We start from the raw sequence: 55,787 nt of genomic DNA, 5'->3' as shown, positions 1-55,787 counted from the left end.
GCGTCATCGATATCGGCGACGGGCTGGCCTGCGTCTTCAAGATGGAGAGCCACAACCACCCGAGCTTCATCGAGCCGTACCAGGGCGCGGCGACCGGCGTCGGCGGCATCCTTCGCGACGTGTTCACCATGGGCGCGCGTCCGATCGCGGCGCTGAACGCGCTCCGCTTCGGCTCGCCGGATCATCCGCGCACCCGCCACCTCGTCTCGGGCGTCGTCGCGGGCGTGGGCGGCTACGGCAATTCCTTCGGCGTGCCGACGGTCGGCGGCCTCGTCGGCTTCCATCGCCGCTACGACGGCAACATCCTCGTCAACGCCATGGCGGTCGGCCTCGCCCGCACGGACGCGATCTTCTACGCCGCGGCGACCGGCGTCGGGAACCCGATCGTCTATCTCGGCTCCAAGACCGGCCGCGACGGCATCCACGGCGCCACCATGGCGTCGGCCGAGTTCGATGAGGCCAGCGAGTCGAAGCGCCCGACCGTGCAGGTCGGCGACCCCTTCGCGGAAAAGCTGCTGCTGGAAGCCTGCCTGGAGTTGATGGCGTCCGGCGCCGTCATCGCGATCCAGGACATGGGCGCGGCGGGGCTGACCTGCTCGGCGGTCGAGATGGGCGCCAAGGGCGATCTCGGCGTCGAGCTGCATCTCGAAAAGGTGCCGACCCGCGAAGAGGGCATGACCCCCTACGAGATGATGCTGTCCGAGAGCCAGGAGCGCATGCTCATGGTCCTCAAGCCCGGCATGGAGGCGGAGGCGCAGGCCATCTTCGTGAAGTGGGGCCTCGACTTCGCGGTCATCGGCCACACCACCGACACGCTCCGCTTCGTCATCAAGCACAACGGCGAGACCGTCGCCAACCTGCCGATCAAGGAACTCGGCGACGAGGCTCCCCTCTATGACCGGCCCCACATCGCCAACACCCACCAGCCGGTCATCGCCGCCGCGGAGGTCGCTGCGCCGATCTCGAACGCCGAGGCGCTTAAAGTGCTGATCGGCTCGCCGGAACTCGCCTCCAAGCGCTGGGTCTACGAGCAGTACGACCACTTCATCCTCGGCAACACCGTGCAGAAGCCGGGCGGCGACGCCGCCATCGTGCGCATCGAGGACGGCCCGAAGGGGCTCGCCATCGCCACCGACGTGACGCCGCGCTACTGCGAGGCCGACCCGGTCGAGGGCGGGCGTCAGGCGGTCGCCGAGGTGTGGCGCAACATCACCGCGGTGGGCGGGCGCCCGCTGGCCATCACCGACAACCTCAACTTCGGCAATCCGGAGAAGCCCGAGGTGATGGGCCAGCTCGTCGGCTGCCTCAAGGGCATCGGCGAGGCCTGCCTCGCCCTCGACTTCCCCGTCGTGTCCGGCAACGTCTCGCTCTACAACGAGACCAACGGCGTCGGCATCCTGCCGACCCCGACCATCGGCGGCGTCGGCGTCCTCGACGACATCGAGCGCCACGCCACCCTCTCGCTCAAGCGCGAGGGCGACGTACTGGTGCTGATCGGGCGCACGCAAGGGTGGCTCGGCCAGTCGCTCTACCTTTCGGAGATCGCCGGCCGCGAGGAAGGCGCCCCGCCGCCCGTCGATCTCGCCACCGAGCGCAAGGCCGGCGACTTCGTGCGCAGCCTCATTCTTTCCGGCCTCGCCGACACCGTCCACGACCTCTCCGACGGCGGCCTCGCGGTCGCGGTCGCCGAGATGGCGATGGCCGGCGGGATCGGCGCGACGCTCCCCGCGGTGCCGGACGGCGCGCTGCCGCCCCACGCCTACCTGTTCGGCGAGGACCAGGGGCGCTACCTGATCGCACTCCCGGCGGAAGCGGCGGCCGACCTCCTCTACAGCGCCTCGGCCCAGGGGATCGATGCCGCGACAATCGGCATCGTCGGCGGCGACGGCTTGGTGCTGCCGGGCGAGGAGAGCATATCGGTGGCCGATCTGAAGGCCGCCCACGAGGACTGGTTCCCGGCCTACATGGCGAGCCAGCCGGCCGCCCCGGCCGCCTGACGAGAACGGGAGAGACCCCATGCCGATGGATGCGCGCGAGATCGAGTCGATGATCCGCGAGGCGCTGCCCGATGCCCATGTCGAGATCAAGGATCTCGCCGGCGACGGCGACCACTACGCCGCGACCGTCATCTCCACCGCCTTCAAGGGCAAGACCCGCGTCGCCCAGCATCAGATGGTCTACGGCGCGCTCCAGGGGCGCATGGGCGGCGTGCTCCACGCCCTTGCGCTGACCACGGGCGTCCCCCAGGATTAGGGCATCCACCGAACGAAGCGGGTCGCCCCGATGGACCGGCCGAGCCTCTACGACGACGACATCGTGACCTGGGCCGAGGAGCAGGCGGCTGCTCTGCGCGCGCTCGGCGCGCGCAGCGATCTGTCCGATGCGGTCGATTGGGAGAATGTCGCCGAGGAGATCGAGAGCGTGGGGCGTTCACAGATCCACGCGGTCGAGGGCCTGCTCACGCAGCTTCTGGCGCATCTTCTCAAGCAGGCTTCTGCGCCGATGGCGCGCCCCAGCCTGCATTGGCGCCAGGAGACGATGACGTTCCATCTTGCCGCGCGTGCTCGATATGAGAAGGCGATGCGCCAGCGTATCAGGATGGATGATGTGTGGAGACTTGCACAGGCGCACGCCGAATCCGCGTTGATCGCTTACGGTGATGCCCTTCTCCCGCGTCTGCCGAAGACCTGTCCGCTTTCACTCGATGAGCTGTTGGCCGATGTGCTCGATATCGACGCAGCACTCGTCCGGCTAGCGGGGGCTACTGGCTTGGCCGAACCCCGATAGTACCCTTCCGACAACCAAAGCCTAAACCAACTACTTTGAATAGGAACCAAGCGATGACCGACACCAACACCACCATCCAGAACGAGATCGCGTCGCAGGACGTCGTCGTGTTCATGAAGGGCACGCCGCAGTTTCCGATGTGCGGCTTCTCGGGGCAGGTCGTGCAGATCCTCAACTACCTCGGCGTGCCGTTCAAGGGCGTGAACGTGCTCGACGACATGGGCATCCGCGAGGGCATCAAGGCCTTCTCCAACTGGCCGACCATCCCGCAGATCTACGTGAAGGGTGAGTTCGTCGGCGGCTGCGACATCGCCCGCGAGATGTTCCAGTCGGGCGAACTCCAGCAGTTCCTGTCCGAGAAGGGCGTGCCGGTGAAGTCGGCCGCCTGAACTCTTCTCCTTCGCGAACGCTTGTCTCCCGGGTCGGCCCGGGAGGCTTCCATGTACGACGTGATCATCGTGGGCGGCGGCCCGGCCGGGCTCAACGCCGCCCTGATCCTAGGGCGCGCCCGCCGCCGCGTCCTGATCTGCGATGCGGGCCGACCCCGCAACGCCAACACCCCGGCGACCTGGGGCCTGTTCACCCGCGACGGCACGCCGCCCGCCGAGTTGCGGGCGCAAGCACGGGCCGATCTTTCCCGCTACGACACCGTCGAGCATCGCGAGATCGAGGTGACCGGCGCCTCCCGCGACGGGGACGGCTTTTCCGTCCGCCTCGCCGACGGGCGCATTGCGCGCTCCAAGCGGATGATCCTCGCCACCGGCCTGCGCCAGGACCTGCCGCCGGTCGCCGGCTTCGACACCTATTGGGGCACGGGCGTCCATTCCTGCCCCTATTGCGACGGCTACGAGGTGCGCGACCGGCCGCTCGCCATCTACGGGCGAGGGCACGACGGCTGCGGACTCGCCCTCGAACTGACGGGGTGGAGCCGCGATATCACTCTCTGCACCGACGGCCCCGACGGCGACCTCTCGGACAAGGACCGGGCGCGGCTGGCCCGCAACCGTATTCGTGTGGTCGAAGCGGCGGTCGAGCGGCTCGACGGCGACGGTGCCCGCCCGCACCGCCTGCATTTCCGCGACGGCACGGACATCCCCTGCGCCGCCCTGTTCGTGATGCCGTTCGCCTGCAGCCCCTCCCCGCTCGTCACCGAACTCGGCTGCGAACTCGACGAGACCCGCAGCGTCGTCCCGACCCGCGACTACGAGCGCACCAACGTGCCGGGCCTGTTCGTTGCGGGCGACGCCTCGCGCCGTGTCCAGTTCGCGGTGGTGGCGGCCGCGGAGGGCGCGATGGCGGCCTTCGCCATCAACACCGAGATCATTGCGGAGACGACGTGCTGAGGCACCGTGACCAACGCCGCCCACGAGCGTTGACCGCACGAAGCCTTGTGGAGCTCCGATGACACCGACGACCCATCCCGACCCCGTCCGCGTCGCCGTGGCCTGCGGCTGCACCCTCGGGGAGGAGGTTCTGTGGGATGCCCGCGACGCCTCGCTGCTCTGGGTCGATATCGAGAACCCGGCGATCTGGCGGCATTGGACGGAAAGCGGGGAGACGAAGCGTCTCGCGCTCGACGAGAAGCTGAGCTTCGCCCTGCCGACGCCGAACCCGCAGACCGTGGTGGCGGGCTTCCGCTCGGGCGTGGCGGCCCTGAATCTCGTGGACGGCACGCGCCGCCCCATCGTCCGCCCCGACGATGCCTCCGTCGGCAACCGCCTCAACAGCGGCAATGTCGGCCCCGACGGACATCTCTATTTCGGCAGCATGGACGACGCGGAGGAGGCGGCGACCGGCAGCTTTCATCGCTGGGACGGACGGCGGCTCCTGACCTTCGGAGGCGATGCCGCGGTGACGAACGGCCCCGTCGCGAGCCCGGACGGGCGGCACCTCTACACCATCGACACCGCGCGGGGGATCGTGCGCCGCCACACCCTCGACGGCGACGCCATCGGCGCCCCGGAGCCGCTGATCCGCTTCGAGGACGGCTGGGGCAAGCCCGACGGCCTGACGCTCGACGCCGAGGGCCATCTCTGGATCTGCCATTACGGCGCCTCGCGCATCACCCGCTTCCGCCCCGACGGCACGGTCGAGCGGGTCGTGCCGATCCCAACGGCCCTGGTGACGAAATGCGCCTTCGGCGGGCCGGACCTCACCACGCTCTACGTCACGACCTGCCTGCGCGGGCGCGATCCGGCCATCGATCCGATGGCCGGCCACCTGTTTCGGGTGGAGACCTCGTTCAAGGGCCTCCCGGCGCGGCTCTACGAGTTGCCGCTCCCTTAAAAATCAGCCGTGGCAGGTGCAGCCGGCGTGGTCGCAGCCGTCCTTCTCGGGATGGCCGTCGGCGCAGGCGTCGCAGCAGAACGCCTTCTCGTCGCGCTTCACCGCACCTTCCAGCGAGACCACGCAGACGCAGTCCGGGCAGGCGCACTTCACCATCTCGACGTTCACGCTGGTCATCATCGGCCCCTTGAGAAGAATCGTTCTGCAAACCGGCGCAGGCCGGCACGGAACGATCTTCGTTCCGGTCGAGGCGAAGCGCAATCGCCTACGGCCAAGATCGAACAAATGTTGCCTTTAGGGCGCGGGTTCGAGGCTCAGGCCCCACCGGCGAGAAGCTGCGACACGCGCGCGGCCAACTCCGCCGACGCGAACGGCTTCTGCATCACCGGCAGGTCGTTGGGGATCGGCACGGCCTCCGCGTGGCCGGTGAGCAGCAGCACGGGCACGCCCTCAAAACGGCTGCGGATCGCGGCGGCGAGTTCGACGCCGGTCATGCCGGGCATGGCGAGGTCGGCAACCACGAGGTCGAAGGCGCCGCCCTCCTCCATCATCGCGAGCGCGGTGCGCCCGTCCTTGGCTTCGGTCTCGGTGTAGCCGAAATCGCTGAGGAAGGAGGCCGTCACGTGGCGCACCTCCGGGTCGTCGTCGACGACGAGGATGCGGGCCGGCGCCGTGGCGGTGGCCACCTCCGGCGCGGATTCGGCGGCATCCGTCTCGGGCGCACCTTCAGCCTGCGGCAGGGCGAGTTCGATCCGGGTGCCGACGCCCACCTCGCTGGTGATGCGAAGCCGCCCGCCCGCCTGCTGGGCGAGGCCGAACACCATGGCGAGGCCGAGGCCCGTGCCCTGCCCCACCGCCTTCGTCGTGAAGAACGGCTCACAGACCCGTTCCAGCAGTTCGGGCGGGATGCCGGTGCCCTCGTCGGCCACCGTGACGACGGCGTAGGTGCCGGGCTTGAGGTCGGGATCGTCGGCGATGTGGGCGCGGCGCGTCGCGATCGTCACGCGTCCGCCGTCCGGCATGGCGTCGCGGGCGTTGATGCAGAGGTTGAGCACCGCCAGTTCGAGTTGGTCGGGATCGACCAGGGCTTGCGGCGTGTCGGGGTCGAGGTCGCGCACGACGGAGACGAGGCTGCCGAGGCTCGATCCGAACAGGGCGCTCATGCCCTCGATCAGCGCATTCGTATCGACGGGCTTCGCCTTCAGGTCGTTGGAGCGGCTGAAGCTGAGGAGCCGCTTGGTCAGGGCCGAGCCGCGCTGAGCCGCGCCGGTGGCGTTGTCGACAAGGCGCTTGACCCGCGGCTGGTCGGCGATCTTCGGCCCAACCAGTTCCAGGCTGCCGAGGATGGCGGTGAGCAGGTTGTTGAAGTCGTGGGCGATGCCTCCGGCCAAAGTGCCGAGCGCCTGCATCTTGTCGGATTGGCGAAGGCGAGCCTCCAGGCTCTTCTGCTCGGTGACGTCGCGCTCGATCGTGGCGAGGTGAGTCACCTCCCCGCTGAGCCCCCGGATCGGCACGCGGATGACGTGCGACCAGCGCTCGGCCCCGAGCACGCCGCGGGCGATCACCGTCGAGCCGGCCTCGCCGGTTGCGACCGCGCGGGCGTCGGCGGCCTCCGCCTCCCTGGCCTCGGGCGTGTCGGCCAGCGCGGCCTCGGTGCGGCCGAGGCTCGGCTCGATCTCGGCGCCCATCAGCGCCGCCTTGCGGGCGTTGAGGCGTACGAAGCGACCGCCCGCATCCTTGAACGAGATCGCCTCCTCGGCGTGATCCAGCAGGCCGCGCAGCAGGGCGCGCTCGGTGGCGAGGTCGCGGCCGAGGCGGTGGCGTTCGTAGGCGTTGCGCACGGTGGCGCGCAGCAGCGTCGGGTCCCACGGCTTGGCGACGTAGCCGATGATGCCGCCGCGGTTGAGCGCCGCGATCACCGCCGAGATGTCGGCGTAGCCGGTGAGCAGGATCGCCTGCGCCTCGTGGAACAGGCGCGCTTCGGCGAGGAGCGCGTCGCCGGTCATGCCCGGCATGCGCTGATCCGAGACGACGACGGCGATGTCGGGCTCGTCGCGTAGGATGCCGAGGGCTTCCTCGGGCTTGGCCGAGGTGATGACCCGGTACTCGTCCTCGAACAGGTCTTCGAGGGCGATCAGGATGTCCGGCTCGTCATCGACGGCCAGGATCGTGCCTCTGCTCATGCCGCTGCCGACTGCCTCGGGATGCCGATGACGAAGCTTGCGCCCCCACCCGGCGCCGTCTCCACGGTCAGCGAGCCGCTATGCGCCTGAACGACGCTGTAGGCAATCGCCAAGCCGAGCCCGGTGCCCGATCCGACCGGCTTCGTCGTGAAGAACGGCTCGAAGATTTTTTCGCGCAACGCGTCAGGAATCCCAGGCCCCGTGTCGCTGATGCGGATCGTGTCGGTCTCCTCGTCGGAGGCGGTCGCGATCGTGATGGTGCCGTCTCCGGGGATCGCGTCGGCGGCGTTGCCGAGGATGTTCATCACCACCTGATTGAGGAGCGCGGGCGTGCAGTGGATCTCCGCCCGCCCGGCGAAGTCGCGCCGGACGGCGATGCGGGTGCCGAGCTTGTGCTGGATCAGCGCCAGCACCGTCTCGATCGCCTCCGGCACGTTGACGAGGCCGCGCTCGCCTTCGTCGAGCCGCGAGAATTTTCGCAGGTTCAGCACCAGGTCCTGGATGCGGGTGAGACCGAGCCGCATGGAGCCGACGCGGTCGCGGGCCTTGGTGAGCGCGCGGGCACTGTCGGACGCTTCCGGGGCCGGCAGTTCGCCCAGGATGCGCTCGACGGTGCCCTGATGCGCCAGGATGAAGGCGAGCGGATTGTTGATCTCGTGGGCGATGCCCGCGACCAACTCGCCGAGCGAGGCCATCTTGGCGGCCTGGACGAGCTTGGCCTGCGCCTCGGTCAGCTTGCGGTTGGCGTCCTCCAGATCGCTGTTGGCCTGCTGGAGCGCATCGGCGAGCGCGGCGCGGGCGGCGGCGGCTTCGGCCTCGGCGCGGGCGCGCCCGATCTCCCGCTCCCGGTCACCGAATTCGCCGGAGATGCGGCGGTTGTCCTCCTCCAGCAGGCGACGGCGCACGAGGCCGCGCACCCGCATCGCCAGCACCTCGCCGTCGGCCTTCGACACCACGTCGTCGGCGCCCGCGGCGAAGGCGGCGACCAGCAGGCTCTTGTCGGGCTTGGCCCCGGCCATGCCGATCAGCGGGAAGCCCGCGCCGCCGGCCTCTCCCTGCGTGAGGCGGCGCGCGCCGATCTCGGTGCAAAGCGCGATGCCGTCATAGGGGCTGCCGACGAGGTCGAGGGTGACGCAGTCGAAGCTCGCCCCCGGCTCGTCCAGCGCCGCGAGCGCTGCGGCCTGATCGGCGGCGGCGACCACGGTGTGGCCCTCCTGCGAGAGCAGACCGGTGAAGAAGGCGCGGTAGGTGGCGCTGCCGTCCACGATCAGCACCCGGCCGCGGCGGAAGGCGGCGCCGGACGGGCCTTCCGCGGCGCCGCTCTTGCGCTCGCGCAGCAGGGCGCGGATGCGCAGCACCAAGAGATCGCGGTCGGCGGATTTCTCGACATAGGCGTCGGCGCCGCTCTCGAAGCCGTGGCGCTCGCCGTCCCGCGCACTCGTCAGCATCACGACGGGCAGGGCGCGGGTGCGCAGCGACAGCCGCATCTGCCGGGTGAACTCGTCGCCGTTCATGCCCGGCAGGTGATGGTCGGCCACCACGAGATCGGGCAGGTCGGTGTTGAGGAGATCGAGCGCCGCTTCCGCCGTCGCGCAGCGCTGCACGGAGAACCCTTGGGCTTCGAGCTGCAGCCGCAGTTCCAGCGCCTGGGTCTCGGAATCCTCCACCAGCAGCAGGCGGTGCTCGCGGAGCCCCGCCTCGGATACGCCCGCGCTCATCCCAGCGCTCATGCCGGCCTCCCCTGCGCGAGGCGAAGGAGATGCGATGCGACCTGTTCGAGCGGCAGCACCCGCGAGGCCGCCGAAAGCCGCACGGCGGCGGCCGGCATCCCGTAGACGACCGCGGAACTCTCGTGCTCGGCCACCGTCGCGGCGCCGGCCTTGCGCATGTCGAGAAGGCCGGTGGCGCCGTCCTCGCCCATGCCGGTCAGCAGCACGCCGATCCCCTGCGGGCCAACTTGGCGGGCGACCGAGGCGAACAGCACGGTGGCCGCCGGGCGCTGGCCGCCGACCGGGGCGGCGTCGCTCACGCGCAGCAGGTTGTTGGCGCCGAGTTCGAGATGCCGGTCGCCCGGTGCGACGTAGACGCGGGCCGCGCTCATGATCTCGCCGTCGCGGGCGAGCCCCACGGGGAGCGCCACCACGCCGTCGAGCCAACTTGCGAACCCCTCCATGAAGGCCGCGCCCATATGCTGGACGAGCAGGATCGGCAGCGGGAAGTCGGCGGACAGGCCGCCGATCACCTTGGCCAAGGCGGGCGGTCCTCCCGTCGAGGCCGCGATGGCGAGTACGCTCGGGGCGGCCGAGATCGGCTCGAACAGGGCCGGCATCTCGCTGGGAGGTGCGGTCTTGCGGGCGGCCCATTCGGCACCGATCGGGCGGCGGCGGATGACCGGCACGGCGGCCATGATGCGCAACTGCGTGCAGATCTGGCCGGCGACGGCGTCGTAGCCGTCGTTCGTCGTCGCCACCGGCTTCTCGACCACCGACAGGGCGCCGGCGCGCAGCGCGTTCATCGAGATCTTGAGCGAGGAATCCTCGACCGAATCGGCGATGACGACGATCGGCGTCGGCCGGTCGGCCATGATCCGGCGGGTGGTCTCCAGCCCGTCGATGCCGGGCAGGCGGATGTCCATCGAGATCACGTCGGGCCGCACGGTGTCGATGGCGGCCAGAGCCGCCTCGCCGGACTCGACCGCACCCGCGAGTTCGAGGCGTGGATCGCGGCTGATGATGTGGGTGAGCAGGGTGCGGACGACGAGCGAATCCTCGACCACCAGCACGCGCACGCGCCCCTTGGGCGCTAGAGAACCGCTTCCCCCGCTCACAGCAACTGACCGATGGTGTCCAGGAGCTCGCGCTGGTCGAATTTCTGCTTCGTGAGGTAGGCGTCGGCTCCGAGTTCGAGACCGCGGGCGACGTCCGCCTCGTCCCCGCGTGAGGTCATCAGCACGACGGGCAGGCGCCTGAACTCCTCCTCCCGGCGCAGTGCCTCGACGAGGCCGAACCCGTCGAGGCGCGGCATCTCGACGTCGGCCACGACGCAATCGACCGGCTCGATGCGCGCCCGCAGGCGGTCGAGCGCCTCCTGCCCATCGACGCAGACGATGACGCGGTAGCCCGCCGCTTCCAAGATGCTCTTCTCCAGGGTGCGGGTCGTGATGGAGTCATCGACAACGAGAATCGTCGAACGCCGCGTCTCCGCCATCGTTCCGTCGGCCGGATTGTATGGTTTCGTACGTTCATGGGAAGGCCTCGGGCCTGCATGGCCGAGCCGCGCGATGAGGCCGTCGGGGTCGAGCACCAGGGCCGGGGTGTCGGTGCCGAGCACCACCGTGCCGGTGACGAGCGCCGGATCGACGCCGAAGGGCGGGGCCGGCAGCACGAGGAGGCGGCGCACGTCGTGCAGTCGCTCGACGGTGACGACGCAACGGCCCAACGCCCCGCGCAACCGTAGGGCCGGCATCGTGGCCGATTCCCGCGCGGCCTCGGGTACGCCGAGCAGGGCAGAGAGCGAGGCGACGGGCAGCGTCGAGCCGGCGCGCTCGTCGTCGCCCTCGACCGGGACGACCGGACGGCCCGCCACGGTCTCCAGCGCGTCCGGGTCGAGCCGGGTCAGCGCCTCGACGGCGCCGCTCGGCAGGGCGTAGCGGGCGCCGCCGGCTTCCACGACCACCACCGGCCGCCTTGCGGCGGAGAGCGGGAGCGTCAGGATCAGCGAGGTGCCGTGCGGCGTGCGCGGCGCGAGCCTGACCTGCCCGTGCAGGGCGCGGGCGACTTCCGCCACGACCGAGAGGCCCATGCCGCGGCCCGACAGGGCGTCCACCGTGCCCGCGGTGGAGAAGCCCGGCTCGAACGGCAGCGCCAGCAGCGCTTCCGGGTCGGGCTGCGCGTCGGCGGCGAGCAGGCCGCGCTGGCGGGCGGTGGCTTCGATGGCCGAAAGATCGGGCCCGCGGCCGTCGTCGTGGATGCCGAGCAGGAGCCGCCCGCCCTGCGCCTCGACGCTGAGCAGGATCGAGAGCGCGGGCGGCTTGCCGGCGCGGCGGCGCGTCTCCGGCGGCTCGGCGCCGTGGCTGAGCGCGTTGCGGAGGGCATGCAGCACCGGGTCCTTGAGCGATTGGAGCATGGCGCGCTCCACCGGCAGATCGAGGCCGCGGGCGCTCACCTCGACGTCGCGCCCCTCGGCGCGGGCGAGGTCGCGCACCATGCGCGCCAGCCCGCCGAACACGGTCTCGGCCGGGACCAGGGCAAGGCGCTCGGCCTCTTCCCGCACGCGCGCGGCGGCGGTCTCGACGGCGAGGTTGGCGGCTCTCGAGCCCAGCGCGAGGTCGGAGGCCTCGCGGGCCAGCGCACCGAGCCCGGCTTCGATGTCGGCGAGGGCCCGGCGCAGGGCCGTGGCGTCGGCGAGATTCCCGGCCTGGCCGGGGCGTTGCGCGAGTTCGGTGCGGCGGCGCAGGTCGCGCAGTTGGGCGGTGAGCCGGGTCGCGCGCTCGGCGCTCGCGGTCTGGCTCGGCAGGGCGGCCCAGAGGCCGTGGCTCGCCCGCGTCAGCGCCTCGACGGCGGCGGCCGGCACGCGCAGGACGGCGAGCGAGGGATCGCCCGCCGGCTCCGCCACGGGAGTCGAAGGAGTGGGCGGCGGGGCGGGGGCCGGCTCGGGCTCCGCGGCGGGTTTGGGGGCGGCGGGGTCGAGGCAGGCGGCCAGCGCCGCGAGCGCGTCGTCCGGCATCGCCGCCGCGCCGCCTGCGGCGACGAACGCCTCGATGCGGTCGAGCGCGAGATGGGTCGCGGCGCGCGCCTCCCGGTCGAGGGGATGCTGGCCGGTATTGATGCGCTCGAACAGGGCTTCCAGCTGATGCGCCACCGCCTCGACCGGCGGCAGATCGACGGCACGCGCCGCACCCTTCAGGCTGTGGGCGCGGCGGAACACGTCGTGCCAATCGACGCCGCCCTCGGCGGCGAGCGCGGCGCGAATCGCTTCGAGATGCTCGCGGTGCTCGACCTCGAAGGCGGCGAGCAGCAGTTGGCGGATGTCCATCCGAGCCGCTTCAGAGCCGGTAGCGCTCGGCCAAAGCCATCAGCCCCTGGGCGAGTTCGGTGAGGTTGGCCGACGCCGTCTCGACCTCGCGGGTGCCGGCGGCGGTCTGCTGGCTCGCCTGCCGGATGTTCTGGAGCGCGCCCATCACCTGCTCGATGCCGAGCTGCTGCTGGTTGGTCGAGGCCACAATCTGCTGGAAGGTCTGGACGCCCTCCTCCACGCGGGCGGCCATCTCCTCGATGGTTCGCACGGTCGAGTCGGTGCGGGTCTTGCCCGCGGCGGCGCGCTTGACCGCCTCCTCCGTCAGCATGACGGACGCGTTGATGCCGCGCTGGATCTCGCCGAGGATGCCGCGCACCTGCACGGTCGCCTGCTTGGCCTGATCGGCCAGAAGCTTCATCTCCGAGGCGACGACGGCGAAGCTGCGGCCCTCCTCGCCGGCCGCGGCCGCCTCGATGGCGGCGTTGAGGGCGAGCAGGTGGGTGCGCTCCGAGATGTCGTTGACCGTGACGATGATCTCGCCGATCGCCTGCGTCTTTTCGCTTAAGCTCACGATGTTGCCGGCGACCGCCTCGCCCTGCTCGCGGATCGAGTCCATCGCCTTGGCGGTATCGGTCGCGGCGCGCAGGCCCGAGCGGGCGGTCTGCGCGGCCGCCTGGGCGGTGGCGATGACTTCGCTCGCGCGCTTCGAGATCTGCGCGCCCGAATGGGTGATCTCGTCCACCGTCGCGGCCGTTTCCTGCACGGCGGCGAACTGCTCCTCGACGCTGGCGGCCTGCTCCTGGGCCGAGGCGCGGATTTCGGCCGCCGCCGCGTTGAGGTCGGTGGTGGCGGCGCGGTTGGTGCGGGCGAGGTCGGCGAGCCCCGCCGCCATGCCGTTCAGCGTCGCGCCCAGCCGCCCGATCTCGTCCTGGCCGGTGCGCTCCAGCCGGCCGGTGAGGTCGCCCGCGCCGATGCGCTCGACGAAGCGCATGACGTTCTCCAGCGGGCGCACCACGGCGCGGCTGATCAGGATGGTGACGAGGATCGACAGGATCACCGAGGCAATCACCGTGATGGCGATCGACAGGCGGCTCGCCTCGTAGACCTCGCGCACGCTCTTCTGGCCGACGCCGATCACGCCGTCGAGCGCGGTGCGGGCGTTGCCGATGCTGCGCAGGAGGCCGTCGTGCAGGCGGTTGATCTCGTCGTTGCGGCCCTCGACGGTGGCGATGTCCTTGGCGTTGACCGCCTGGAGCTGCACTTCGCTCGCGGTGCGGACCTGTCGGAAGCTCTCGCTCACCTCGTCGATGACGCTGCCGAAGCGAATCCAGGCGGTGGCGCGCTCCGGCGAGATCGAGGCGGCGCGGTATTCCTTCACCTCCGCCGCGATGATGTTCAGCAGGCGCTCCAGCTCGGTGGCGTTCTGGCGCCAGCCGCCGAGATAGTCGTCCTGCTGCTGCCGCGGCGCCGAGCCTTGCGACGAGGTCAGCACCGCGATTACCGCGTTGCGGCGGACCAGCCCCATGTTGCGCGAGACGTTGCCGAGGTCGTCGAGCTGGCGCAGCACGCCGATGTCGCGACTGACGATGGTGTCGGTCATGTCGCGCACGGTCGCGATCTGGCGCAGGGCGTAGGCGCCGAGCAGCGCCACGATCAGGCTCGCGGCGACGAAGCCGAAGAGGATGCGTTTTCCGATCGAGAGCGACACGGGCGTTCGATGACTCCGGTGCGGGGCCGGCTCGGGGGCCGGGCCGTCAGGTGAGGAAGCGGGCCAGCAGCGCCGGCAGGTCGAGGATCGAGAAGCCGTCGCGGACATCGCCGGTCCGGTCGGAGCCCGGCGGGACATAGCCCAGAAGCGGGCCGTCTCCCAGAGAGTCGGCGGGCCGTGCTTCGATGCGGGCGATGCCGACGACGCGCTCTACTGCCAACGCCATCGCCGGCTCCTGCGCCCGCAGCCGCACGAGGTGGCCGTCCTCCGCCCCAGTTCCGAGCCCGAGGCAGGCGGAAAGGTCGAGCACGCTGACGATGGTGCCGGACATGGCGCAGATGCCGCGCAACGTCGTCGGCGCGCCGGGCAGGGCCGTGCAGGGCGGCAGCGGCGTCACCCCCGCGACGGCAGTGAGCGGCAGGCCGACGCGCTCGGAGCCGCAGGCGCAGACGAGGAAGCCTTCGGTCGCGACCGTGCGCTCGGCCTCAGGAGAGCGGGCGGCGAGCGCCGCCGCGCGGGCGTCGAGCAAGGTGTCGCGCTGTGCTTCCAGGGCGGCCCTCATGCGGCGGGCCCGCTCGTGAGGAGCGCCCGCGCGTTCTCGGCCAGGCGATGGGCGCTCACGCCGTCTCCTTCGGGCAGGATCGTCTCGGGCGCCAGTCCTTGCGCGAGGCGCAGCGCGTTGTCGAGGGCGCGGGCGGCCTCCTCCCGCCGCCCGTGCCGGGCGAGCAGCAGGCCGAGCTGGTAATGCGCCATGACGAAGCCGCGGTCGAGGAAGAGCGCGCCGCGCAAAGCCCGTTCGGCCTCCGCCTCGCGGCCGAGATCGAGCGCGAGCAGGCCTTCGTAGTAGCGCAGGCCCGGATCGGTGCCGCGCCCGCCGATTTCGTCCTGGATGAGCCGCCACGCCCGAGCCGTCTCACCCGCATCGGCGAGCCGCCGGATTTCTTCCAGCAGGTCGGCCGCTGCCGGTGCCTCGCCGGCTGGGACCGGCTGTGTCGCCTCCCGGGCGGCCGGCGGCGGGGGCGGCGGTTCGGGTGGCGTCGGTGGCACGAAGGCGGGCGGGGCCTCCGGCGTCCACGGCAGGAACGGCTGCGGCGCGGGCGCCGGCTCGCCGACTTCCGTGCCCGCCGGGCGGTAGGCGACGGTGCCGGGCAGCGCCACCGGCTCCAGCCATTGCGCGAAGGCCGGGTTGGGCTCGGCGTGGCCGATCAGCAGCCAGCCGCCGGGTTGCAGCCGCTGGCCGAGCGCCCGGACGATCCCGTTCACGTGCTCGGTATGGAAGTAGATCAACACGTTGCGGCACAGGATCAGGTCGAAGGCCGGCCCGAGCGCCGGGGACGCGCCGTCGATCAGCGTGAGCAGGTTGTGGCGCTCGAACCGGACCATGCGGCGATAGATCGGGCGCAGCGCGTAGGAGCCGTGCGGGCGTCCGGGCCGGGCCGGCATGTGCCGGAACCAGCGCAGGCGGTCGGGCTCGTCGAGTGTGCGGAGAGCCCACGGGCCGAACTCCGCGCTGCGGGCTGTGGCGAGCGCCTCCACGCTGAGATCGGTGCCGAGGATCGTCACCGACCACTCGGGGAGCGCCTCGCCGAGCAGGTCGCGCACGAGGATCGCCAACGAGTAGGGTTCGGCACCGGTCGAGCAGCCCGCGCTCCAGATCCGCAAGGTGCGGATGTCGGCACGCGCCGCGATCAGGTCGGGCAGGATGCGGGCGCGCAGGGCCTCGAACTGCTCGGCGTAGCGGAAGAAGAAGGTCTCGCCGATGGTGATCTCGGCTTCCAGCGCCGCCCACTCGTCGCGCCCGCCGGGGTCTTCGAGCCGGGCGAGGTAGGCGGTGCAGTCGGGCAAGCCGCAGATTTTCAGCCTCCGCCGCACCCGGTCGTGCAGCAGGTCGTCCTTGTCGGCGTAGTAGCTGTGGCCGGTCCGCGCGATCACCCGCTCCTTGAGCGCGGCAAAACCCGGATCGTCGGCGAAAGTCGCGGCGCGGCGCACGCGTTCGGGCGGGCGCGTCACGCGGGTCGGGCAGCCTCGAGCGTGCCGAACCGGGCGAGCCGCTGCCGCGCGCTCGTTGCGAAGGCGTCGAGCCGCGCCCGCTCCTCGAGCGTCAGGACGCGGTCGAGCGACAGCAGGTGGACGAGATTCTGGCCGTGGGCGAACTCGGCGACGACGCAGCCGTTCAGGCTGCGCGCCGGATCGACCGGCTTGAGGCTGCCCCTCGCGACGGTCACGACATCGAGCGCCCGGTCCACCAGCAGGCCGAGCGGGCGGGCACGGGCCAGCACGATATGGCGATAGGGATCGTCCGCGCCCGCCGCGTCGCGCAGGCCGAACAGCACGGCGAGGTCCACCACCGGCACCGGCTCGCCGCCGAGATCGAGCAGCCCCGCCACCGGCCCGCCGACGGTCGGCGGCGAGTGCAGGCGCGGCAGCGGCAGGATTTCGCGGATGTCGGCCTGCAGCAGGGCGCAGGGCGTGCCGGCCACGTCCACAATGAGATGGGCCGCGCCCGCCGCCATGCCTCGTCCCCCGGAATCAAAAGCGCCGGCCGCCCCGAGGAGCGGTCCGGCACGGGTTGTAGAGCAAGGGCCGCGACCCGGATACGCGTCGCGCCCCGCGGGCTCAGGCGACCTTCTGGCGCGAGCGCGACGGCTTCGCGGTCTGCGGCTCGGGCTCCGGCTCCTCGATGCGGCCGCCGGGGCGGCCCAGGCCGATCGACTTGGCGAGCGCCGAGCGCTGCGCGGCGTAGTTCGGGGCGACCATCGGGTAATCGTTCGGCAGGTTGTAGCGCTGGCGATACGAGTACGGGTCGAGACCGTGGGTGCCGAGATGGCGCTTGAGGGTCTTGTAGGGCTTGCCGTCGATGAAGCTGATGATCGCGTCCGGGGTCACGGACTTGCGGACCTGGCCCGGGGTCGGCTTCTCGACCGCTTCCTCGGCCGGGGCCGCCGCCGCAGTCGCGCCGCCGAGCCCGGTCAAGGCTGCGTGAACGTTGATGATCAGGCCGGGAAGCTCGGAAGCGGGCACTGAGTTGTTCGACACGTAGGAGGAGACGATGTCACTCGCCAATTCCACGAAGTCGTTGAACGATTTCTGACTCTCTTCCGTCATCCTGCTTGTCCGCTCCTTGGGCCCCTCGGTCGCCAAGATCATACGGGTCGCACGAAGACGCAAGGGAGCAATTTAAAAAACTACGTTTGCGTTGTGGGTTATTGGGACCAAAACACTCAAGTCGAGAGACCGGAGGGAGCGTAATCCGTCAAATGGAAGACACTGCGATCCTGTCCGAGCGAGGCCGGGTAACGAAGCAGGGACTCAGACGGCCGGGCGCGGGGTGCCGAAGCGGCCGTAGCGCAGCGCGAGGGTCGGCAGGATCAGGAGGTTGAGCACCGTCGAGGTGACGAGGCCGCCGAGGATCACGAGCGCCATCGGCCCCTCGATCTCGCGGCCGGGCTCGCCCGCCCCGAGCGCCAGCGGCAGCAGGCCGAGGCCCGTCACCAGCGAGGTCATCAGGATCGGCACGAGACGATCTGCCGCGCCCTCGATCACCGCCATCCGGCCCCAGGCCCGGCCCTCGACCGCGGTGATGTGCTCGTAATGCGAGACCATCATGATGGTGTTGCGCAGCGAGATGCCGAACAGCGTCACGAAACCGACGATGGAGCCGAGCGAGACCACCGCCCCGGTGGCGGCGACCGCGGCCACGCCGCCGACGAAGGCGAAGGGCAGGTTGACCAGCACGAGGATCAGGTTGCGGGTCGAGCCGGTCACGACGGCGAGCAGCACCACGATGCCGAGCCCGGCCAGCGCCGAATAGGCGATCAGGTCGCGTCGCGCCTTGGCCTGGGCTTCGGCCGCGCCGGCGAAGCTGACATAGACCCCCGGCGGCAGCTTCACCTCCCGCCCGATCTTGCGCCGGGCCGCCTCGACGAAGGAGGCGACGTCGCGCTCCTCGACGTTCGAGGTGATCGTCTGGACGCGCTGCGCGCCGATATGCTGGACGGCGTAGCGCCCGGAGGTCTCGTAGATGTCGGCGACCTGGGCCAGCCGAATGAAGCTGCCGCCGCGCACCCGGATCGGCAGGTCGCCGAGGCTCGACAGGCGGGTGCGGGCGGCCTTTTCGAGGATGACCGTGACGTTGAAGACGGCGTTGCCCTGATAGGTCTGCCCGACCACGTCGCCCTGGTAGGCGGTGCGGACGATCTCCAGAACCTCGACGGCGTCGAGGCCCCAGTGGCGCAGATCGTTGGCGCGGAGCGACACGTTGATCTGCGGGAGACCTGCGGGCGAGACCACCTGCACGTCGGCGGCACCCCGCACCTCGGCGAGTTCGCGCGCCACGTCGCGGGCGGCGGCCTCGATCGCGGACAAATCGTTGCCGAAGACGTGGACGGCGACCGGGGCGGTGAAGCCCGAGACCGTCTCCTCGATCCGCTCGGTCAGGAAGGTCTTGAGCGAGAAGCCCGCGCCCGGCGTCTTGGCCATCAGCGCGCGGATGCCGGCCTCGGCCCGCTCCTGGCCCGCGCCGTCGAGGCCCGCGGTGAGGTCGATGTGGATCTCGCTGTAATGCGTGCCGCCGACATCGTAGCCGGCCTCCGCCCGCCCGACCTGCTGGGCGACGGCGCGCACGCCGGGCACCTCCTTCAGCGCCTGCGTGATGTGCCCTCCGAGCCGCAGCGACTGCTCCAGCGAGGTGCCGGGGGCGGCGGCCATGTGCAGGATCAGGTGGCCCTCCTTCAGATCGGGCAGGAAGGCGCCGCCGAGGAAGGGCACGGTCGCGCCGGCTACGATGACCGATACGAGTCCCAACGCCATGATGCGCTTCGGCGCGCGGTCGATGCGGGTCAGGAGCCGCATATAGGTGGCGCGTGAGGCGCGCATCGGCAGCGGATCGAGGGTCGGCAGGCGCTTGCGCCGCGCCAGCAGCAGGACGGCGAGCGCGGGCGTCAGCGTCAGCGCGACCGCGAGGGAGGCGATGACGGCGAGGATGTAGGTGAGCGCCAGCGGCCCGAACAAGCGGCCGGCCACACCCGTCAGAGCCAGCACCGGCAGGAAGACGAGGAGTACGGCGAGCGTCGCGTAGGCGACCGAGGTGCGAACCTCCATCACGGCGTCGAACACCACCGCTTGGCCGGGCAATGGTGTTTCCAGGCGCCGGTTCTCGCGAAGGCGCCGCACCACGTTCTCGACGCCGATCACCGCGTCGTCCACCACCTCGCCGATGGCGATGGCGAGCCCTCCGAGCGTCATCGCGTTGAGGCTCTCGCCGAGTGCGGCCAGCACCGCGACCGCGGCGATCAGCGAGAGCGGGATCGCCACCGCGCTGATGAGGCTGGTGCGCCAATCGAGCAGGAACAGGAACAGCACGACGATCACGAGGAGCCCGCCGAGCGTGAGCGCCTGGATCACGTGGCCGTTGGCGACCGTGACGAAGTTGGCGGGCCGGAACAGGTCGGCGCGGAGCGTGATGCCCTCGCGCTCCAGGCCCGGCCGCAATTCGGCGAGCGCCGCCTCGACGCGGGCAGTGGCCTCCACCGTGTTGGCGCCGATCTGCGCGCCGACCGAGAGCATCACGCCGGGCACGCCGTCGATTTGCGCCGCGCTGATCGGCGGCTCGGGGGCGTCGCGCACGTCGGCCACGTCGCCGAGCGTCACGCTGGCCCCGCCCTCGTTGACCAGAACCGTGCGGGCGACTTCTTCCGGGGTCAGCGACTGCCCCTCGGTCTGGAGCGCGATGCGCTGGTTCGTCGTATCCACGAAGCCGGCGCCGCGCACGCCGGTCGCCTTGCGGGCGGCGGACAGCACGTCGTTGAGGCCGATGCCGAAGCGGATCAGGTCGCGCGGGCGCACCTGCACCTGAATCGAGCGGATGTCGCCGCCATAGACCAGCACCTCGGCGATGCCGGGCACGGCGAGCAGCCGCAGCCGCAGGCGCCAGTCGGCGACGGTGCGCAGATCGAGCAGCGAGCGCGTCGGCGAGGTGAGGCCGAGGACGAGGACGGTGCCGGTCGAAGAGGTCAGCGCCGTCATGGTCGGCGCCATCACGCCCTGCGGCAGGCGGCTGGCGACGGTGGCGAGGCGCTCGTTCACGAGCTGGCGGGCCCGGTAGATGTCGGTGCCGGTGGTGAAGGTGGTGGTGACGACCGACAGGCCCTGGATCGAGGTGGAGCGCAAGCTTGCGATGCCGGGCAACCCGTTGATCGCCCCCTCGACCGTCTGCGTGACGATGATCTCGACCTGCTCCGGGCTCAGGCCCGGCGCCTCGGTCTGGACCGAGACGGTGGGCGGCGCGAATTCCGGGAAGACGTCGTACTTCGCCTCGTTCAGCGCCATGACGCCGTAGGCGAGCAGCGCGAGGCAGAGCGCCAGCACCACGCCGGGAAAGCGCACCGCGAAGGCGACGAGGGCGGCCTGGGGCCCGGTGTTCGGAGCGGCCGGGGGCACGGCCATCAGTCGTCGTCGTCCATCGGCGCGGGCGCCTGCGCCCTCGCCTCCTCGGACAGCAGCGCCTGCGCGCCGCCGACGACGATCTCGGTTTCTCCGCCGAGATCGCCGACCACGTAGGCATCGGCCGACATCGCGGCGTTCGGCGGCAGCGGGTGGCGGGCGAAGCCGTCCTCGCCGACTTCGCGGTAGAACCACGCCCCGCCCTGCCAATGCACCACCGCGTCCTCCGGCACGAGGATGCCCTGGACCGCGCGGTCGGCGGTGATGAAGGCGAGCGTGCTGAGGCCCGGCAGCAGGCCGCTGTCGCCGGAGACGAGATAGAACAGGCTCACGCCCTGGATGCGCTGGTCGGTGCGGGTGGCGGGCGAGACGTAGCGCAAGGCCACCCGCTCGCTCTGCGGCGGCACCTCGGCGAATGCCGTGTCGGGCCGGCCCTTCAGGGTCTCGCCCGGCGGCAGCGTCACCTGCACGAGGAAATCGACGCGCTCGATCAGGCGCGTCACCACGACGGAGCGCTCGACGATCGCCTTGCCGATCACCGGGCCCCATTCCTGCTGGGCTGTGGCGGCCAGCGTGCGCAACTGGGATTGCGCCGCCGAGAGCGTGGCCTGATCGGTCTGGTAGGTGCCCTCCGCGGTCTCGACCTGCACCTGCGTGGCATAGGCGCCGAGATTGCGCGCGCGCTGGAAGGCGCTCTTCGACACCTCGGCCTTGGCCTGGGCGGTCTGGAGCGCGGCCTGGGCGCTGGCATAGGCGTTGGTGAGTTCAGTAACACGGGCGAGATCGAGGACGCTGCCGTAGGCCTGGATCTCGATGCGGTGGCTGCCCGGCGCGACGCGCCGCGTCTCGACGCCGATGCGCGCGCGCTCGTCGGCATCGAGTTTGACGACGACCCGCCCGTTTTCGAGCGCCGTGCGCTGGACGGGCTTCGCTTCGGCTTTCGACTCGGGCAGGGGCGAGGGCGCGCGGGCGGCGGCGGGCTTCTCGGCGAATCTCGCGAAAAGATCGTCGAGATCGGGCAGGCGGCTCACGAGGCGCGGCTCGAGCGCGAGGACGAGCCCGCCGAGCGCCAGCACGAGGGCGATGACGAGCCAAGCCTGTGAGCTGCCCCGCCCCTTCACCCGCACATCCTCCCACCGACGACCCGGTGCCGTCAGGCTGGATTACCGAATGATCCCGGGTTTGGATACCGAGATTGCCCGTTTCGCGCCGATATCGCGGGCTTTTGCGCGGCTGCGGTAAACGGCTTTCGCCCCGTGTCCCACCCAACCCCTCATCCTGAGGGGGCGGGATCGGATGAGCGACTCAGTTCTTCTTGCGGAACGCGTCGAGGCTGACGACCTCGGCGCTCGCCTCCTTGTCGCCCTTCTCGGCGGCTTCGGGCTTCGCCTTGTCCTTATCCTTGCCGCCGTCCTCGGCCTCCTTCGCCTCGCGGGTGATGGGGAGGGCCGGCACGATCTTCGGGCCGGCGGCGACGGGGGCGAGGCCGGTCCCCTTCGGCTTGATCTCGGCGGGCTCGGAGGCCGCGCCGCGCGGGCCGGGTTTCGGGGCGGCAGCAGGCGCCTCGGCGCTTTCCTCGCCTTCAGCGCCCTCGTTCAGGTCGAACTTGAGCCCGAACTGCACGGAAGGATCGAAGAAGCCGGACAGCGCGTCGTACGGGATCAGCAGCCGCTCCGGCACGCCGGAGAAGGACAGGCCAACCTCGAAGGTATGCTCGGTGACGTTCAGGTCCCAGAACTGGTGCTGCAGGACGATCGTCATCTCCTGCGGATATTTCTCGCGCAGGCGCTGCGACATGCGCACGCCCGGCGCCTCGGTGCGGAAGGAGATGTAGAAGTGGTGCTCGCCCGAGAGCCCCTCGCGGGCCGCGTCGGTCAGCACCTTGCGCACGACGCCGCGCAGGGCATCCTGAACCAGGAGATCGTAACGGATCAGATCTTCGGCCATCGGCGCTCGCTTGTCCGGTCACGGCCGGAGGGCGGCAGCGCCGGGACGTGGAAATTGAGTGGAGGTTTCTGTTGCCAGGTACCTCCGAACCCCGCCTAATCGGTGCTACCCGTTAGGACTTTAGGTCGGTTTTTGGCACCGCTTACGCGGCGACAGCCACCGGAGCAAAGTTGTCGTTGGCAACTATTGCAAAGGCCCGATAACGGCGGAACCATGCCGAGCGAAAGTGCTCCCTTTACGCCCTCGTCGATCCTATTTCGCCCCCGCCGGAACCCAGCATCTCGGCCATGCGGCCATCGGTCCTGGGTTCGGGTGGAGGCGCCGGGTACCGCCCCCGGGTCCGATAGGTTTATTGCGAAGAACGTTTATCGCCATAGCCGGACTTGCGACCGGCAAGGGGAATATAGAGGGGCCGACGGCGGTTTTGAAGAGCGATCCGCGCTCAGACCCGCTCCGCGTTGGAAGCGTGGCCGATTTGCCGCCCTCCGAGGGTGGCGCGAGCGCGCATTCCGGCACCGAATCACCCCCGATCACCCTCGCCGCCGCCTCGCTCGCGTGGTTCGGTCGCATGCTCGGGCTGGTGCTCGTGCCGCTCGTGATCCTCGTCGCCGCGACCTTCATCGCCGGCCCGCTGGTGCGGCTCGTCGGCGATTGGCGCCTCGGGATCGATCCGTTCATGCCGACGCAGCTGCGCCCGCGCCTGCCGCTGGCCGAACTCGCCGCCCGCGGAGTCGTCACCGATGTTCTGCGGCAGGGGGTGATGGCGCTCCTCGTCGTCGGGCTCGCGGCTCTCGCCTGCCGCGGGGCCGGACCGGGGGCGCTCGCTCGGCGGCTCGGGTTCGCGGAGCCGACGCTGCCGCGCGCCTCGACCCGGCGGCTGCTCTGGCTCCTGCCGCTCTGGCCGCTGATCCACATCACTTGGGTCACGGCGACCGCGGCGGCGCTCAACGTCAACTTCGCGCAAGGCGTCCGCATCTCGCCGTTCCTGTCGCCGACGATGGTGACGCTGTGGTTCGCCTTCGCGGTCCTGCTCGCGCCGATCGCCGAGGAGCTGCTCCTGCGCGGCGAGGTCTATGCTCGCGCGAGCAGCTTCCTCGGGCCGGCGGCGACCATCGTGGTCACCGCGCTGATCTTCTGCCTCGCCCATGTCGGACTGGAGCCGGCGCCCCGGAACGCCAGCGCCCTCAACGCGCTAGCCCGGCCGCTGACCCTGCTGCCCCTCGCGCTGACGCTCGGCTGGCTGCGCTGGCGCACCGGCCGGCTCTGGCCCTGCATCCTGCTCCACGCCTGGAGCAACCTCGCGCTGGTCGCCTACCAGCTCGGGCCCGCCCTCTGGCGCTGAGGCGGCTCGCGTCCCCCCGCGCCGGGCCGACCGCCCCCCACGCGATGCCGTGTTCTGCGAGGAGGAGCCTGTCACGGACATCCGGTTGCGTTGACGACGCGCGGGTGAGACGGTAGAGCGCCGAGCCGATAGATCAGAGAGTGCCGCCGATGAATGTTCGCATGACCAGAAAGGAAGCCGATCTATTTATGGCTTTCTTGTCTCCGGCGCGTTCATACTTTGAATTCGGCATGGGGGGCAGCACGATTGCCGCCGCGAAGACCGTGACCGGCCGGCTCTACGCCGTCGAGAGCGACGAGGCCTGGATCGCCAAGGTCGCGGAGACGATCGGCGATTCGGCCGCCGAACGGAAGCTGCTCTACGTCGATATCGGCCCGACCAAGAAATGGGGTGTCCCGACCACGGACATCTGCCGGGACAACTTCCCCAAATATTCCGGCGCCATCGCCGAGAGCGGCATCGACGACTTCGACCTCTGCCTCGTGGACGGCCGGTTCCGCGTCGCCTGCTTCCTCCAGGCGCTGCGCCACCTGCGTCGGGGCTCCGTCGTCGGCATCCACGATTATCGCAGCCGCAGGAAGTACCACGTCGCCGAGCAGTTCGGCCGCATCATCGCCGAGGCCGAGGACCTGACGTTCTTCGTCCACAAGCCCGATCTCGACAAGACCGCTCTGCAGGACGCCCTCGACCGTTACCTCTACGTCCACGATTGATCGCACCCCGACGGCGCCGCGTTTCCCTAGCGCCCCGTCCCGGTTCGGTCATAGAACCGACCTCCGGCTCCGCAGGAGCGTCGGGAGGCAGGCGGTGTCATGCGCGCGTATCACGATCTCCTGACCCGCATCCTCGACGGCGGCACCCGCAAGGAGGACCGCACCGGCACCGGCACGCTCTCGGTGTTCGGCCACCAGATGCGCTTCGACCTCGCCGAGGGCTTCCCCCTCGTCACGACGAAGCAGCTCCATCTGCGCTCGATCATCCACGAGCTGCTGTGGTTCCTGAAGGGCGACACCAACGTTCGGTATCTCCGCGAGAACGGCGTCACGATCTGGGACGAGTGGGCGGACGCGAGCGGCGATCTTGGCCCGGTTTACGGCCGGCAGTGGCGCTCGTGGGAGAAGCCCGGCGGCGGCACGGTCGATCAGATCGCATGGGTGCTCGACGAGATCGCCCGCAACCCCGATTCGCGCCGCCTCGTGGTTTCGGCCTGGAACCCGGCCGACCTCGACAAGATGGCGCTGGCGCCGTGCCACTGCCTGTTCCAGTTCTACGTCGCCGACGGGCGGCTCTCCTGCCAGCTCTATCAGCGCTCGGCCGACGTGTTTCTCGGCGTGCCGTTCAACATCGCAAGCTACGCGCTGCTCACCGCGATGATGGCGCAGGTGACGGGCTATGCGCCGGGCGACTTCGTCCACACCTTCGGCGACGCGCATCTCTACGCGAACCACCTCGATCAGGCCCGGCTCCAACTGTCGCGTGAGCCGAGGCCGCTGCCGAAGCTGCGGCTCACCCCGGAGGTCCGCTCCCTGTTCGACTTCACATTCGCCGACATCGCCATCGAGGACTACGCGCCCCATCCCGCGATCAAGGCGCCGGTGGCGGTCTGATGGCGTCCCGCATCGCCCTCATCGCCGCGGTCGCCCGCAACGGCGTCATCGGCCGCGACAATGGCCTCGTCTGGCGTCTGTCGAGCGACCTCAAGCGCTTTAAGGCGCTGACGCTCGGCAAGCCGATCCTGATGGGCCGCAGGACCTGGGACTCGATCGGCCGGCCGCTGCCCGGACGGCGCAGCCTCGTGCTGACCCGCGACCGTAGCCTCGCTATCCCCGGCGCCGAGATCGTGCATTCCTGGGACGAGGCGGTGGAGGCGGCGGGCGCCGACGAGCTGATGGTGGTGGGCGGTGCCGAGATCTACGCGCTCGCCCTGCCGCATGCCGACCGGCTCCACCTCACCGAGGTCGAGGCGGCGCCCGAGGGGGACGTGCATTTTCCGGATTTCGACCGTTCGCAATTCCACGAGACGCTGCGCGAATCCCATCCGGCGGGGGAGCGCGACGAGTTTCCCTTCCACTTCGTGGATTGGGAGCGCCGGTCAGGCCGTTGAACGAACCGGGGCGCATTGGCCGCAGGGCCCCGGCGGGGTCGGAGCCGGCGGTTGCGGTTGCCATTGACGGCGCCCGCGCCCACCTGCCAGCCTTGACAGGAATGCCCGCGGCCACTCTGGTGCGCGGCGTGTTCCTAGGCTGCGGCAAACGCGTTCTCGCGGCTTGAGAAATTCGTCGCGCCCCATGCGGGGTGCAGCCTGAGCAGGAGTTCACGTCGAGAATGCCTTGGAGCAATCAGAGCGGCGGCGGTGGCGGCCCCTGGGGCCGACCCGGCGGCGGTGGCGGCGGTAACGGCGGCGGTCCCTGGGGTGGCGGGGGCGGCGGCAAGACGCCTCCCGATCTCGAGGATCTGCTCCGGCGCGGACAGGACCGTCTGCGCGGCGTGATGCCCGGCGGCGGCTTCGGCGGCGGCAAGGGCCTCCTGATCGCGGCGGGTCTCGTGGTCGGTGCGTGGCTGCTCACCGGCTTCTACATCGTGAAGCCCAACGAGGTCGGCATCAACACGATCTTCGGGCGCTACACCGGCTCGACCGGCGAGGGCCTGCGCTACAACTTCCCCTATCCGATCGGGACCGTGCAGAAGCCGAATGTCGGCGTCGTGAATTCGATCCCGATCGGCTACGTCGCCGGCGGCACCACCCGCACCCGCGACGTGCCGGAAGAGAGCCTGATGCTCACGGGCGACGAGAACATCGTCGATCTCGATTTCGAAGTGCAGTGGCGCGTCAACCCGCTCAAGGCCGAGGACTACGTCTTCAACCTCGCCAACCCCGACGGCACCATCAAGGCCATCGCCGAGAGCGCCATGCGCGAGGTGATCGGCCGGCGCAACATCCAGCCGATCCTGACGAACGAGCAGTCGAGCATCGCCCAGGAGGTCAAGGAGATCCTCCAGGCGGCGCTCGACGAGTACGGCGCGGGCGTGCGCATCGAGGTGGTGCAGCTCACCAGCGTCAACCCGCCGCCCGAGGTGCGTCCGGCCTTCATCGACGTGAACGCCGCCCAGCAATACGCCCAGCAGGTGCGCAACGAGGCCGAGACCTATTCGAGCCGCGAGGTGCCCCAGGCCCGAGGCCGGGCGAGCCAGGTGGTGCAGGGCGCGGAAGCCTTCCGCACCCAGGCGACCGCCGACGCGACCGGTCAGGCCGCTCGCTTTAGCCAGGTCTACGACTCGTACAAGGTCGCGCCCGCGGTGATCCGCGAGCGCATCTTCCTAGAGACGATGGAGAAGGTGTTCGGCTCCGTGAACAAGGTGATCATCGATCAGAACGGCTCCGGCGTGTCCGGCGCCGGGGCTGCGGCCGGCGTGCTGCCGGTGCTGCCCCTGACCGACACCCTGCGGGCCCCTGCCGCGAGCGGAGCGACGAGCCGATGAACAACCCCGCCCTCCGCACGGGCCTGATGGTGATCGCGGCCGCGATCGCCGTCGGCCTCTACGCCTCGGTCTTCACCGTCGGGCAGATGCAGCAGGCGCTGGTGCTCCAGCTCGGCCGCGTCCGCGACGTGCTGAACCCGGTCGGCCAGAACAAGCCGGGCCTCTACTTCAAGGTCCCGTTCGTCGACAGCGTCGTGCTGTTCGACAAGCGCGTGCTTGACCTCGACCTGCCGGTGCAGCCGCTGCTCACCGCCGACCGGCAGAACCTCGAAGTCGATGCCTTTGCCCGCTACCGCATCGTCGATCCGCTGAAGTTCTACCAGTCGGTCGGCACCATCGCGCAGGCCAACCAGCGTTTGGCGAGCTTTACCAACTCGGCGCTCCGCAACGTGCTCGCCCGCTCCAGCCGCGACGCGCTGGTGCGGACCGACCGCGCCCAACTGATGAACGACATCCAAGAGAGCGTGAACCGCGAGGCCAAGGGGCTCGGCGTCGAGATCGTCGACCTGCGCATGACCCGCGTCGATCTCCCCGCGAAGAACAGTCAGGCGGTCTACGACCGCATGACCTCGGAGCGGAAGAAGGAGGCGACCGACATCCGCGCCAACGGCGATCAGGCCGCGACGCTGATCCGCGCCAAGGCCGACCGCGACGTCACCGTGATCCTGGCCGAGGCCAACCAGAAGGCCGAGGAGCTGCGCGGCGCGGGCGAGGCCGAGAAGAACCGCATCCTCGCCGAGGCCTTCGGCAAGGACGCCGACTTCTTCGCCTTCTACCGCTCGATGCAGGCCTACGAGCACGCGCTCAAGGGCCAGGACACTCGCCTCGTGCTGAGCCCGACCTCGGACTTCTTCCGCTACTTCGGCGATCCGCAGGGGCGTAAGCCCGAGGCAGCGAAGGGCGATGCGGCGAAATCCGAGACGAGCCCCGGCACCACCGGGACCGTGCGCTAAAGCGCATCGACCCGAACGATGGATGCCGGCTTTCGGAAAAAGTCGATGCGGCTCCAGAGACCACTGCGGCATCCGCGGCCGGCACCTTGATCGGGGTGCCGGCCGCGGAATCTATAGGCGGGCCCGACGAACAGGGCCGCACCCGAGACCATGAGGAAACCGCCCATGATGCCCGTTGCGAGACTCGCCGCGAATGCCGACCGGGCCCGTCGGCCCTCGCTCGCCCGGCGCGCCGCCTCGGCGCTCACCGGCGTCTGTTTGGGCGTCGCGGTCGTCGCCACGTCGCTGCCGCTGCCCGCCCTGGCCAAGGGCCCCGAGTCGCTCGCCGACCTCGCCGAGAAGGTGACGGACGCGGTGGTCAACATCTCGGCCTCGACCACGGTGGAAGCCAAGAGCAGTGGCCGCAGCCTGCCGCAGCTCCCCCAGGGCACGCCGTTCGAGGATCTGTTCGAGGAATTCTTCAAGCGTCGCGGCGGTGGGAACAATCAGGGCAGCCCCAAGAGCGAAGACGACAGCCCGCGCTCGCCCTCGCGCAAGTCAAATTCGCTGGGTTCGGGCTTCATCATCGACGCGTCCGGCATCGTGGTGACCAATAACCACGTCATCGGCGACGCCAACGACATCCAGGTCATCCTCAGCGACGGCGTGAAGCTGAAGGCCGAGATCGTCGGCAAGGACCCCAAGCTCGACCTCGCCGTGCTCCGCGTGAAGCCGACAACGGAGCGCCCGCTCAAGGCGGTGCCGTTCGGCGATTCCGACAAGATGCGCCCGGGCGACTGGGTGATGGCGATCGGCAACCCGTTCGGGCTCGGCGGCTCGGTCTCCGCCGGCATCGTCTCGGCGCGGGGCCGCAACATCGAGTCCGGTCCCTACGACAACTACATCCAGACGGACGCGGCCATCAACAAGGGTAACTCGGGCGGTCCGCTGTTCAACATGGACGGCGAGGTGATCGGCATCAACACCGCGATCCTGTCGCCGTCGGGCGGCTCGGTCGGCATCGGCTTCGCCGTGCCCTCGGGCACCGCCTCGCCAGTGGTGGAGCAGTTGCGCCAGTTCGGCGAGGTGCGCCGCGGCTGGCTCGGCGTGCGCATCCAGAACGTGGACGACGCCACAGCCGAGGCGCTCGGCCTCAAGGGCGGGGCCAAGGGCGCGCTGGTGGCCGGCATCGACGAGAAGGGCCCGGCCAAGACCGCGGGGCTGGAAGTCGGCGACGTCATCGTCCGGTTCAACGGCGTGCCGGTGAAGTCGTCGAGCGAGCTGCCCCGCATCGTCGCCGCCACCCCGGTCGGCAAGACCGTGGACGTGCTGGTCGTCCGCAAGGGCGAGGAGCAGACCAAGTCCGTGCTGCTCGGGCGCCTGGAGGACGGCGAGAAGGTCCAGACCGCCAACGCCAAGCAGCCGGAGCCGGAATCGGTCAACCGCCAGATCCTCGGCCTCAACCTCACCAACCTCTCCGACGAGGCGCGCAAGCGCTTCAACATCAAGGAGACGGTGAAGAACGGCGTGGTCGTCACCAAGGTTGATCCGAACTCGACCGCCGCCGACAAGCGCATCCAGCCGGGCGAGGTGATCGTCGAAGTCGGCCAGGAGGCGGTGTCTTCGCCCACCGACGTGACCAAGCGCGTCGAGGCGTTGAAGAAGGACGGCCGCAAGTCGGTGCTGCTGCTCGTCGCCAGCCTCAGCGGCGACGTGCGCTTCGTCGCGATCGGCCTCGACTAAGACGAAGCGGGCGGCGGGCGCGACGGTGGGACTCCTCGCCGTCAAGCTCGCCGTCACGCCGCTGTTGATGGCGCTGGTCACGCTGGTGAACCGGCGCTTCGGCGCGGCCGCCGGCGGCATCGTCGCCGGCCTGCCGCTCACCTCCGGGCCGATCTCGCTCTACCTCGCCCTGGAGCAGGGCCTGCCCTTCGCGGGTGCGGCCGCCCACGGCTCGCTCGTGGGCGTCGGTGCGGTGCTGGCCTCGTATCTCGCCTACCTCCGGGCGAGCCGGCGCTGTTCGGTCCCCTTGTCCTGCCTTGCCGGGTTCGCCGGATTCGCGCTCTGGGCGCTCGCCGCCGGCCGGATCGGCTCGGACGCGGCCCTTATCCTCGTGGACCTCTCCCTGACCGGCCTGCTGCTGGCCCTCACGCGCGGCGCCCGCACCGGCATCCGCCCGGCCCGGCTGCTGCCTTGGGACCTGCCCACCCGCATCGCCGTCTCGACCGGCCTCGTCGTGCTGGTGACGCTCAGTGCACCGCTGCTCGGGCCGGCGGTCAGCGGCCTGCTCGCACCCGTGCCGGTGATCGCGTGGCCGCTCATCGTCTTCGTCCACGCCCAGAGCGGGCGGGACGCGGCTTCGGCCACCATCCGCGGCACGGTGTCGGGCGCGGTAGGCCTGTGCGCCTTCAACCTCGCGGTGATCCGCCTCGCGCCGACGGAAGGCATCGCGCCGACCTACGCCGTGGCGCTGTCGCTCTCGCTCGCGGTGTCGCTGGCGTCGGTCGGATTGATCTATCGCCGGAGGCGATGAGACACCGTCTTCAGCCCACGAACTCCGCCGCCGCATACCCCTGAAGGTACAGCAGCGCCGTCAGGTCGCCGTGCTCGATCCGTACCCGCGCCGCCGCCGCGACCTTGGGCTTGGCCCGGAACGCCACCCCGATCCCCGCCTCGCCGAGCATCGGCAGGTCGTTCGCCCCATCCCCCACCGCCAGCGTTTCGCTCTCGGCGAGACTGAGGCGTCCGCGCAGTTCGACCAGAGCCGCGCGCTTGGCCTCCGCCCCGACGATGGGCTCGGCCACCCGGCCGGTGAGGTGCCCCTCGGCCACGTCGAGGACGTTGGCACGGCTCTCGTCGAACCCGATTTCTTGGCCGATCGGCCCGGTGAACACGGTGAAGCCGCCCGAGACGAGGGCGGCATAGGCGCCGTGCGCCCGCATGGTCGCGACCAAGGTGCGCCCCCCCGGCGTGAGGCGGATGCGGTCGCGGATCAGCCCGTCGATCACGCCGACCGGCAGCCCCTTCAGCAGCCCGACCCGCTCGCGCAAAGCCGGCTCGAACGCGATCTCGCCGCGCATCGCCCGCTCGGTGATGGCGGCGACCTCGGGCTTGATGCCGACGAGGTCGGCGAGTTCGTCGATGCATTCCTGCTCGATCATGGTCGAGTCCATGTCGGCGAGAAACAGCCGCTTGCGGCGGTGGGCGCCGCCGGGCAGCACGGCGACGTCGATGGGTTCCCCGGCGAGCGCCGCGCGCAGGCGCTCGGTGAGCGCGCCCGCTTCCTCGGACTCGGCCGGGACCAGCAATTCGGCCGCGACCTCGCCGTGCAGGATGCGGGGCTGGTGATCGGTTCCGAGCACCCGGCGGGCCTCGGCCAGGACCGCGTCGGTGATGGCGGGCCGGGCGGGGTTTGCTATCAGCGTCGCGACGAGAGTCATTGCGAAAAATCTTCGGAGAGGACGCCGTGCCGGTGGCGGACGGATTGGAAAGCGGCCGCCCGGCGGCGGTTCTCATCGCAGGGCCGACCGCCTCGGGCAAGTCGGCGCTGGCGCTGGAACTGGCGCGCGCCTTCGAAGGGGTGGTGATCAACACCGACTCGATGCAGGTTTATTCCGATCTGCGCGTCCTCACCGCCCGGCCAAGCCCGGTGGAGGAGATGCAAGCCCCCCATCGCCTCTATGGCAGCATCGACGGGGCGGTGAACTTTTCCGTGGGCCACTTCCAGCGGCAGGCCGCGGCGATCCTCAGCGAGATCAACGCGGCGGGCCGTCTGCCGATTTTCGTCGGCGGCACCGGCCTCTACTTCCGCGCCCTCGACGAGGGGCTTTCAGATTTGCCCGAGGTGCCCGACGCGATCCGCGCCGCGATCCGCGCCGAGGCGGAGGGTCGGCCGACCGAAGCCCTACATGCGCTCCTCGCCGAGCGCGATCCCGAGAGCGCCGCGCGCCTGCGCCCCTCCGACCGGATGCGGGTGATGCGGGCGCTCGAAATCTTTGCGGCCACCGGCCGCCCGATCGGCTCGTTCCACGACAGCCGCCAACCCGGTCCGCTCGCGGGCCGCCCGCTTCTGAAGATGTTTCTCGCGGTCGAGCGCGAGGAACTGCGCCGCCGGATCGATGCGCGCTTCCTCACGATGATGCGCGAAGGTGCGCTCAATGAGGTCGCGACCTTGCGCGCAAAAAGCCTCGATCCGCTGCTGCCGGTGATGCGCGCCCACGGCGTGCCGGGGCTGATCGCGCATCTCGACGGCGCGCTCTCGCTCGATGAGGCGATCCGGCGGGGCCAGGGCGACACCCGCCGCTACGCCAAGCGCCAGCACACGTGGTTCCGCCACCAGATGGGGGCGGATTGGCACTGGCTCGCGCCGGAAGAGGCGCGAGCCCTCGCGCTCACTCGCCTGAGCGCTGCAGCCGGGCGATGAGCGAGGACGTGTCCCAGCGCTTGCCCCCCATGGCCTCAACCTCGGCGTAGAACTGATCGACGAGCGCCGTCACCGGCAGCCGCGCGCCGTTGCGGCGCGATTCGGCGAGCAGGATGCCGAGGTCTTTGCGCATCCACTCGACCGCGAAGCCGAAATCGAACTTTTCAGCGTTCATGGTCTTGCCGCGGTTCTCCATCTGCCAGGAGCCGGCGGCGCCCTTGGAGATCACCTCCAGCACCGCCTCGACATCGAGCCCGGCGCGCTTGGCGAAATGGATCGCCTCGGACAGCCCCTGCACCAGCCCGGCGATGGCGATCTGGTTGACCATCTTGGTGAGCTGGCCCGAGCCCGACGGCCCGAGCAGGCGGCACGAGCGGGCGAAGGCCGCGATCACCGGCTCGACCTCCGCGTAGGCCGCCGCCTCGCCGCCGCACATCACGGTGAGCACACCGTTCTCGGCCCCCGCCTGCCCGCCGGAGACCGGAGCATCGACGAAGCGCAGACCCGCCGCATCGGCTGCCGCCGACAGCTCGCGGGCGACTTCCGCCGAGGCCGTGGTGTGATCGACGAACACCGCGCCCCGCTCCATCCCGGCGAAGGCGCCGTCGTCGCCGAGCACCACCGAACGCAGGTCGTCGTCGTTGCCGACGCAGGCGAACACGATCGAGGCGCCTTCTGCCGCCTCCCGCGGCGTCGGCGCCGCCCGTCCACCGTGCTTCGAGACCCATGCCTCGGCCTTGGCGTGAGTGCGGTTGTAGACCGAGACCGCGTGGCCCTTCGCGGCGAGATGCCCCGCCATCGGCGCGCCCATCACGCCGAGCCCCAGGAATGCGACGTTGGCCATGGGTTCTCTCTCCAGCCTCGAACGGACAATGTAAGGTCCGCTTTATCGCCGACGCGGCCGCATTCAAAATGCGGCCTGCGGTCAGGCCCCGTGCGCCACCCGACTGTCCGCGGGTGCCTGGGCTCGGTCGTCGAGGCCGTAGTCGCGCACGACGGTCGCGATCCGAAGTCGGTAGTCGCGGAACACGCCGGATCGTCCCTTCGCCTGCGTCGCCCGGTGGCCCGGCCGCTCGCGCCACGCTCGCACCGCCGCCTCGTCCCGCCAGAACGACAGCGAGAGCAGTTTTTCGGGCTCGCTGAGGCTGCGGAAGCGCTCCACCGACACGAACCCGTCGATGGTAACGAGGTCGTCCCGCAGGGCGGCGGCGAGATCGAGATAGTCCTGCACGTGCCCCTCGGCGGGCCAGACCTCGAAGATGACCGCGATCATGGTTCGCTCCCGGTCCGGACGAGCGGCCCGGGCGGGCTCGAGGCAAGGCGCAGGAAGATGCGATCCTCCCTTCGGATGAAGCGCTCGCGCTGGGCGAAAGCGAAGTTCTCGCGCCCCAGCGGATCGTCGCGCAGCCGCGCCCGGTAGGCTTCGTAGGCCGCGAGGTCGGCGACATGGTACACGCCGTAGGCCGTCGTGGACGATCCCTCGTGCGGCCCGAAATAGCCGACGAGATCGGCGCCGCAGCGGGGAATGGCCTGCCCCCAGTTGCGGGCATATTCGGCGAAGGCCTCGGGGCGGCAGGGATCGATCTCGTATCGGATGAAGCAGGTGATCATGGTCGGGCACCTCCATTCGGATGGGTCGCAGGTTTAGCGGCCGAGGCCGCCCGCATGCTTCGGCCGCGACCGAAGCGTCCTCGTCGGCGCCGGTCTATGATGGTCGCCATGCTGAGCACCGCCGCCTTCGCCGAGACTGCCGCCCTCGTCGGCGATCTCACCCGCGCCGGCATGCTGGCGGCCCTGATGGACGGGCGGGCGCTGACCGCGGGGGAGTTGGCCGAGGCCGCTGGGGTCACGGCGCAGACGGCGAGCGGCCACTTGGCCCAGCTCACGGCGGCCGGCCTCCTGGCGATGGAACGCCAGGGTCGGCATCGCTACCACCGCCTCGCCTCCCCGGCCGTCGCCCAGATGCTGGAGAGCATCATGTCCGTGGCCGCGCTCGGCATCGCGGGGGAGGGACGGAGCCGGGCGCTCAGGGTCGGACCACGGGACGCGGCCCTGCGCCGTGCCCGGACCTGTTACGACCACCTCGCCGGACAGGTCGCCGTCGCGATCGCCGACCGCATGACGGAGCGGGGCCAGATCGAGCTGTCGCCGGACGGCGGCGCCGTGACCGAGACGGGACTACATTTCTTGAAGGACCTCGGCGTCGATCTCGATGCCGCCCGGCCGCGTGCAAGCCGGCGCATGTTCTGCCGGCCTTGCCTGGACTGGAGCGAGCGGCGACCGCACATCGCGGGGTCCCTCGGTGCCGCCTTCTGCGCGACCTGCTTCGCGAAAGGTTGGATGCGCCGCGTCGAGGGCACGCGCGCCGTGACCGTGACGCAAAAGGGGCAAACGGTCCTCGACCTGGCCTTCGGCCTGCGCGGAGCCTTCGACTGATCCATCGTCGAACCGGCGCGCCGTTGCCGCCCCCTCCCCGCTCCGCTACGGTCCGCCCGCCGATGACGGACCGCCCCTCACCCCAGAAGAATCCCTATGCGGGGCTCGCCGATCACGCCTTCTGGGACCGGTCGGTCGGCGGGGTTCCACTGTTCGCCCTCGATCCGATGGCGGGGCCGCCGGTCCCGGCGGGCTTTCGCCTCACCCGGCAGACGCGGATCGCCACCGCCGGCAGCTGCTTCGCCCAGCACATCGCCGACCGGCTCCAGGCGAGCGGCTACCTTTATCTCGTCACCGAGGACGCTACTGAGGGCACGGCGCCCGAAATCGCGCGGGCGCGGGGGTTTCGCCTGTTCTCGGCGCGCTACGGCAACGTCTACACCGCGCGTCAGCTGCGCCAACTGATCGAGCGGGCCTATGGCCGGTTCAGGCCGCAGGACACAGCTTGGACCCGGCCGGACGGGCGCTTCGCCGATCCGTTCCGCCCGCGCATCGAGCCCGACGGGTTCGCCTCGGTGGAGGCCGTCGAGGCGGAGCGGGAGACGCATCTCGCGCAGGTGCGGCGGCTGTTCGGGGAACTCGACGTGTTCGTCTTCACCCTCGGCCTCACCGAGGGCTGGCAGGCGGCCGCGGACGGGGCCGCCTTTCCCCTGAGCCCCGGCGTCGCGGCCGGCACCTTCGATCCCCAAAAGTACTTCTTCGCCAACCAACCGGTCGAGGAGGTCATCGGCGATCTCACCGCCTTCGCCGACGCGCTGAAGGCGGTGAATCCGGGGGCGCGGATCATCCTCACGGTCTCGCCGGTACCGTTGGTCGCGACCTACGCGCCGCGCCACGTGCTGCAATCGACGGTGCACAGCAAGGCGGTGCTGCGGGTCGCCGCGCAGCGCCTCGCCGACACCCGCGACGATACGCTCTACTTCCCCTCCTACGAGATCGTCACCTCGCCCGAGGGCGCCTCCCGCTATCTCGAGAGCGATCTCAGATCCGTCAGCAAGGACGGTGTCGACCATGTCATGCGGGTGTTCTTCCGCCATCTCACCGAGGGCGGCGATGCCGACGCCCTGCCGGCGTCCTCCCGCAGCCTGCACGAGGCGCGGGCCGAGTTCGCGGAGCAGGCTGCTGTCATCTGCGACGAGGAATTGCTCGCCGGAGGCGCGCGGCCGTGGCTAGACGCATCCTCGTCGTCGGCACCAACTGCCAGGTCGCGGTCCTGGGCGGGTGCCTTCAGTTCCTTGCGCCGGATGCTGAGGTCGCCGCGGTAGAGCCCGCCAACCTTGCGCATTTCGAGGCGAGCCCCGAGGGGTTGCTGGACCGGGCCGCGAACGCTGACCTCACCGTCGGCCTGCCGTTCGAGGGCGGCGGGTTCGGCGCGCTCACGCCGGCGCGGCTGCGCGAGGCGGCGCGGCTCCACGTTGCGCTGCCGACGATCGTCTTCCCGGCCTTCCATCCGGACATCGTCTATATCGGCCACAAGGACCGCAACTTCGGCTCGCCGATGGGCGACTACCATTCGGCGCTGATCGTCTACGGCTTCGCGCAAGGTTTTTCCGCGGACGAGATCGTCTCGCTGTTCCGGGCCGAGGTTTTTTCCAAGGTCGGCTATCTCGACGGCTGGTTCGGCTCCCGCGATTCGCTGCTGCGCTTAAGCCGCGAGCACGGCTTCGACCTCGACCGCCTGTTCGCCGGCTGGATGCGCCGCGGCTGCTTCATGCACACGATCAATCACCCGAAGCTGTTCGTGCTGGAGGATCTGGCCCGCGCCGCCCTGGCCCGCGCCGGCATCCCGGCCCGCGCGGCGCGGTGCGAGGACGTGTTGCCCGATCCGCTGAGCGGCAGCGTCTGGCCGGTCTATCCGGAGGTCGCCGCGCGCTACGGCGTGTCCGGCAGCACCACCTTCAAGCCGCCGCTCGGCGGCTTCGACTTCCTCCTCGACGCAGCCCGCTGCCTCGAATTGCGGGCGATGGTGGAAGGGTCGCTGGCGCAATACGCGAACACGCCGAAGATCGCGACCTTTTGCGACCGGGTGCAGGGCTGGCTCGGCAAGCGGGACGTGCGGGAGGTGTTGCGACCGGTGGTGTGACGCGTCGCTGGATCAACGCAATACCTACCCTCCCCCTCATCCTGAGGTGCGGAGCCGGAGGTGCAGCCTCGAAGGAGGGCTCCAGCGGATCGCACGATACACTGGAGCCCTCCTTCGAGGCCGCTGACGCGGCACCTCAGGATGAGGGTGTGGGTGGGATGACGGGGGTTGCGGGAACGGGAGGCCTCAGCCCCCCGTCACGCTCATATGCCGCGGCACGGCCGCCGGGCGGGCGCGCTCGATGACGAAGTCGTGGCCCTTGGGCTTGCGCGAGATCGCTTCGACCACGGCACGGGTCACGAGGGCGTCGCCGGGGGAGGCGCGGAGCGCCGCGCGGAGATCGGCGGCGTCCTCCTGGCCGAGGCACATGTAGAGCTTGCCGGTGCAGGTGAGGCGCACCCGGTTGCAACTCTCGCAGAAATTATGCGTCAGCGGCGTGATGAAGCCGAGTCGCCCACCGGTCTCCTCGACGCGGACGTAGCGGGCCGGGCCGCCGGTGCGGTCGGGCAGCGGCGTCAGGGTGAAACGCTCCTCCAGCCGCTGCCGGGCGACCGAGAGCGGCAGGAACTGGTCGGTGCGGTCGCCGTCGATCTCGCCGAGCGGCATCACCTCGATCAGCGTCATGTCCATGGCGCGCTCGTGCGCCCAGACCAGCATCGGCGCGATCTCGTGCTCGTTGACGCCTTTCAGCGCCACGGCGTTGAGCTTCACCTTGATCCCGGCCTTCTGCGCCGCCTCGATCCCGGCGAGCACGACGGCGAGGTCGCCCCGCCGGGTGATCTCCCGGAATTTCGTCGGGTCGAGCGTGTCGAGCGAGACGTTGATGCGGCGGACGCCGAGATCGGCGAGTTCCGGGGCGAAGCGGGCGAGCTGCGAACCGTTCGTGGTCAGCGTCAGCTCGTCGAGCGCGCCGCTCTTGAGGTGGCGCGACAGGCGCCGGAACAGCTGCATGATATCGCGCCTCACCAGCGGCTCGCCGCCGGTGATGCGCAACTTGCGCACCCCGCGCTCGACGAAGACGCCGCAGAGCCGGTCAAGCTCTTCCAGCGTCAGCAGGTCGCGCTTGGGCAGGAACTGCATGTCCTCGGACATGCAATAGGCGCAGCGAAAGTCGCAGCGATCGGTGACCGAGAGGCGCAGGTAGGTGATCGCCCGCTGGAACGGGTCGATCAGAGGCATCGGCCTCGTGTGCGTCGGCGCCTCGTCGCGGGCCGCCTCGGCGGTGTTCGGCTTGTCGGCTGACAGATCCAACATCTTCGGCCATATGAGGGTTTGCGCGCCCGCCCACAACCGGGCCCGGCGCGGATCAGATACGCGAGACTGGCGGAATGAGCGAGCGCTGGCCCACAGAAATCCGCCTGACCGGCGACAAGCGGACGCTCCGCGTGGCGTTCGAGGATGGCGGGCGGTTCGAGTTGCCGGCGGAGTACCTGCGGGTGTCGAGCCCGTCGGCCGAGGTACAGGGCCATTCGCCGGCCGAGCGCAAGGTAATCGGCGGCAAGCGCGAGGTGGCGATCCTATCGGTCGAGCCGGTCGGGAACTATGCAGTAAAACTCCACTTCGACGACATGCACGACACCGGCATCTTCGGCTGGGGCTACCTGTACGATCTCGGCCGCGAATACCGGAACCGCTGGCAGACCTATCTGAAGGAACTCGACGAACGCGGCCTCACCCGCGACCGCACGGCGAGCGCACCGGCCAAGGGGGGGCAGACCAGTGGCGGGGGATGCGGCAGCGGAAGCTGCGGCTGCCACTGAGACGGGGCGGCGAAGCGCCGCCCCGCACATAAGAAAATCAGGCCGCGCCCGAGGTGCTCCACTCGCGTTTCACCTCGTCGGCGGTCTTGTTGAGGCGCACTTGGTCGCCCTCGGCCGAATCGACGAAGTCGAGCGGGATGTAGTGGTGCAGGCCGCCCGCGTCGGGGTCCTTTTTCGTCAGCTTGATCTCGCCCTTGTCGACGTGATCGACGGTGCCGACATGGCCGCCGTCGGAGCCGACGACGGTGGCGTGCTCGCGGATGTGGCTGGCATCGACCATGTGTTGTCTCCCTGGTTGTCGCTGGCGCAACCGGGGGCGGAACGGCGATGTTCCTGGCAGGTTTCCTCAACGCAAACGGGGCCAGCGTCGCCGCCGGCCCCATAATGATGGGACGATCCCGCTCAGCGCTGGACGATGACGCGCGTTCCCACCTTCACGCGGGTGTAGAGGTCGGCCACGTCCTCGTTGGTCATGCGGATGCAGCCCGAGGAGACGGCGGTGCCGATCGTCTCCGGCTCGTTGGAGCCGTGGATGCGGTAGATCGTGTTGCCGAGATACATCGCGCGGGAGCCGAGCGGGTTCTCGATGCCGCCCTTCATGTAGCGCGGCAGGTCGGGGCGGCGGCGCAGCATCTCGGCCGGCGGGCGCCAATCCGGCCATTCGCGCTTCATCGTGACGGTCTGGGTGCCGCCCCAGGTGAAGCCGGGCCGGCCGACGCCGACGCCGTAGCGCATCGCCTCGCCGTTCGGCATCACGAGGTAGAGCCGCCGCTCGGCGGTGGAGACCACGATGGTGCCGGGGGTGTGCGGGCCGGAATAGGCCACCGTCTCGCGGCTGATGGCGGTCGCCTGCGGCACGGCTGCGGCGGCCGGGCTCTGCTGCAGCGGGTCGGCGGCCGGCAGGGCGGCGTTGGCGGTGGGGACCGCCTGCGCGCGCACGCGCACGGTGAGCACGTCGGAAAGCGGCTGGCGGGTGAGCGGGTCGATCTCGTAGGCAGCGACGGGGCCGGCCAACGCGATCGTCGCGCAGGCGAGCCCGCTCAGGGCGGTGACGAAGCGGCGCATCGGGTCCTCTCGGGGACGGGCGGAGTATGGGGGAACGCGGCGAACTAAGCGCACGATGCCGTGCGGATCATCGCCAAGGCGTAAACGCTCGCCGGCCAAAGCCAAGCTTGATTTGCGGTGCGGCACCGGTTCCGCCAGCCTCGTGACCGTGTGGCCACACTATGGCGAAGGGGGCCGCCCGGCGCTCCTGCCGAGCCGACCCGTTTCCATCAGGCGACGACGAGGAAGTCGTCGTGGCTCAGCTGTTTCGGCCGGGTGTCGAGCACCGCGAAGGCGATCGCCTTGGCCTCGCCCGAGCCGTCCGCGTCGTAGGACAGGGTGCCGGTGCGGGAATCGTAGAGCACGCGGTCGTCGGCATCGACGCTGGCGCCCCGCTCGCCGATATCCTTGAAGTGCTCGGCCTCCAGTACGCCGGTCTCCAGCGCGGAAAAGATCGTCCGGTCGAGCACGACCGTGTCGGAACGCACTGAGAAGTCGGCGATGTGATCGACGTTGCCGCCCCCGAGCGCCGTCGAGAACTGGAAGCTGTCGGTGCCTCCGCCGCCGATCAGCAGGTCGGCGCCGCCCCGGCCGTCGAGCAGGTTGCCGCCGGCATTGCCGACTAGCGTCTGGTCGAACCCGTTGCCGGTGAGGTTCAGCGCCGCTTTACCTGTCGCGGGCGAGAGCGCCAGCACCTCGACCTCCTGGCCGGCCTGGAGCGCATAGGAGACGTGCGACCACACCACGTCGAAGCCGCCGCCCTTGTCCTCGATGACGCGGTCGCCCTGGTGATCGACGCGGTAGACGTCGCTGCCCCCGCCGCCCGTCATCCGGTCGGCACCGGTGCCGCCGTCGAGGAAGTCGAACCCGTCGCCGCCGTCGAGGATGTCGTTGCCGGCTCCCCCGAACAAGCGGTCGTGGCCGGCGCCGCCGCCGAGCTTGTCCGCGCCGTCGCCGCCCAGAAGACGGTCGTTGCCGGCCCCGCCGACGAGATGGTCGTCGCCGCCGCGTCCGTCGAGCCGGTCGTTGCCGCCTTCGCCGAACAGCAGGTCGGCCCCGCTCGTGCCCTTGAGGTGGTCGGCGCGGCCCGTGCCGGTCTGGACCTTCAGCTCGTCCACCAGCTCCGACGACCACGGCGTCCAGCGGTTGCCGGGCAGGAAATGGCCGCCGACCTCGTCGAGATGCCGCTCGACGTAGCGCATGGTCGCGTCGCCGACCTCGAACGACATGTCGAAGAAGCCGACGCTGGCCGGATCGATGCGGTAGGACCAGCCGATGTTGTAGTCGCCCGGCGCGGTGACGACGGTGCCGGCGATGTGGCGCCCGTCCGTCGTGGTGCCGGCGATGAGCGACCGTGCGTGGGCCACCAGTGCCGAATCGTCGATACGGACGACGAAGGTCTCCTTCGTCACGTCCGTGAACGTGAAGTACGGCATGTGCGTCTCCCTTCGGCGAGGGCTCCTTGAACGGCCCTGCGCGCGAAGGATGATGCTGTCATTCGCGCCCGGCGTGAATCGGGTGAGGGCGCCGTGTCACCCGATCGTGAGATCAGGCCGCGTCCAGACCCAGATCGATGATCGCCGCGCTGTGCGTGATCCAGCCGACCGAGATCAGGTCCACGCCGGAGGCCGCGACCGCGCCGACGGTGTCGCGGTTGATCCGGCCCGAGGCTTCGGTGAGGGCGCGGCCATCAACCATACCGACGGCCTGACGCAGCGTCTCCAGGCTCATGTTGTCGAGGAGCACGGCGTCGATGCCGACGCTGAGCGCCTGTTCGAGCTGGGCGAGCGTATCGACTTCGACCTCGATCTTGACGAGGTGGCCGGCGCGCGCGCGGGCGCGCTCGATCGCCGGCACGATGCCGCCGGCCACGGCGACGTGGTTGTCCTTGATCAGCACGGCGTCGTCGAGGCCGAAGCGGTGGTTCGAGCCGCCGCCCGCCCGCACCGCTTGCTTCTCCAGCGCCCGCAGGCCCGGCGTGGTCTTGCGGGTGCAGACGATGCTGGCCTTGCCGTGCGGGCGGGCCGCCTCGACCAGCGAGGCGGTGGCGGTGGCCACGCCACTGAGCCGGCAGAGCAGGTTGAGGGCGACGCGCTCGGCGGTCAGCACCGCGCGGGCGGGGCCCGAGAGTCGGATCACCACGTCGCCCGGCGCGACGCGGGCGCCGTCCGGCCGCTCGACCGTGACCTTGAGACTCGGATCGATCAGCTCGAAGGCGATCACCGCGGCGTCGGTGCCTGCGATCACGCCGTCCTGGCGCGAGGCGATCACCGCCTCCATCCGCTCGGACGGCGGGACGATGGCATCGGTGGTGATGTCGCCGGCCCGGCCGAGGTCTTCGAGGAGGGCGGCCCGCACCAGGGGCTCGACCAGAATGCGCGGGAGCGGGAGCAGGTCGTCACGCATCGGAGAGTTCCTGCTTCGCGTTCGCCTCGGCCGGCGTCGTCACCGAGTGGTGAGCCGGGAGCTGGCCCGGATAATCGCTGCGCCAGTGGGCGCCGCGGCTCTCGCGGCGGGCCAGCGCCGCGCAGGCGATCATCAGCCCGGTCTCGGCGGCCGGGCAGCCGGGGCGCGCTGCCAAGCTGTCGATGGCCTGGATCAGGCCGGCCTCGTCGCGCACCACGCCGACATGGCGCTCCATGATCGCCCGCACCGCGTCCGGCGCGCCCTCCTGGCCCGCGAACGACGGGGGCAGCGGCGCGGGGCGGATCGGGGCGGTGGCGGGTGCGGCCTTCGCGATGGCCTCACTGATGCGGGGGGCGAACGCCAGCGCCTCCAGCAGCGAGTTGCTGGCGAGCCGGTTGGCGCCGTGCAGGCCCGTCGAGGCGACCTCGCCGCAGGCCCACAGACCCGGCACGGTGCTGCGGCCGGCCTCGTCCACGAGGATGCCGCCCATGTGGTAATGCGCCGCCGGGCGTACCGGGATCGGCTGCGTCGCCGGATCGATGCCGGCCTCCGCGCAGAGCGCCGCGACGGTGGGGAAGCGCGTCGGCATCGAGCGGCCCAGCGCGCCGCGGGTGTCGAGATAGACCGTGCGACCCCGCGCCAGTGCCTGGAAGATGCCGCGGGCGACCACGTCGCGCGGGGCGAGGTCGCCCCCCGTGACGCCCGCCATGACGCGCTCGCCGTTCTCGTCGATCAGCGCTGCGCCCTCGCCGCGCAGGGCCTCGGTCGCGAGCGGCATCGGATCGCGGCCGGACGCGATGGCGGTCGGGTGGAACTGCACGAATTCGAGGTCGCGCAGGGCCGCGCCGGCCCGCGACGCCGCGAGCAGGCCCCGGCCGGTGGCGCCGCGCGGGTTGGTGGTCGAGGCGTAGAGCCCGCCGAGGCCGCCCGTGGCGAGCACTACGGCGCGGGCGGACAGGCGGAAGGCGGCCCCGTCGCGGGCGCAGACGACGCCGCGGACAGTGCCGTCGGCGTCGCGGATCAGGTCGTGCAGGGTCGCGACCATCACCTCGACGGTCGGGCAGGCCTGCACCGCCCGCACCAGCCCTTCGAGGACGGTGGCGCCGGTCGAGTCGCCGCGCGCCCGCACGATGCGGCGGCGGCAATGGGCGGCCTCCAGGCCGAGCGCCAGCGTGCCGTCGGCCTCGCGGTCGAAGCGGATGCCGAGGCCGACGAGCCAATCGATCAGGCCGGGGCCGGCCTGCGCCACGCTGAGCGCGGTGTCCGGCTCGGTCAGCCCGGCGCCCGCCGCTTCCGTGTCCGCCGCGTGGAGCGCGGGGGCGTCGTCGCGGCCGATGGCCGAGGCGATGCCGCCCTGCGCCCAGCCAGTGGCGGTGCCGAGCCCGAGCGGGGCTGCGGTGATGAGGGTGACGGGACACGGTGCGAGCCGCAAGGCGGTCGCGAGGCCGGCCACGCCGCCGCCGACCACGACGACGCGGTCGGCGGGGCTGCGGGGGACGATGCTCATCAGGCGGCGGCCGAAGTGGACGAGAGGCTGGGCGCGGGCGAGACGGTCGGGGTCGGCTTGACGGCGAGCATCCGCTCCACCGCCATCCGGGCGCGGTCGGCCAGCTCCGGATCGACCGTGACCTCGTGGGTCATCGTCTCCAGGGCGTGGCGGATGTTGCCGAGCGTGATCCGCTTCATGTGCGGGCACAGGTTGCAGGGCTTGATGAACTCGATGTCGGGGTTGGCGACCGCGATGTTGTCGGCCATCGAGCATTCGGTCACGAGCACGACCTGGGCGGGCCGCTTCTCGGTGACATAGTTCATCATCATCGCCGTCGAGCCGGAGAAGTCCGATGCCTCGACGACCTCGGGCGGGCATTCCGGGTGGGCGATCACGGTGATGCCCGGATAGCTGTCGCGCACCTCGGCGATGTCGGCCGGGGTGAAGCGCTCGTGCACCTCGCAGTGCCCGGCCCAGGTCAGCATCTCGACCTCGGGCACCTGTTGCTGGACGTTGCGGGCCAGGAACTCGTCGGGGATCATCAGCACCCGCGGTACGCCGAGGGCGCGGACCACGTCGGCCGCGTTGCCCGAGGTGCAGCACACGTCGGACTCCGCCTTCACGGCGGCGGAGGTGTTGACGTAGGTCACCACCGGCACGCCCGGATACTTCGCCTTGAGCGCCCGCACGTCGGCGGCGGTGATCGAATCGGCGAGGGAGCAGCCGGCGCCGAGGTCCGGGATCAGCACGGTCTTGTTCGGGTTCAGGAGCTTGGCGGTCTCGGCCATGAAGTGCACGCCCGCCAGCACGATCACGTCGGCATCGACGCGGGCCGCCTCGCGGGCGAGCGCGAGGCTGTCGCCGACGATGTCCGCCACCGTGTGGAAGATCTCCGGCGCCTGATAATTGTGGGCGAGCACGACCGCGTTGCGCTCGCGCTTGAGCCGCAGGATCGCCTCCACGTCGGGCGCGAGCGCCGGCCATTCCACGGCCGGCACGTGGCGGCTCACCCGCGCGTAGAGCTCGGGCAAGGGAAAGGCGCCGGAATGGTGGGAGGCCTGGCGACCATCCGCACGGGGGGCGGTTCCAGCCTGCAACATCGTGCACTCCTTTATGCTCAAATTGAGCATTGCGCCGCCTAACTTAGGGGTCGCCCGCCCCCTTGTCCAGATATGTCCAGACTGAGCATATCGATTTTGCGACGCACACAGCCTGTGGCGTTGCGGTGTCGGTTAGGCCGACCAGCCAAGTTCTCGCGAGTCGTTGCCGCGACCTTGGGCAAGTCCGGCAAGATCTTCCGAGAAGATCGGCCGAAATCAAATTTTAACGGCGTGGTGAGAGGGTCCAGGGGACATAGGGCGCAAGCAACTCCGGACTCTGGCCGGAGCTGTTTCGGGGCTCGAGACGGCGCAACCCTTTCGGGCGCTCGAAGGCGAAGAGGTACCCAGGATCAATATGCTGCCTCTCAAGTTCCGTCGCGATGCGGGGCCTTCGGTCCCACCGAATCCCGCAGGTCGGTCCGAGGGGCCGTCGGACGAGGCGCGCCTCGTCGCGGCGATCGAGCGGTTGACCAAGGGCGCGGGCCTCGAGGACGATTCGTCGCTCAAGGGCACGCCGGTCGGCGCCGCGCTCGGCGGTCTCGGCCGGTCGCGCGACGCCGGGCTGCGGGCCGAGCGGGCCAAGCTCGCGGCGGTCGCCAAGGAGGCCTCCGAGAGCGCGATCAACATCGGCTGGACCACCTACGACATCGGCGAGGTCGCGCAATCGACGCAGACCATCGCCAGCGCCATCGAGCAGATGGTCGCCTCCATCGCCGAGGTGTCGGAGACCTCCGATTCGGCCGGCGCCTCCGCGCTCGCCGCCAGCGAGGCGATGGCGAACTGCACCTCGGATGTGCGCAACGCCCGCGCCGCCATGGACGCGATCCGCGACCGCACCCACCAGATCGACGAGCGGCTGAAGCTCTTGCAGAACGCCATCGCCGAGATCGGCACCATGGCGGGCACAATCGCGACGATCTCCAGCCAGACCAACCTGCTCGCGCTGAACGCCACGATCGAGGCGGCGCGCGCGGGCGAGGCGGGCCGCGGCTTCTCGGTGGTCGCCGCGGAGGTGAAATCGCTCTCAGGGCAAACCGCCCGCTCGACCGAGCAGATCCGCACGTGGCTCAACACGCTCCAGGGCGAGATGGGCCAGATCGCCAAGGCCGTGGAGGAGAGCCGCGCGGCGGTGGCGAGCGGCAACACCGTGGTCGAGAATCTCGGCGGCCGGGTCGAGGACGCGGCCGAGCGCATGGCGCAGACCAGCGAACTCAACGCGGCGCTCGCCACCGCTCTCGGTCAGCAGCGCAGCGCGACCTCCGAGATTTCGGGCAGCGTCCAGAGCATCGCCGAGAAGGCGGCCAAGACCCGCACCGAGATCGACAGCATCACCAGCCGCCTCGTGAAGGCCGAGGCGCTGGCCCAGGCCGGGCTGGAGGACGCCGCCGGCCTCGAGCTTTACGAGCTGGTGCGGCTGCCCGCCGATATCGGCGTTTGGAAGCGCGCGCTCGCCACGATCCTCGTCGGATTCGCCCCGGCGGATCAGGCTGTCGCGACCCTGCGCGACCGCGCCGCCAAGCGTGCGGCGGAAGCCGCCCGCGTCAGCGGGGCGGATGCGGGCGCGGTCGAGGCCTTCCTCACCGCCGACGCCAAGGCCCATGAGGAGGCCGCCCGGATGGTCGCGGGGATCGCCCAGAACAACTGGGACGTCGGCACCCCGGCCTACAAGGCCGCGACCGCGGCGATGAAGGACATGATCAAGGCGGCCGAGCGGATCGTCGGGGGGCGGTGAAGCGGTTTCGCTTCGCTCCCCTCATCTCCACTCATCCTACCCAACCCCCTCATCCTGAGGTGCGAAGTGGAGCGAAGCCTCGAAGGAGGACTCCAGCGGATCGCGCGATCCATGGAGCCCTCCTTCGAGGCCGCTGCGCGGCACCTCAGGATGAGGGTGTGGGTGGGAGTTTCGTTCGAAAAGAGCGCTACGCCGCGTCCTCGTCCTCGATCGGGTCCGCGGTCCAGGCGGTCGCGAAGGCGGCGAGGTGGCGAGACTCCGAAAAAGCCAGCACCGTCACCGTGCGCTCCGCGGGCGCCGCGCCCGGATAGGGAGCGAGCAGGACCTTTTCCTGCGACATGCGCGCGTCGGGCGCGTTCTGCGCGATCCAGGCCTGCGCCTCCGGCGTCAGCGTCGCGGGATCGCTCAAGGCGCGCGAATCGGCGCGCAGCACGATGATCGTGGTGCCGAGCGAAGGGTTCGCCCCCTGCAACTGCTTGATGATGTCGATCATCGGCGTTCCGTCCTGTCCATCCGCGTCGTCCGGGCCGGCGCACCGGCCCGGAGTGACGCCTATTCCGCGAAATCGCTGATCTGCACCACCGGCTGGGAATCCGTAAAGTTCGGGATGTCGCCGAAGATTTCTTCGCCGTCCTCGCCCGCGGCCCGCTTGAAGGCGTCGGCCGAGTCGAAGCGCAGGTTGGCGACCACCTGATACGGGGCGGTGCCGCCGTCCGGCGTGCCGGCGCCCTTGAGCACCGTGTAGTCGTGCAGCCCCTTGGACGACCAGCGCTGGCTCACCAGCGGCATGTGCTTCTTGAGATAGTAATCCATGTCGAAGCGGGTGCCGCTGTCGCTCGGATACATCACGCTGATCAGGACCATGGGATCTCCTTCCGGCCGACTTCACGCGAGTCGGTCGGAAGCGAAGATGAGGCGCGGGGGCGGCGGTTCAAGCGCGTGAGCCCTCGGACCTCACCCCCGTCATTCCGGGGCCGCGTAGCGGAGCCCGGAATCCACCCGTGATGCGCGGCCACAAGAAGCGTTGAGACCCGTCGTGGATTCCGGGTTCTCGCCTACGGCGAGCCCTGGAATGACGGCGGTGCGTGGAGACGCGGACGATAAGCCTGCGTCGCGTGAGCCCTAACGGCCTCAGTGCAACTTCACCCGCGCTACGGTCCGCCGCGTGATCGCACGCGCCAGCGCGTCGAGGGCGGTCTTCCAGAAGCCGTTCACCGCCGTCTCGTGCATCTTGTAGAGCGAGCGGTACATCAGCCGGGCGAAGAGGCCGGCGATGAACATGTTCTTCCCCTGGATGAAGCCCATCAGGTTGCCGACCGTGGTGTATTCGCCGAGCGAGACCAGCGAGCCGAAATCGCGGTACTTGAACGGTTTCAGCGGCTTGCCGGCCATCTTGTTGGGGATCTGCTTCACGAGATGCGCGGCCTGCTGGTGGGCGGCCTGAGCGCGCGGCGGGATCGGCGTATCCGAGCCCTGCTCGACGAGGTAGGCGCAGTCGCCCATGGCGAACACGTCCGGGTCGCGGGTAGTTTGGAGCGTCGGCGTCACGACGAGCTGGTTGTTGCGCGTCGTCTCCAGGCCGCCGAGATCCTTCAGGAAGTTCGCGCCCTTCACGCCCGCGGCCCACACCACGAGTTCGGACGGGATGAAGCCGCCGTCGGCGAGCTGCACGCCGTCGGCCCGCACCTCGGTGACGCGCGCCTTCACCCGCACCTCGACGCCGATCTTGGCGAGCAGCGCCATCACGTCGCCCGCAAGCCGGGCCGGGACGGCGGGCAGGATGCGGTCGGCGGCTTCGACCAGGGTGATCTTGAGGTCCTTGGCCGGATCGATCTTGTCGAGGCCGGTCTTGGCGACCTCGCGGGTGGTGCGGTGGAGTTCGGCCGCGAGTTCGGTGCCGGTGGCGCCCGCGCCGATCACGGTGACGTGGAGCTGCCCCGGACGGACCGGGCCCTCCTGCGTGTGGGCGCGCAGCATGCCGTTGACGAGGCGCTGGTGGAAGCGCACCGCCTGCTCCTGCGTGTCGAGCGCAATGGCGTGCTCCTTCACGCCGGGCGTGCCGAAATCGTTGGTGGTGGAGCCCACCGCCATCACCAGCGTGTCGTAGGGGATCGCGCGCACCGGCGTGACCTCGCGGCCCTCGCTGTCGGTGCTCGCGGCGAGCTGGACGATCCGGCGCTCGCGGTCGAGCGCGGTCATCTCGCCGATGCGGTAGCGGAAGTGGTTGGCGTGGGCGTGGTGCAGGTAATCGACCGCGTGGTGGCCGACATCGAGCGAGCCGGCGGCGACCTCGTGCAGCAGCGGCTTCCAGATATGGGTGCGGGCGCGGTCCACCAGCGTGACGTGGGCCTTGCCGGACTTGCCGTACTTGTTGCCGAGCGCGGTCACCAATTCCAGCCCGGCCGCGCCTCCCCCCACCACGACGATCTTGTGCAGATCGGTGACCGACTCGCTCGGAACCATTCCTCGCCCCACTCCACGCGGGTCGCCTCGCCGGGCGCCCTTTGCCAGTTTGGAACGATCTTACACCAGCAATCGTGAATCGGCCCACTCCGCCGATGCGCGGGTGGGCCGCGGGGCGGACGTGCCTACTGCGCCGGCGCGCCGGGCTGGCGCAGGGGGTGGGCGCGGGCGACCGCGTCGAGGGTGAGCAGGTCGTCCGCGATGCGCTTCACCGTCGGATAGGGCGCGGTGTCGATGCCGAAGATGCCGGTGCCGACCCACAGGCTGATCAGGCACAGGTCGGCATGGCTCACCGCGTCGCCCTGGCAGTAGCGGCCGGTGCCGGGCTCGTTCGCGAGGCGCTGCTCCAGCACCTTGAGGCCGGTGGTGAAGGCGTTGCGCAGGAAGTCGAGCATTTTTTCCCGCGGGAGCCCGTAATGTTCCATCAGGAAATTGCGGACGCGGGGCACGTAGAGGGGGTGGGTGTCGCAGGCCACGACCTGGGCGAGCGAGCGGGCGCGGGCGCGCTCGCGCGGGTCGGCCGGCAGCAGTTTCACGCCTGGTTGCGTCTCCTCCAGATAGTCGAGGATGGCGAGCGATTGGGTGAGCGGCGGACCGTCGCCGTCGAACAGGGCCGGTACAGCGCCCTGCGGGTTGATTGCCAGGAAGTCGGGCTTGAACTGGTCGCCCGCGTCGAGATCGAGAAACACTTCCTCGTAGGCGATGCCCTTGAGGTTCATCGCGATGCGCACGCGGAAGGCGGCGGCCGAGCGCCAGTTGCCGTACATCTTCATGGAATGTCCTCCCGTGTTGGCGGCGCTTCCACCCTCTCCCTCATCCTGAGGTGCTCCGCAAAGCGGAGCCTCGAAGGAGGGCTCCAGGGATCGCGTGATACACCGGATCCCTCCTTCGAGGCCGCTGCGCGGCACCTCAGGATGAGGGGATAGGGTGGGACGAGCGCACCCACACGGGACCGGCGCTCCCCTCTCCCGCCTGCTCCGCAGGCACCCTCCCCCGCGGAGGGGGGAGGGTTTTGTTGCAGCTTACGCCGCGAGCGAGCGCAGCACGTACGGCAGGATGCCGCCGTTGCGGAAGTATTCCAACTCGTCGAGCGTATCGATCCGGCAGGTCAGCGGTACCTCCCGCTTCGTGCCGTCGGCCGAGGTGATCTCGGCGGTCAGCGTCTGGCGCGGCTTCAGCTCGCCGGCCAGGCCCTTGATCGTCACGGTCTCGTCGCCCTTCAGCCCGAGCGACTGCCACGATTCCTCACCCTGGAACACCAGCGGCACCACGCCCATGCCGACGAGGTTCGAGCGGTGGATGCGCTCGAAGCTCTCGGCGATCACGGCGCGGACGCCCAGGAGCTTGGTGCCCTTGGCCGCCCAGTCGCGGGACGAGCCGGTGCCGTATTCCTTGCCGGCGAAGACGACGAGCGGGGTGCCCTGCTCCGCGTATTTCTGGGCGGCGTCGTAGATGTAGAGCTGTTCGCCCGAGGGCTGGAACAGCGTCCAGCCGCCCTCGACGACGTTGCCGGCCTCGTCGCGCACCATCTGGTTCTTGATGCGGATGTTGGCGAAGGTGCCCCGCATCATGACTTCGTGGTTGCCGCGGCGCGTGCCGTACTGGTTGAAGTCCTGCACCCGTACCTGATGCTCTTGCAGGTACGCGCCGGCGGGCGAGGCCGCGCGGATGTTGCCCGCGGGCGAGATGTGGTCGGTGGTGATCGAGTCGAGGAAGAGGCCGAGGATGCGGGCCCCCTCGATGTCGGTGACCGGATCGGGGGTCTTGGTCATGCCCTCGAAGTAGGGCGGGTTCTGCACGTAGGTCGAGCCGCCGTCCCAGGCGAAGGTCTCGGCCTCGGTCACCTCGACGCCCTGCCAGTTGGCGTCGCCGCCGAACACGTCGGCGTAGCGGCTCTTGAACAGGGTCGAGGTGATGTTCTCCTCGATGAAGCGGTTCACCTCTTCCGAGGACGGCCAGATGTCCTTGAGGTAGACCGGCTGCCCGTCCGAGCCCTGGCCCAGCGGCTCGGTGGTGATGTCGATCTGGAGCGAGCCGGCGAGCGCGTAAGCCACCACCAGCGGTGGCGAGGCGAGGTAGTTGGCGCGCACGTCGGGGTTCACGCGGCCCTCGAAGTTGCGGTTGCCCGAGAGCACGGCGGCTGCGACCACGTCGTTGTCGTTGATCGCCTTCGAGATCGCGGGCGGGAGCGGGCCCGAATTGCCGATGCAGGTGGTGCAGCCGAAGCCGACGAGGTTGAAGCCGAGCGCGTCGAGGCTCTCCTGCAGGCCGGACTTATCGAGATACTCGCCGACCACCTGCGAGCCGGGGGCGAGCGAGGTCTTCACCCACGGCTTCGAGCGCAGACCCTTGGCGACCGCGTTGCGGGCGAGCAGGCCGGCGCCGATCATCACGCTCGGGTTCGAGGTGTTGGTGCAGGACGTGATCGCCGCGATCACCACGTCGCCGTGGCCGATGTCGAAGTTGGTGCCCTCGACCGCGTAGCGGCTCGCGATGTCGGCGGCCCGCTTGAACTCCTTCTCCATCGAATCGGCGAAGCCCGGCTTGGCAGCGTCGAGCAGCACACGGTCCTGCGGGCGCTTCGGGCCCGCGAGCGACGGGCGCACGGTGCCCATGTCGAGTTCCAGCGTGTCGGTGAAGACCGGATCGGGGGTCTGCGCGTCGCGCCACATCCCCTGCGCCTTGGCATAGGCCTCGACCAGTTCGATGCGGGCGTCGTCGCGGCCGGTCACCTTGAGGAAGTCGATGGTCTTCCGGTCGATCGGGAAGAAGCCGCAGGTGGCGCCGTATTCCGGGGCCATGTTGGAGATCGTGGCGCGGTCGGCCACCGCCATGTCGTCGAGGCCGGGACCATAGAACTCCACGAACTTGCCGACCACGCCCTTCTTGCGCAGCATCTGCGTGACGGTGAGCACGAGGTCGGTCGCGGTGGTGCCCTCGGGCAGCTTGCCCGACAGCTTGAAGCCGACGACCTCGGGGATCAGCATCGACAGCGGCTGGCCGAGCATCGCGGCCTCGGCCTCGATGCCGCCGACGCCCCAGCCGAGCACGGCCAGACCGTTGACCATGGTGGTGTGCGAATCGGTGCCGACCAGCGAATCCGGATAGGCGACCTCGGCGCCGTCTTCCGAGCGCGTCCACACCGTCTGCGACAGGTATTCCAGATTCACCTGATGGCAGATGCCGGTGCCGGGCGGCACGACGGAGAAGTTGTCGAAGGCCGACTGGCCCCACTTGAGGAAGGTGTAGCGCTCGCCGTTGCGGGCGTATTCGAGGGCGACGTTGTCGCCGAGTGCCTTCGGGGTGCCGAACTCGTCGACGATCACCGAGTGGTCGATGACGAGATCCACCGGCACCAGCGGGTTGATCTTCTGGGGGTCGCCGCCGAGCGAGACCATGGCGTCGCGCATCGCGGCGAGGTCCACCACCGCGGGCACGCCCGTGAAGTCCTGCATCAGCACGCGGGAGGGGCGGAAGGCGATCTCGGTCTCGGCCTTGCCCTTGGTGTCGAGCCACGCGACGGCGGCCTCGATGTCCCCTTTCCGCACCGAGCGGTCGTCCTCGAACCGCAGCAGGTTCTCGAGGATCACCTTCATCGAGAACGGCAGGGCGGTCGAATCGGCCAGGCCGTTCTGCTGCGCCTGCGGGATCGAGTAGTAGGTGTAGGTCTTGCCCCCGGCTTGAAGCGTCTGGCGGGCCTTGAAGCTGTCGAGCGATGCCACGGCTAGTCGGATCCTGAAGCTGGCGTTGTCGAACACGGCGTAGGCATAACCTGCGCCACGAGAGGTGTTCGGCCGTATGCGCTCGTGAACGAGCGCGCGCCGCCCCGGGGGCGCCCGGGAAGAGTGCCGGAACCGGCACTCAGGATGGTGCGCGAGGGGCGATTTGGACGCCCTGAGAATGTCGCGCGGCGCAGCCTGGGCCGGTCTATAGAACGTTTCGAATCTGGCCGCTACTGCCCGTCGCGTGGGCAGTGACGGTCTGCCCTTCCTGAAACGGCGGGCTACGGCGCCTCGGGCGGCGGCGCGCCGAAGCAGCGGCCGACGGCCTCCCAGAACGCGGAGAGTTGATCGGGCGTGAGGCGCGCCAGCCGCTCTTCCAGCAGTTTGCGCCCGGCGATCGCCGCCGGGTCCTGCTCGAACTCGGCCTCGGTGGGGTGTGCGCTCGCGCCCGAATCCACGGCCGCCTCCTGTCGGGTCCGCGAATGGACCGTCCGGTTCAATGCGCCGCGTGGCGGCCGGTTCGCCTCGAACCGCGCATTAGGCTATCGCAATCGCCGTTTCCGCCGGGGCCTTCCCGAGCGGCCGGAGGATGGGCGCGTGGCGTCACACATGAATCCGTGCGGCTGATCGTCCAAAGCCTCGCCTGCCGCCGTTCGGGCCGCCGCATCTTTTCCGGTCTGTCCTTCGCCCTGGCGCCGGGCGAGGCGCTGATGGTCACGGGACGCAACGGCGCGGGCAAGTCGAGCCTGCTCGCGATGCTGGCCGGGCGGTTGAAGCCCGATGCCGGGACGATCCGCGGCGAGGACATCGGGGAGGCGACGCTGTTCGAGCGCCTGCACGTCGTCGGCCACCGCGACGGCCTCAAATCCGCGCTGACCGCCCAGGAGAACCTCGATTTCGCCCGCGATCTTCTGGGGGACGCCGCGCTCGAACCGCGCGACGCGCTCGCCGAGTTGGGTCTGCCGCACGTGGCGCGGCTGCCGGTGGGCTATCTCTCGGCGGGGCAGCGGCGGCGGGTGGCGCTGGCGCGGCTCCTCGTCTGCCGCCGCCCGCTCTGGCTCCTCGACGAGCCGACCGCGGCCCTCGATCTCGCCTCGCAGGAAGTGCTCGCCGCGATGATGGCCCGGCACCGGGCGGAAGGCGGCCTCGTCGTCGCCGCGACCCATCAGGCGCTCGGGCTGGAGGATGCCCGCGAGTTGCGCATCGGTCCGGATACCGTGGATCGAACGACCGACGAGCGGATCGAGGAGATCTGGGCATGATGCGGGCGTTCACGGCGCTTCTCGCCCGCGACCTCAAGCTCGCCGCGCGCGTCGGCGGCTCGGGGGCGCTGTCGCTGGTGTTCTTCCTGATGATCGTGGTGCTGGTGCCGTTCGCGCTCGGGCCCGACCTCAACCTGCTGTCGCGGATCGGCCCGGCGATCCTCTGGCTCGCCGCGGTGCTGGCGACCCTGATCGGCCTCGACCGGCTATTTCAGTCCGACGAGGAGGACGGCTCCCTCGACCTGATGACCGGGGCCGCCGTGCCGCTCGAACTCGTGGTGCTGGCGAAAGTCGCCGCCTACTGGCTCACGACCGGCCTGCCGCTCGCACTCTCGGCGCCGCTGTTCGGGCTGCTGGTGGCGCTCTCGCCGACAGCGATGGGGGCGACCGCGCTGACGCTGCTCGTGGGCACGCCCGCGCTCGCCTTCATCGGCGCGGTCGGCGCCGCGCTCACCGCCACGATCCGCCGCGGCGGCCTTATTCTGGCGATCGTGGTGCTGCCGCTGATGATCCCGACCCTGATCTTCGGCGTCTCGGCCACGGAAGCCGCGCTCGGCGGCACCGTGCCGTTCACGACGCCGCTGGCGGTGCTCGCCGCGCTTAGCCTGATCGCGGGGGTGATCGGGACGCTCGCCGCCGCCGCCTCCCTGCGCTGGTCGGAGTGACCCGGAGGGCCGGACGCCGGCCTACTTGTCGCAGCCGATGCAGATGCCGGTGTCGATCTTGTCGTTCTTGCGCTCGGTGCGGGTCTCCCGCTCGATCGAGCGCGACTCGCCGCGGTCGACCCGGTCGAGCCCGCCGCCGCCCGCGGGCGGCATGGTGCGGCCGACCGCGGAGGTGTTGGGCGCCGTCACCGTCGAGGTCGGGCCGCCGCCGACCCCGGTCTGGGGGGCTTGCGCCGCGGCCGCGGTGGCGAAGGCGGTCGTGAGAACGGTCGCGAGCAGGATGCGCTTGGTCATGGTCGAACTCCCTGGCCCGTCAACGCCGGGATGATCCTCGGGTTTCAGTCCGGCCAGTGGATGGTGCCCTCGCGCAGGCCCAGCATGGCCCGCTCGCCGAGGCCGAAGGCGCCGGACTGATCCTCGACCACGCCCGAGACGCTGACATGGCAGGCGTCGTCCAGCGCGCCGCCCTCGCACAGCCGCCCCGCGCGGACAGCACCGGCGTCCGACAGCCGCACCAGCACCCGGCGCAGCGGCGGCGCCGAATTCGCGGCGGCCTGCGGCGCGAGGCCGAGGCAGGTCGCCTCGCTCTCGGTGGCGAAGACGAGATGGCAATCGTCCAGCGTCACCCGCGTGCCGATCAGCGGATCGGCCGCGACCGCGAACTCCACCGCCGCGATATGCGCCTCCATCGCCATGACCTCGGCCGGCGACGGCAGGGTCGTGAGCAGGAAGGGGAGGAGGGCCGGAATCCGCATCGCCGTCGAGGCCTCGAAACATTTCGTCGGCGAAGCGAAGCAAGGGGCGTGCGAGATCGTGGCCGTGAGCTTTCGATACTGTGGAAAAGGGGCCTGTCGATCGACGGAGACCCAATCCGTCATTGCGATGGGGTGCCGAAGCAAACCAGGGCGCGACTTTTCGAGAGAGGGCGTGACCGTGCCGACGGAGCGGCTCCGTTTGCGACTTCCCCGGACAGTGCGGAGCACTGGATTGCGCCCGTTTCGCATCGCCATGACGGTGCGGGTACTGCCGAGCCGTCGATCGCCCGAAAGCCGTCCCCTCCCCTACGGCGTCCTTGCCCTG

General features: G+C 70.3%; 54 protein-coding genes and 1 other RNA gene (1 of these 55 only partly in view). 22 read left to right on the top strand and 33 right to left on the bottom strand.

All coding sequences use genetic code 11. The features are described 5' to 3' along the window. The 6 genes in view from purL to ASG52_RS11785 are tightly spaced (at most 58 nt apart) and all read left to right on the top strand, a layout consistent with a single transcriptional unit that may run on beyond the window. Window positions 1-1,997, top strand: partial view of a phosphoribosylformylglycinamidine synthase subunit PurL gene (purL, locus tag ASG52_RS11810; RefSeq protein WP_056243122.1) — the 3' portion only. 232 nt of this gene lie to the left of the window's left edge; 1,997 of the gene's 2,229 nt are visible here — the last part of the coding sequence; its start codon lies off the left edge, out of view; it ends in the stop codon at window positions 1,995-1,997. 19 nt (window positions 1,998-2,016) lie between these two features. Further along, on the top strand, window positions 2,017-2,253 hold the full coding sequence (locus ASG52_RS11805; protein WP_056243120.1) for a BolA family protein: 237 nt from the start codon (window positions 2,017-2,019) through the stop codon (window positions 2,251-2,253). 30 nt (window positions 2,254-2,283) lie between these two features. Continuing rightward, a complete protein-coding gene (locus ASG52_RS11800; protein WP_056243119.1) occupies window positions 2,284-2,787 on the top strand; it encodes a DUF29 family protein in 504 nt (167 codons plus the stop codon). A 53-nt stretch (window positions 2,788-2,840) separates the two neighbouring features. Continuing rightward, complete coding sequence (grxD, locus tag ASG52_RS11795; RefSeq protein ID WP_056243117.1) at window positions 2,841-3,176, top strand: Grx4 family monothiol glutaredoxin; 336 nt, start codon at window positions 2,841-2,843, stop codon at window positions 3,174-3,176. A gap of 51 nt (window positions 3,177-3,227) precedes the next feature. Then, window positions 3,228-4,130 carry an NAD(P)/FAD-dependent oxidoreductase gene (locus ASG52_RS11790; protein WP_056243116.1) on the top strand — a complete coding sequence of 301 codons (903 nt, stop codon included), beginning with the start codon at window positions 3,228-3,230 and terminating at the stop codon, window positions 4,128-4,130. A 58-nt stretch (window positions 4,131-4,188) separates the two neighbouring features. After that, window positions 4,189-5,073, top strand: a complete 885-nt coding sequence (locus ASG52_RS11785) for an SMP-30/gluconolactonase/LRE family protein (protein WP_056243114.1) — start codon at window positions 4,189-4,191, stop codon at window positions 5,071-5,073. A gap of 3 nt (window positions 5,074-5,076) precedes the next feature. On the opposite strand, the gene ASG52_RS11780 is transcribed toward ASG52_RS11785, so the two are convergent. From ASG52_RS11780 to ssrA, 14 genes are all read right to left on the bottom strand, one after another. Then, a complete protein-coding gene (locus ASG52_RS11780) occupies window positions 5,077-5,250 on the bottom strand; it encodes a metallothionein (protein WP_056243241.1) in 174 nt (57 codons plus the stop codon). 137 nt (window positions 5,251-5,387) lie between these two features. Continuing rightward, window positions 5,388-7,256, bottom strand: coding sequence for a response regulator (locus tag ASG52_RS11775; protein ID WP_056243112.1), 1,869 nt, complete (start codon window positions 7,254-7,256; stop codon window positions 5,388-5,390). After that, window positions 7,253-8,986 (bottom strand): response regulator, encoded by a 1,734-nt coding sequence (locus tag ASG52_RS11770; RefSeq protein ID WP_056243110.1) that lies wholly within the window; start codon window positions 8,984-8,986, stop codon window positions 7,253-7,255. Before ASG52_RS11770 ends, ASG52_RS11775 begins: the two co-directional genes overlap by 4 nt. Next, the gene (gene cheB / locus ASG52_RS11765) at window positions 8,983-10,044 is read right to left on the bottom strand and encodes a chemotaxis-specific protein-glutamate methyltransferase CheB (RefSeq protein WP_056243108.1); all 1,062 of its coding nucleotides are present in this window, start codon (window positions 10,042-10,044) and stop codon (window positions 8,983-8,985) included. Before cheB ends, ASG52_RS11770 begins: the two co-directional genes overlap by 4 nt. A 35-nt stretch (window positions 10,045-10,079) precedes the next feature. After that, entirely contained in the window at window positions 10,080-12,290 is a 2,211-nt protein-coding gene (locus ASG52_RS11760) for a hybrid sensor histidine kinase/response regulator (protein ID WP_056243106.1), read from the bottom strand. Between the two features lie 10 nt (window positions 12,291-12,300). Continuing rightward, window positions 12,301-13,980, bottom strand: coding sequence for a methyl-accepting chemotaxis protein (locus ASG52_RS11755; protein ID WP_056243104.1), 1,680 nt, complete (start codon window positions 13,978-13,980; stop codon window positions 12,301-12,303). Between the two features lie 46 nt (window positions 13,981-14,026). Next, a complete protein-coding gene (locus tag ASG52_RS11750; RefSeq protein ID WP_056243102.1) occupies window positions 14,027-14,542 on the bottom strand; it encodes a chemotaxis protein CheW in 516 nt (171 codons plus the stop codon). Further along, on the bottom strand, window positions 14,539-15,990 hold the full coding sequence (locus ASG52_RS11745; protein ID WP_056243100.1) for a CheR family methyltransferase: 1,452 nt from the start codon (window positions 15,988-15,990) through the stop codon (window positions 14,539-14,541). The genes ASG52_RS11750 and ASG52_RS11745 overlap by 4 nt, the downstream gene beginning before the upstream one ends. Then, on the bottom strand, window positions 15,987-16,493 hold the full coding sequence (locus tag ASG52_RS11740) for a chemotaxis protein CheW (protein ID WP_056243097.1): 507 nt from the start codon (window positions 16,491-16,493) through the stop codon (window positions 15,987-15,989). The genes ASG52_RS11745 and ASG52_RS11740 overlap by 4 nt, the downstream gene beginning before the upstream one ends. A 103-nt stretch (window positions 16,494-16,596) precedes the next feature. Continuing rightward, window positions 16,597-17,085, bottom strand: a complete 489-nt coding sequence (locus ASG52_RS11735) for a Ros/MucR family transcriptional regulator (RefSeq protein ID WP_056243096.1) — start codon at window positions 17,083-17,085, stop codon at window positions 16,597-16,599. Between the two features lie 204 nt (window positions 17,086-17,289). Next, window positions 17,290-20,424, bottom strand: coding sequence for an efflux RND transporter permease subunit (locus ASG52_RS11730; RefSeq protein WP_056243094.1), 3,135 nt, complete (start codon window positions 20,422-20,424; stop codon window positions 17,290-17,292). Further along, window positions 20,424-21,542 (bottom strand): efflux RND transporter periplasmic adaptor subunit, encoded by a 1,119-nt coding sequence (locus ASG52_RS11725; RefSeq protein ID WP_056243092.1) that lies wholly within the window; start codon window positions 21,540-21,542, stop codon window positions 20,424-20,426. Before ASG52_RS11725 ends, ASG52_RS11730 begins: the two co-directional genes overlap by 1 nt. A 184-nt stretch (window positions 21,543-21,726) precedes the next feature. Beyond that, the gene (locus ASG52_RS11720) at window positions 21,727-22,368 is read right to left on the bottom strand and encodes an SspB family protein (protein WP_056243091.1); all 642 of its coding nucleotides are present in this window, start codon (window positions 22,366-22,368) and stop codon (window positions 21,727-21,729) included. A gap of 57 nt (window positions 22,369-22,425) precedes the next feature. Further along, window positions 22,426-22,801, bottom strand: a transfer-messenger RNA (tmRNA) gene (gene ssrA / locus ASG52_RS26255). Between the two features lie 33 nt (window positions 22,802-22,834). On the opposite strand from ssrA, the gene ASG52_RS11715 reads away from it, so the two are divergent. The 8 genes from ASG52_RS11715 (at window position 22,835) to ASG52_RS11680 (ending at window position 30,655) form a co-directional block, all read left to right on the top strand. Continuing rightward, entirely contained in the window at window positions 22,835-23,710 is an 876-nt protein-coding gene (locus ASG52_RS11715; protein WP_286159017.1) for a CPBP family intramembrane glutamic endopeptidase, read from the top strand. A gap of 230 nt (window positions 23,711-23,940) precedes the next feature. Continuing rightward, the gene (locus tag ASG52_RS11710) at window positions 23,941-24,423 is read left to right on the top strand and encodes a hypothetical protein (protein ID WP_056243088.1); all 483 of its coding nucleotides are present in this window, start codon (window positions 23,941-23,943) and stop codon (window positions 24,421-24,423) included. A gap of 99 nt (window positions 24,424-24,522) precedes the next feature. After that, complete coding sequence (locus tag ASG52_RS11705; RefSeq protein WP_056243086.1) at window positions 24,523-25,317, top strand: thymidylate synthase; 795 nt, start codon at window positions 24,523-24,525, stop codon at window positions 25,315-25,317. Continuing rightward, complete coding sequence (locus tag ASG52_RS11700) at window positions 25,317-25,814, top strand: dihydrofolate reductase (protein ID WP_056243084.1); 498 nt, start codon at window positions 25,317-25,319, stop codon at window positions 25,812-25,814. The genes ASG52_RS11705 and ASG52_RS11700 overlap by 1 nt, the downstream gene beginning before the upstream one ends. A gap of 221 nt (window positions 25,815-26,035) precedes the next feature. Then, complete coding sequence (gene hflK, locus ASG52_RS11695; RefSeq protein WP_056243083.1) at window positions 26,036-27,190, top strand: FtsH protease activity modulator HflK; 1,155 nt, start codon at window positions 26,036-26,038, stop codon at window positions 27,188-27,190. Further along, window positions 27,187-28,143 (top strand): protease modulator HflC, encoded by a 957-nt coding sequence (gene hflC / locus ASG52_RS11690; protein ID WP_056243080.1) that lies wholly within the window; start codon window positions 27,187-27,189, stop codon window positions 28,141-28,143. Before hflK ends, hflC begins: the two co-directional genes overlap by 4 nt. 165 nt (window positions 28,144-28,308) lie before the next feature. After that, entirely contained in the window at window positions 28,309-29,865 is a 1,557-nt protein-coding gene (locus tag ASG52_RS11685) for a DegQ family serine endoprotease (protein ID WP_156383892.1), read from the top strand. Between the two features lie 25 nt (window positions 29,866-29,890). Continuing rightward, window positions 29,891-30,655 carry a hypothetical protein gene (locus tag ASG52_RS11680; RefSeq protein ID WP_056243078.1) on the top strand — a complete coding sequence of 255 codons (765 nt, stop codon included), beginning with the start codon at window positions 29,891-29,893 and terminating at the stop codon, window positions 30,653-30,655. 10 nt (window positions 30,656-30,665) lie between these two features. On the opposite strand, the gene serB is transcribed toward ASG52_RS11680, so the two are convergent. Then, window positions 30,666-31,562 (bottom strand): phosphoserine phosphatase SerB, encoded by an 897-nt coding sequence (gene serB, locus ASG52_RS11675; protein ID WP_056243076.1) that lies wholly within the window; start codon window positions 31,560-31,562, stop codon window positions 30,666-30,668. A 26-nt stretch (window positions 31,563-31,588) separates the two neighbouring features. On the opposite strand from serB, the gene miaA reads away from it, so the two are divergent. After that, on the top strand, window positions 31,589-32,545 hold the full coding sequence (miaA, locus tag ASG52_RS11670; RefSeq protein ID WP_056243237.1) for a tRNA (adenosine(37)-N6)-dimethylallyltransferase MiaA: 957 nt from the start codon (window positions 31,589-31,591) through the stop codon (window positions 32,543-32,545). Here miaA and ASG52_RS11665 read toward each other — a convergent pair. The 3 genes from ASG52_RS11665 to ASG52_RS11655 form a co-directional block, all read right to left on the bottom strand. Further along, window positions 32,514-33,404, bottom strand: coding sequence for an NAD(P)-dependent oxidoreductase (locus tag ASG52_RS11665; RefSeq protein ID WP_286159022.1), 891 nt, complete (start codon window positions 33,402-33,404; stop codon window positions 32,514-32,516). The two genes, miaA and ASG52_RS11665, sit on opposite strands and share 32 nt — an antisense overlap. 66 nt (window positions 33,405-33,470) lie before the next feature. After that, the gene (locus ASG52_RS11660; RefSeq protein ID WP_056243072.1) at window positions 33,471-33,818 is read right to left on the bottom strand and encodes an antibiotic biosynthesis monooxygenase family protein; all 348 of its coding nucleotides are present in this window, start codon (window positions 33,816-33,818) and stop codon (window positions 33,471-33,473) included. Continuing rightward, window positions 33,815-34,156: an NIPSNAP family protein gene (locus ASG52_RS11655; RefSeq protein WP_056243070.1), complete on the bottom strand. Its 342-nt coding sequence runs from the start codon at window positions 34,154-34,156 to the stop codon at window positions 33,815-33,817. The genes ASG52_RS11660 and ASG52_RS11655 overlap by 4 nt, the downstream gene beginning before the upstream one ends. Before the next feature lie 108 nt (window positions 34,157-34,264). Between ASG52_RS11655 and ASG52_RS11650 the strand changes: the two genes are divergently transcribed. The 3 genes from ASG52_RS11650 to ASG52_RS11640 all read left to right on the top strand — a co-directional run bounded on the left by ASG52_RS11650 (window position 34,265) and on the right by ASG52_RS11640 (window position 37,064). Next, window positions 34,265-34,981 (top strand): ArsR/SmtB family transcription factor, encoded by a 717-nt coding sequence (locus ASG52_RS11650; RefSeq protein ID WP_056243236.1) that lies wholly within the window; start codon window positions 34,265-34,267, stop codon window positions 34,979-34,981. A 62-nt stretch (window positions 34,982-35,043) separates the two neighbouring features. After that, a complete protein-coding gene (locus tag ASG52_RS11645) occupies window positions 35,044-36,246 on the top strand; it encodes a GSCFA domain-containing protein (RefSeq protein WP_056243068.1) in 1,203 nt (400 codons plus the stop codon). Continuing rightward, window positions 36,147-37,064 carry a WcbI family polysaccharide biosynthesis putative acetyltransferase gene (locus ASG52_RS11640; RefSeq protein WP_056243067.1) on the top strand — a complete coding sequence of 306 codons (918 nt, stop codon included), beginning with the start codon at window positions 36,147-36,149 and terminating at the stop codon, window positions 37,062-37,064. The genes ASG52_RS11645 and ASG52_RS11640 overlap by 100 nt, the downstream gene beginning before the upstream one ends. Window positions 37,065-37,250: 186 nt before the next feature. On the opposite strand, the gene moaA is transcribed toward ASG52_RS11640, so the two are convergent. After that, window positions 37,251-38,243, bottom strand: a complete 993-nt coding sequence (gene moaA / locus ASG52_RS11635; protein ID WP_056243234.1) for a GTP 3',8-cyclase MoaA — start codon at window positions 38,241-38,243, stop codon at window positions 37,251-37,253. Window positions 38,244-38,392: 149 nt separating this feature from the next. Here moaA and ASG52_RS11630 point away from each other — a divergent pair, with 149 nt between their 5' ends. Further along, window positions 38,393-38,824 carry a gamma-butyrobetaine hydroxylase family protein gene (locus ASG52_RS11630; RefSeq protein WP_056243062.1) on the top strand — a complete coding sequence of 144 codons (432 nt, stop codon included), beginning with the start codon at window positions 38,393-38,395 and terminating at the stop codon, window positions 38,822-38,824. Window positions 38,825-38,861: 37 nt separating this feature from the next. Here the strand turns inward: ASG52_RS11630 and ASG52_RS11625 are convergent, their stop codons facing one another. The 6 genes from ASG52_RS11625 to nadA all read right to left on the bottom strand — a co-directional run bounded on the left by ASG52_RS11625 (window position 38,862) and on the right by nadA (window position 44,863). Further along, window positions 38,862-39,104: a DUF2171 domain-containing protein gene (locus ASG52_RS11625; protein WP_056243061.1), complete on the bottom strand. Its 243-nt coding sequence runs from the start codon at window positions 39,102-39,104 to the stop codon at window positions 38,862-38,864. Window positions 39,105-39,226: 122 nt separating this feature from the next. Continuing rightward, window positions 39,227-39,889, bottom strand: a complete 663-nt coding sequence (locus ASG52_RS11620; RefSeq protein WP_056243058.1) for a L,D-transpeptidase — start codon at window positions 39,887-39,889, stop codon at window positions 39,227-39,229. A gap of 209 nt (window positions 39,890-40,098) precedes the next feature. Beyond that, a complete protein-coding gene (locus ASG52_RS11615; protein ID WP_056243057.1) occupies window positions 40,099-41,304 on the bottom strand; it encodes a calcium-binding protein in 1,206 nt (401 codons plus the stop codon). 112 nt (window positions 41,305-41,416) lie between these two features. Continuing rightward, a complete protein-coding gene (gene nadC / locus ASG52_RS11610; RefSeq protein ID WP_056243055.1) occupies window positions 41,417-42,274 on the bottom strand; it encodes a carboxylating nicotinate-nucleotide diphosphorylase in 858 nt (285 codons plus the stop codon). Next, window positions 42,267-43,781, bottom strand: a complete 1,515-nt coding sequence (locus ASG52_RS11605; RefSeq protein ID WP_056243054.1) for an L-aspartate oxidase — start codon at window positions 43,779-43,781, stop codon at window positions 42,267-42,269. Before ASG52_RS11605 ends, nadC begins: the two co-directional genes overlap by 8 nt. Further along, window positions 43,781-44,863: a quinolinate synthase NadA gene (nadA, locus tag ASG52_RS11600; protein WP_056243052.1), complete on the bottom strand. Its 1,083-nt coding sequence runs from the start codon at window positions 44,861-44,863 to the stop codon at window positions 43,781-43,783. Before nadA ends, ASG52_RS11605 begins: the two co-directional genes overlap by 1 nt. Window positions 44,864-45,218: 355 nt before the next feature. Between nadA and ASG52_RS11595 the strand changes: the two genes are divergently transcribed. Next, on the top strand, window positions 45,219-46,595 hold the full coding sequence (locus ASG52_RS11595; RefSeq protein WP_056243050.1) for a methyl-accepting chemotaxis protein: 1,377 nt from the start codon (window positions 45,219-45,221) through the stop codon (window positions 46,593-46,595). A 187-nt stretch (window positions 46,596-46,782) separates the two neighbouring features. Here ASG52_RS11595 and ASG52_RS11590 read toward each other — a convergent pair whose 3' ends face one another. From ASG52_RS11590 to ASG52_RS27850, 6 genes are all read right to left on the bottom strand, one after another. Continuing rightward, a complete protein-coding gene (locus ASG52_RS11590; RefSeq protein WP_056243048.1) occupies window positions 46,783-47,088 on the bottom strand; it encodes a hypothetical protein in 306 nt (101 codons plus the stop codon). A 59-nt stretch (window positions 47,089-47,147) separates the two neighbouring features. After that, window positions 47,148-47,459, bottom strand: coding sequence for an EthD family reductase (locus tag ASG52_RS11585; RefSeq protein WP_056243045.1), 312 nt, complete (start codon window positions 47,457-47,459; stop codon window positions 47,148-47,150). A gap of 267 nt (window positions 47,460-47,726) precedes the next feature. After that, window positions 47,727-49,058 carry an NAD(P)/FAD-dependent oxidoreductase gene (locus ASG52_RS11580; protein WP_056243043.1) on the bottom strand — a complete coding sequence of 444 codons (1,332 nt, stop codon included), beginning with the start codon at window positions 49,056-49,058 and terminating at the stop codon, window positions 47,727-47,729. 125 nt (window positions 49,059-49,183) lie between these two features. Beyond that, complete coding sequence (maiA, locus tag ASG52_RS11575; protein ID WP_056243041.1) at window positions 49,184-49,831, bottom strand: maleylacetoacetate isomerase; 648 nt, start codon at window positions 49,829-49,831, stop codon at window positions 49,184-49,186. Window positions 49,832-50,080: 249 nt separating this feature from the next. After that, window positions 50,081-52,780, bottom strand: coding sequence for an aconitate hydratase AcnA (acnA, locus tag ASG52_RS11570; protein ID WP_056243232.1), 2,700 nt, complete (start codon window positions 52,778-52,780; stop codon window positions 50,081-50,083). 281 nt (window positions 52,781-53,061) lie between these two features. Next, window positions 53,062-53,238, bottom strand: coding sequence for a hypothetical protein (locus ASG52_RS27850; protein ID WP_200945597.1), 177 nt, complete (start codon window positions 53,236-53,238; stop codon window positions 53,062-53,064). A gap of 159 nt (window positions 53,239-53,397) precedes the next feature. Between ASG52_RS27850 and ccmA the strand changes: the two genes are divergently transcribed. Together ccmA and ccmB are read left to right on the top strand one after the other, a co-directional pair. Beyond that, window positions 53,398-54,042: a heme ABC exporter ATP-binding protein CcmA gene (gene ccmA, locus ASG52_RS11560; protein WP_056243037.1), complete on the top strand. Its 645-nt coding sequence runs from the start codon at window positions 53,398-53,400 to the stop codon at window positions 54,040-54,042. Beyond that, window positions 54,039-54,707: a heme exporter protein CcmB gene (gene ccmB, locus ASG52_RS11555; RefSeq protein WP_056243035.1), complete on the top strand. Its 669-nt coding sequence runs from the start codon at window positions 54,039-54,041 to the stop codon at window positions 54,705-54,707. The genes ccmA and ccmB overlap by 4 nt, the downstream gene beginning before the upstream one ends. 21 nt (window positions 54,708-54,728) lie before the next feature. On the opposite strand, the gene ASG52_RS11550 is transcribed toward ccmB, so the two are convergent. Together ASG52_RS11550 and ASG52_RS11545 are read right to left on the bottom strand one after the other, a co-directional pair. Next, on the bottom strand, window positions 54,729-55,001 hold the full coding sequence (locus ASG52_RS11550) for a hypothetical protein (RefSeq protein ID WP_056243033.1): 273 nt from the start codon (window positions 54,999-55,001) through the stop codon (window positions 54,729-54,731). A gap of 44 nt (window positions 55,002-55,045) precedes the next feature. Next, the gene (locus ASG52_RS11545) at window positions 55,046-55,462 is read right to left on the bottom strand and encodes a hypothetical protein (RefSeq protein WP_056243031.1); all 417 of its coding nucleotides are present in this window, start codon (window positions 55,460-55,462) and stop codon (window positions 55,046-55,048) included. Window positions 55,463-55,787: the final 325 nt, after the last annotated feature.

Source organism: Methylobacterium sp. Leaf456 (assembly GCF_001425465.1).
GTDB lineage: Bacteria > Pseudomonadota > Alphaproteobacteria > Rhizobiales > Beijerinckiaceae > Methylobacterium.
The sequence above is the reverse complement of the archived record's forward strand: the minus strand, read 5'-3'. Positions and strand labels throughout refer to the sequence as shown.

Coding starts and splice junctions, on each gene's coding strand:
- ASG52_RS11785 (WP_056243114.1), top strand. CDS start 4,189: ATGACACCGACGACCCATCCCGACCCCGTCCGCGTCGCCGTGGCCTGC.
- ASG52_RS11630 (WP_056243062.1), top strand. CDS start 38,393: ATGAGCGAGCGCTGGCCCACAGAAATCCGCCTGACCGGCGACAAGCGG.
- moaA (WP_056243234.1), bottom strand. CDS start 38,243: ATGCCTCTGATCGACCCGTTCCAGCGGGCGATCACCTACCTGCGCCTC.
- ASG52_RS11660 (WP_056243072.1), bottom strand. CDS start 33,818: ATGATCGCGGTCATCTTCGAGGTCTGGCCCGCCGAGGGGCACGTGCAG.
- hflC (WP_056243080.1), top strand. CDS start 27,187: ATGAACAACCCCGCCCTCCGCACGGGCCTGATGGTGATCGCGGCCGCG.
- ASG52_RS11595 (WP_056243050.1), top strand. CDS start 45,219: ATGCTGCCTCTCAAGTTCCGTCGCGATGCGGGGCCTTCGGTCCCACCG.
- nadA (WP_056243052.1), bottom strand. CDS start 44,863: ATGTTGCAGGCTGGAACCGCCCCCCGTGCGGATGGTCGCCAGGCCTCC.
- ASG52_RS11800 (WP_056243119.1), top strand. CDS start 2,284: ATGGACCGGCCGAGCCTCTACGACGACGACATCGTGACCTGGGCCGAG.
- ASG52_RS11655 (WP_056243070.1), bottom strand. CDS start 34,156: ATGATCACCTGCTTCATCCGATACGAGATCGATCCCTGCCGCCCCGAG.
- nadC (WP_056243055.1), bottom strand. CDS start 42,274: ATGCGTGACGACCTGCTCCCGCTCCCGCGCATTCTGGTCGAGCCCCTG.
- ASG52_RS11650 (WP_056243236.1), top strand. CDS start 34,265: ATGCTGAGCACCGCCGCCTTCGCCGAGACTGCCGCCCTCGTCGGCGAT.
- ASG52_RS11580 (WP_056243043.1), bottom strand. CDS start 49,058: ATGGTTCCGAGCGAGTCGGTCACCGATCTGCACAAGATCGTCGTGGTG.
- ASG52_RS11550 (WP_056243033.1), bottom strand. CDS start 55,001: ATGACCAAGCGCATCCTGCTCGCGACCGTTCTCACGACCGCCTTCGCC.
- ASG52_RS11645 (WP_056243068.1), top strand. CDS start 35,044: ATGACGGACCGCCCCTCACCCCAGAAGAATCCCTATGCGGGGCTCGCC.
- ASG52_RS11770 (WP_056243110.1), bottom strand. CDS start 8,986: ATGAGCGCTGGGATGAGCGCGGGCGTATCCGAGGCGGGGCTCCGCGAG.
- ASG52_RS11775 (WP_056243112.1), bottom strand. CDS start 7,256: ATGAGCAGAGGCACGATCCTGGCCGTCGATGACGAGCCGGACATCCTG.
- ASG52_RS11615 (WP_056243057.1), bottom strand. CDS start 41,304: ATGCCGTACTTCACGTTCACGGACGTGACGAAGGAGACCTTCGTCGTC.
- ASG52_RS11805 (WP_056243120.1), top strand. CDS start 2,017: ATGCCGATGGATGCGCGCGAGATCGAGTCGATGATCCGCGAGGCGCTG.
- ASG52_RS11720 (WP_056243091.1), bottom strand. CDS start 22,368: ATGGCCGAAGATCTGATCCGTTACGATCTCCTGGTTCAGGATGCCCTG.
- grxD (WP_056243117.1), top strand. CDS start 2,841: ATGACCGACACCAACACCACCATCCAGAACGAGATCGCGTCGCAGGAC.
- hflK (WP_056243083.1), top strand. CDS start 26,036: ATGCCTTGGAGCAATCAGAGCGGCGGCGGTGGCGGCCCCTGGGGCCGA.
- ASG52_RS11625 (WP_056243061.1), bottom strand. CDS start 39,104: ATGGTCGATGCCAGCCACATCCGCGAGCACGCCACCGTCGTCGGCTCC.
- ASG52_RS11585 (WP_056243045.1), bottom strand. CDS start 47,459: ATGGTCCTGATCAGCGTGATGTATCCGAGCGACAGCGGCACCCGCTTC.
- ASG52_RS11700 (WP_056243084.1), top strand. CDS start 25,317: ATGGCGTCCCGCATCGCCCTCATCGCCGCGGTCGCCCGCAACGGCGTC.
- ASG52_RS11545 (WP_056243031.1), bottom strand. CDS start 55,462: ATGCGGATTCCGGCCCTCCTCCCCTTCCTGCTCACGACCCTGCCGTCG.
- ASG52_RS11605 (WP_056243054.1), bottom strand. CDS start 43,781: ATGAGCATCGTCCCCCGCAGCCCCGCCGACCGCGTCGTCGTGGTCGGC.
- ASG52_RS11735 (WP_056243096.1), bottom strand. CDS start 17,085: ATGACGGAAGAGAGTCAGAAATCGTTCAACGACTTCGTGGAATTGGCG.
- ASG52_RS11780 (WP_056243241.1), bottom strand. CDS start 5,250: ATGACCAGCGTGAACGTCGAGATGGTGAAGTGCGCCTGCCCGGACTGC.
- maiA (WP_056243041.1), bottom strand. CDS start 49,831: ATGAAGATGTACGGCAACTGGCGCTCGGCCGCCGCCTTCCGCGTGCGC.
- ASG52_RS11730 (WP_056243094.1), bottom strand. CDS start 20,424: ATGGCCGTGCCCCCGGCCGCTCCGAACACCGGGCCCCAGGCCGCCCTC.
- ASG52_RS11760 (WP_056243106.1), bottom strand. CDS start 12,290: ATGGACATCCGCCAACTGCTGCTCGCCGCCTTCGAGGTCGAGCACCGC.
- serB (WP_056243076.1), bottom strand. CDS start 31,562: ATGACTCTCGTCGCGACGCTGATAGCAAACCCCGCCCGGCCCGCCATC.
- ASG52_RS11620 (WP_056243058.1), bottom strand. CDS start 39,889: ATGCGCCGCTTCGTCACCGCCCTGAGCGGGCTCGCCTGCGCGACGATC.
- ASG52_RS11710 (WP_056243088.1), top strand. CDS start 23,941: ATGGGGGGCAGCACGATTGCCGCCGCGAAGACCGTGACCGGCCGGCTC.
- ASG52_RS11705 (WP_056243086.1), top strand. CDS start 24,523: ATGCGCGCGTATCACGATCTCCTGACCCGCATCCTCGACGGCGGCACC.
- ASG52_RS11685 (WP_156383892.1), top strand. CDS start 28,309: ATGATGCCCGTTGCGAGACTCGCCGCGAATGCCGACCGGGCCCGTCGG.
- ASG52_RS11590 (WP_056243048.1), bottom strand. CDS start 47,088: ATGATCGACATCATCAAGCAGTTGCAGGGGGCGAACCCTTCGCTCGGC.
- ASG52_RS11740 (WP_056243097.1), bottom strand. CDS start 16,493: ATGGCGGCGGGCGCGGCCCATCTCATTGTGGACGTGGCCGGCACGCCC.
- ASG52_RS11790 (WP_056243116.1), top strand. CDS start 3,228: ATGTACGACGTGATCATCGTGGGCGGCGGCCCGGCCGGGCTCAACGCC.
- ccmB (WP_056243035.1), top strand. CDS start 54,039: ATGATGCGGGCGTTCACGGCGCTTCTCGCCCGCGACCTCAAGCTCGCC.
- ASG52_RS11750 (WP_056243102.1), bottom strand. CDS start 14,542: ATGAGGGCCGCCCTGGAAGCACAGCGCGACACCTTGCTCGACGCCCGC.